General features: G+C 56.4%; 51 protein-coding genes and 2 tRNA genes (1 of these 53 running past the window's edge). 29 read left to right on the top strand and 24 right to left on the bottom strand.

All coding sequences use genetic code 11. The features are described 5' to 3' along the window. Both xylB and xylA read right to left on the bottom strand, forming a co-directional pair. On the bottom strand, window positions 1-860 hold the 5' portion of the coding sequence (xylB, locus tag KK102_RS21570) for a xylulokinase (protein ID WP_216358409.1). 595 nt of this gene lie to the left of the window's left edge; the window shows 860 of its 1,455 coding nt (coding positions 1-860); its start codon is at window positions 858-860; its stop codon lies off the left edge, out of view. 60 nt (window positions 861-920) lie between these two features. Continuing rightward, entirely contained in the window at window positions 921-2,243 is a 1,323-nt protein-coding gene (gene xylA / locus KK102_RS21565) for a xylose isomerase (protein ID WP_216358408.1), read from the bottom strand. 370 nt (window positions 2,244-2,613) lie between these two features. Here xylA and xylF point away from each other — a divergent pair, with 370 nt between their 5' ends. The 4 genes from xylF (at window position 2,614) to xylR (ending at window position 7,591) form a co-directional block, all read left to right on the top strand. Beyond that, window positions 2,614-3,606, top strand: coding sequence for a D-xylose ABC transporter substrate-binding protein (xylF, locus tag KK102_RS21560; RefSeq protein ID WP_126546191.1), 993 nt, complete (start codon window positions 2,614-2,616; stop codon window positions 3,604-3,606). A 71-nt stretch (window positions 3,607-3,677) separates the two neighbouring features. Beyond that, window positions 3,678-5,219 (top strand): xylose ABC transporter ATP-binding protein, encoded by a 1,542-nt coding sequence (locus KK102_RS21555; protein ID WP_216358407.1) that lies wholly within the window; start codon window positions 3,678-3,680, stop codon window positions 5,217-5,219. Further along, window positions 5,197-6,378, top strand: a complete 1,182-nt coding sequence (xylH, locus tag KK102_RS21550; RefSeq protein WP_216358406.1) for a xylose ABC transporter permease XylH — start codon at window positions 5,197-5,199, stop codon at window positions 6,376-6,378. The genes KK102_RS21555 and xylH overlap by 23 nt, the downstream gene beginning before the upstream one ends. Before the next feature lie 34 nt (window positions 6,379-6,412). Beyond that, window positions 6,413-7,591 carry a D-xylose utilization transcriptional activator XylR gene (gene xylR, locus KK102_RS21545; RefSeq protein WP_216358405.1) on the top strand — a complete coding sequence of 393 codons (1,179 nt, stop codon included), beginning with the start codon at window positions 6,413-6,415 and terminating at the stop codon, window positions 7,589-7,591. A 39-nt stretch (window positions 7,592-7,630) separates the two neighbouring features. Here the strand turns inward: xylR and KK102_RS21540 are convergent, their stop codons facing one another. Beyond that, window positions 7,631-8,455: a protein bax gene (locus KK102_RS21540; protein WP_126546188.1), complete on the bottom strand. Its 825-nt coding sequence runs from the start codon at window positions 8,453-8,455 to the stop codon at window positions 7,631-7,633. Between the two features lie 313 nt (window positions 8,456-8,768). Between KK102_RS21540 and KK102_RS21535 the strand changes: the two genes are divergently transcribed. Further along, entirely contained in the window at window positions 8,769-10,799 is a 2,031-nt protein-coding gene (locus KK102_RS21535; RefSeq protein WP_126546187.1) for an alpha-amylase, read from the top strand. A 196-nt stretch (window positions 10,800-10,995) separates the two neighbouring features. After that, window positions 10,996-12,252: a valine--pyruvate transaminase gene (avtA, locus tag KK102_RS21530; protein ID WP_216358404.1), complete on the top strand. Its 1,257-nt coding sequence runs from the start codon at window positions 10,996-10,998 to the stop codon at window positions 12,250-12,252. A 4-nt stretch (window positions 12,253-12,256) separates the two neighbouring features. On the opposite strand, the gene KK102_RS21525 is transcribed toward avtA, so the two are convergent. Beyond that, window positions 12,257-12,712, bottom strand: a complete 456-nt coding sequence (locus KK102_RS21525) for a 4Fe-4S dicluster domain-containing protein (protein WP_216358403.1) — start codon at window positions 12,710-12,712, stop codon at window positions 12,257-12,259. Between the two features lie 3 nt (window positions 12,713-12,715). Beyond that, on the bottom strand, window positions 12,716-13,534 hold the full coding sequence (gene yiaJ, locus KK102_RS21520) for an IclR family transcriptional regulator YiaJ (protein WP_216358402.1): 819 nt from the start codon (window positions 13,532-13,534) through the stop codon (window positions 12,716-12,718). Between the two features lie 225 nt (window positions 13,535-13,759). Between yiaJ and yiaK the strand changes: the two genes are divergently transcribed. The 8 genes from yiaK to araD all read left to right on the top strand — a co-directional run bounded on the left by yiaK (window position 13,760) and on the right by araD (window position 21,339). Continuing rightward, window positions 13,760-14,758: a 3-dehydro-L-gulonate 2-dehydrogenase gene (gene yiaK / locus KK102_RS21515; RefSeq protein ID WP_126546184.1), complete on the top strand. Its 999-nt coding sequence runs from the start codon at window positions 13,760-13,762 to the stop codon at window positions 14,756-14,758. A 10-nt stretch (window positions 14,759-14,768) separates the two neighbouring features. Then, window positions 14,769-15,236: a YhcH/YjgK/YiaL family protein gene (locus KK102_RS21510; RefSeq protein WP_216358401.1), complete on the top strand. Its 468-nt coding sequence runs from the start codon at window positions 14,769-14,771 to the stop codon at window positions 15,234-15,236. Between the two features lie 26 nt (window positions 15,237-15,262). Further along, on the top strand, window positions 15,263-16,189 hold the full coding sequence (locus KK102_RS21505; protein WP_216358400.1) for a DUF4862 family protein: 927 nt from the start codon (window positions 15,263-15,265) through the stop codon (window positions 16,187-16,189). Window positions 16,190-16,235: 46 nt separating this feature from the next. After that, window positions 16,236-17,555, top strand: coding sequence for an MFS transporter (locus tag KK102_RS21500; protein WP_126546181.1), 1,320 nt, complete (start codon window positions 16,236-16,238; stop codon window positions 17,553-17,555). Between the two features lie 76 nt (window positions 17,556-17,631). Further along, window positions 17,632-19,137 (top strand): FGGY-family carbohydrate kinase, encoded by a 1,506-nt coding sequence (locus KK102_RS21495; protein ID WP_216358399.1) that lies wholly within the window; start codon window positions 17,632-17,634, stop codon window positions 19,135-19,137. Continuing rightward, the gene (gene ulaD, locus KK102_RS21490; protein WP_126546179.1) at window positions 19,134-19,787 is read left to right on the top strand and encodes a 3-keto-L-gulonate-6-phosphate decarboxylase UlaD; all 654 of its coding nucleotides are present in this window, start codon (window positions 19,134-19,136) and stop codon (window positions 19,785-19,787) included. Before KK102_RS21495 ends, ulaD begins: the two co-directional genes overlap by 4 nt. 2 nt (window positions 19,788-19,789) lie before the next feature. Then, on the top strand, window positions 19,790-20,650 hold the full coding sequence (locus tag KK102_RS21485) for an L-ribulose-5-phosphate 3-epimerase (RefSeq protein WP_216358398.1): 861 nt from the start codon (window positions 19,790-19,792) through the stop codon (window positions 20,648-20,650). After that, complete coding sequence (araD, locus tag KK102_RS21480; RefSeq protein WP_216358397.1) at window positions 20,644-21,339, top strand: L-ribulose-5-phosphate 4-epimerase; 696 nt, start codon at window positions 20,644-20,646, stop codon at window positions 21,337-21,339. The genes KK102_RS21485 and araD overlap by 7 nt, the downstream gene beginning before the upstream one ends. Here the strand turns inward: araD and KK102_RS21475 are convergent, their stop codons facing one another. Beyond that, a complete protein-coding gene (locus tag KK102_RS21475; RefSeq protein ID WP_061716198.1) occupies window positions 21,340-22,149 on the bottom strand; it encodes an AraC family transcriptional regulator in 810 nt (269 codons plus the stop codon). It lies immediately after the preceding gene. 225 nt (window positions 22,150-22,374) lie between these two features. Between KK102_RS21475 and KK102_RS21470 the strand changes: the two genes are divergently transcribed. Continuing rightward, window positions 22,375-23,775 carry an MFS transporter gene (locus KK102_RS21470; protein WP_216358396.1) on the top strand — a complete coding sequence of 467 codons (1,401 nt, stop codon included), beginning with the start codon at window positions 22,375-22,377 and terminating at the stop codon, window positions 23,773-23,775. A gap of 10 nt (window positions 23,776-23,785) precedes the next feature. Continuing rightward, window positions 23,786-25,735, top strand: a complete 1,950-nt coding sequence (locus KK102_RS21465) for a glycoside hydrolase family 127 protein (RefSeq protein WP_216358395.1) — start codon at window positions 23,786-23,788, stop codon at window positions 25,733-25,735. A 107-nt stretch (window positions 25,736-25,842) separates the two neighbouring features. Here the strand turns inward: KK102_RS21465 and KK102_RS21460 are convergent, their stop codons facing one another. Beyond that, window positions 25,843-26,583 (bottom strand): MipA/OmpV family protein, encoded by a 741-nt coding sequence (locus KK102_RS21460; protein ID WP_216358394.1) that lies wholly within the window; start codon window positions 26,581-26,583, stop codon window positions 25,843-25,845. A gap of 117 nt (window positions 26,584-26,700) precedes the next feature. Between KK102_RS21460 and KK102_RS21455 the strand changes: the two genes are divergently transcribed. Continuing rightward, window positions 26,701-27,666, top strand: a complete 966-nt coding sequence (locus tag KK102_RS21455) for a LysR family transcriptional regulator (RefSeq protein ID WP_216358393.1) — start codon at window positions 26,701-26,703, stop codon at window positions 27,664-27,666. On the opposite strand, the gene exaC is transcribed toward KK102_RS21455, so the two are convergent. Further along, window positions 27,663-29,201 (bottom strand): acetaldehyde dehydrogenase ExaC, encoded by a 1,539-nt coding sequence (gene exaC, locus KK102_RS21450; protein WP_216358392.1) that lies wholly within the window; start codon window positions 29,199-29,201, stop codon window positions 27,663-27,665. The two genes, KK102_RS21455 and exaC, sit on opposite strands and share 4 nt — an antisense overlap. Window positions 29,202-29,366: 165 nt before the next feature. Here exaC and KK102_RS21445 point away from each other — a divergent pair, with 165 nt between their 5' ends. Then, a complete protein-coding gene (locus tag KK102_RS21445) occupies window positions 29,367-30,251 on the top strand; it encodes an ROK family protein (RefSeq protein WP_126546171.1) in 885 nt (294 codons plus the stop codon). A 3-nt stretch (window positions 30,252-30,254) separates the two neighbouring features. Here the strand turns inward: KK102_RS21445 and selB are convergent, their stop codons facing one another. The 5 genes from selB to KK102_RS21420 all read right to left on the bottom strand — a co-directional run bounded on the left by selB (window position 30,255) and on the right by KK102_RS21420 (window position 35,773). Next, window positions 30,255-32,093 carry a selenocysteine-specific translation elongation factor gene (selB, locus tag KK102_RS21440; RefSeq protein ID WP_216358391.1) on the bottom strand — a complete coding sequence of 613 codons (1,839 nt, stop codon included), beginning with the start codon at window positions 32,091-32,093 and terminating at the stop codon, window positions 30,255-30,257. Then, entirely contained in the window at window positions 32,090-33,475 is a 1,386-nt protein-coding gene (gene selA, locus KK102_RS21435) for an L-seryl-tRNA(Sec) selenium transferase (protein WP_216358390.1), read from the bottom strand. Before selA ends, selB begins: the two co-directional genes overlap by 4 nt. A gap of 102 nt (window positions 33,476-33,577) precedes the next feature. Continuing rightward, window positions 33,578-34,186: a glutathione S-transferase gene (locus KK102_RS21430; RefSeq protein ID WP_216358389.1), complete on the bottom strand. Its 609-nt coding sequence runs from the start codon at window positions 34,184-34,186 to the stop codon at window positions 33,578-33,580. Window positions 34,187-34,277: 91 nt separating this feature from the next. Next, window positions 34,278-35,414: an HlyD family secretion protein gene (locus KK102_RS21425; RefSeq protein WP_089599703.1), complete on the bottom strand. Its 1,137-nt coding sequence runs from the start codon at window positions 35,412-35,414 to the stop codon at window positions 34,278-34,280. Window positions 35,415-35,416: 2 nt separating this feature from the next. Further along, window positions 35,417-35,773 carry a DUF3302 domain-containing protein gene (locus KK102_RS21420; RefSeq protein ID WP_010436687.1) on the bottom strand — a complete coding sequence of 119 codons (357 nt, stop codon included), beginning with the start codon at window positions 35,771-35,773 and terminating at the stop codon, window positions 35,417-35,419. A 661-nt stretch (window positions 35,774-36,434) separates the two neighbouring features. Here KK102_RS21420 and KK102_RS21415 point away from each other — a divergent pair. From KK102_RS21415 to trmL, 8 genes are all read left to right on the top strand, one after another. Next, a complete protein-coding gene (locus KK102_RS21415) occupies window positions 36,435-38,342 on the top strand; it encodes a PTS mannitol transporter subunit IICBA (protein WP_126546166.1) in 1,908 nt (635 codons plus the stop codon). Between the two features lie 102 nt (window positions 38,343-38,444). Then, window positions 38,445-39,593 carry a mannitol-1-phosphate 5-dehydrogenase gene (gene mtlD, locus KK102_RS21410; RefSeq protein ID WP_216358388.1) on the top strand — a complete coding sequence of 383 codons (1,149 nt, stop codon included), beginning with the start codon at window positions 38,445-38,447 and terminating at the stop codon, window positions 39,591-39,593. Then, the gene (gene mtlR / locus KK102_RS21405) at window positions 39,590-40,180 is read left to right on the top strand and encodes a mannitol operon repressor MtlR (RefSeq protein WP_126546164.1); all 591 of its coding nucleotides are present in this window, start codon (window positions 39,590-39,592) and stop codon (window positions 40,178-40,180) included. The genes mtlD and mtlR overlap by 4 nt, the downstream gene beginning before the upstream one ends. Before the next feature lie 57 nt (window positions 40,181-40,237). Then, entirely contained in the window at window positions 40,238-40,600 is a 363-nt protein-coding gene (locus tag KK102_RS21400) for a YibL family ribosome-associated protein (protein ID WP_008502724.1), read from the top strand. A gap of 279 nt (window positions 40,601-40,879) precedes the next feature. Beyond that, window positions 40,880-42,535, top strand: a complete 1,656-nt coding sequence (gene lldP / locus KK102_RS21395) for an L-lactate permease (protein ID WP_126546163.1) — start codon at window positions 40,880-40,882, stop codon at window positions 42,533-42,535. Further along, entirely contained in the window at window positions 42,532-43,305 is a 774-nt protein-coding gene (gene lldR / locus KK102_RS21390; protein ID WP_010436677.1) for a transcriptional regulator LldR, read from the top strand. Before lldP ends, lldR begins: the two co-directional genes overlap by 4 nt. Beyond that, window positions 43,302-44,489, top strand: coding sequence for an FMN-dependent L-lactate dehydrogenase LldD (lldD, locus tag KK102_RS21385; protein WP_126546162.1), 1,188 nt, complete (start codon window positions 43,302-43,304; stop codon window positions 44,487-44,489). The genes lldR and lldD overlap by 4 nt, the downstream gene beginning before the upstream one ends. 87 nt (window positions 44,490-44,576) lie before the next feature. After that, window positions 44,577-45,050 (top strand): tRNA (uridine(34)/cytosine(34)/5-carboxymethylaminomethyluridine(34)-2'-O)-methyltransferase TrmL, encoded by a 474-nt coding sequence (gene trmL, locus KK102_RS21380; protein ID WP_010436675.1) that lies wholly within the window; start codon window positions 44,577-44,579, stop codon window positions 45,048-45,050. Window positions 45,051-45,088: 38 nt separating this feature from the next. Here trmL and ilvC read toward each other — a convergent pair whose 3' ends face one another. Further along, a complete protein-coding gene (ilvC, locus tag KK102_RS21375) occupies window positions 45,089-46,564 on the bottom strand; it encodes a ketol-acid reductoisomerase (RefSeq protein ID WP_216358387.1) in 1,476 nt (491 codons plus the stop codon). Between the two features lie 152 nt (window positions 46,565-46,716). Here ilvC and ilvY point away from each other — a divergent pair, with 152 nt between their 5' ends. Beyond that, complete coding sequence (gene ilvY / locus KK102_RS21370) at window positions 46,717-47,607, top strand: HTH-type transcriptional activator IlvY (RefSeq protein ID WP_126546160.1); 891 nt, start codon at window positions 46,717-46,719, stop codon at window positions 47,605-47,607. A gap of 30 nt (window positions 47,608-47,637) precedes the next feature. On the opposite strand, the gene ilvA is transcribed toward ilvY, so the two are convergent. From ilvA to ilvL, 7 genes are all read right to left on the bottom strand, one after another. Continuing rightward, window positions 47,638-49,182: a threonine ammonia-lyase, biosynthetic gene (gene ilvA / locus KK102_RS21365; protein WP_045909247.1), complete on the bottom strand. Its 1,545-nt coding sequence runs from the start codon at window positions 49,180-49,182 to the stop codon at window positions 47,638-47,640. A 2-nt stretch (window positions 49,183-49,184) separates the two neighbouring features. Further along, window positions 49,185-51,035, bottom strand: a complete 1,851-nt coding sequence (ilvD, locus tag KK102_RS21360; RefSeq protein ID WP_045909248.1) for a dihydroxy-acid dehydratase — start codon at window positions 51,033-51,035, stop codon at window positions 49,185-49,187. Between the two features lie 60 nt (window positions 51,036-51,095). Next, a complete protein-coding gene (gene ilvE / locus KK102_RS21355; RefSeq protein ID WP_023326297.1) occupies window positions 51,096-52,025 on the bottom strand; it encodes a branched-chain-amino-acid transaminase in 930 nt (309 codons plus the stop codon). 18 nt (window positions 52,026-52,043) lie between these two features. After that, window positions 52,044-52,307, bottom strand: coding sequence for an acetolactate synthase 2 small subunit (ilvM, locus tag KK102_RS21350; protein WP_126546159.1), 264 nt, complete (start codon window positions 52,305-52,307; stop codon window positions 52,044-52,046). Further along, a complete protein-coding gene (gene ilvG / locus KK102_RS21345; RefSeq protein WP_061716304.1) occupies window positions 52,304-53,950 on the bottom strand; it encodes an acetolactate synthase 2 catalytic subunit in 1,647 nt (548 codons plus the stop codon). Before ilvG ends, ilvM begins: the two co-directional genes overlap by 4 nt. A gap of 2 nt (window positions 53,951-53,952) precedes the next feature. Further along, window positions 53,953-54,000, bottom strand: coding sequence for a peptide IlvX (gene ilvX / locus KK102_RS22430; RefSeq protein ID WP_214609628.1), 48 nt, complete (start codon window positions 53,998-54,000; stop codon window positions 53,953-53,955). A gap of 89 nt (window positions 54,001-54,089) precedes the next feature. Next, the gene (ilvL, locus tag KK102_RS21335; RefSeq protein ID WP_001311244.1) at window positions 54,090-54,188 is read right to left on the bottom strand and encodes an ilv operon leader peptide; all 99 of its coding nucleotides are present in this window, start codon (window positions 54,186-54,188) and stop codon (window positions 54,090-54,092) included. Between the two features lie 341 nt (window positions 54,189-54,529). Here ilvL and KK102_RS21330 point away from each other — a divergent pair, with 341 nt between their 5' ends. Continuing rightward, window positions 54,530-56,050: a YifB family Mg chelatase-like AAA ATPase gene (locus KK102_RS21330; protein ID WP_216358386.1), complete on the top strand. Its 1,521-nt coding sequence runs from the start codon at window positions 54,530-54,532 to the stop codon at window positions 56,048-56,050. Between the two features lie 29 nt (window positions 56,051-56,079). Here KK102_RS21330 and KK102_RS21325 read toward each other — a convergent pair whose 3' ends face one another. After that, window positions 56,080-56,418: a MaoP family protein gene (locus tag KK102_RS21325; RefSeq protein WP_008501577.1), complete on the bottom strand. Its 339-nt coding sequence runs from the start codon at window positions 56,416-56,418 to the stop codon at window positions 56,080-56,082. A gap of 118 nt (window positions 56,419-56,536) precedes the next feature. Here KK102_RS21325 and hdfR point away from each other — a divergent pair, with 118 nt between their 5' ends. After that, the gene (hdfR, locus tag KK102_RS21320) at window positions 56,537-57,358 is read left to right on the top strand and encodes an HTH-type transcriptional regulator HdfR (protein WP_089599716.1); all 822 of its coding nucleotides are present in this window, start codon (window positions 56,537-56,539) and stop codon (window positions 57,356-57,358) included. A gap of 97 nt (window positions 57,359-57,455) precedes the next feature. Here hdfR and KK102_RS21315 read toward each other — a convergent pair. Together KK102_RS21315 and KK102_RS21310 are read right to left on the bottom strand one after the other, a co-directional pair. Further along, window positions 57,456-57,531, bottom strand: a tRNA-Trp gene (locus KK102_RS21315). A gap of 53 nt (window positions 57,532-57,584) precedes the next feature. Further along, window positions 57,585-57,661: transfer RNA gene (locus KK102_RS21310), tRNA-Asp, on the bottom strand. Window positions 57,662-57,671: the final 10 nt, after the last annotated feature.

Genomic DNA, 57,671 nt, shown 5'->3' with positions numbered 1-57,671 from the left:
AAATGCCATTTCCCCGGCAGGGCATGACAGAAACTGTGGACCGCGCTTTCAGGATTGCTGCGATAACCGTCGCTGACGGCAAAATAGACGCCGGAGGTTCCCAGCGAGAGCATCGCCTGCCCTGCCTCCACCATCCCGACACCGACAGCGCCCGCCGCGTTGTCGCCGCCGCCAGCCACCACAGGTACGGCAGGCATATTCCAGCGTTCAGCAATGGAGGACTGCAGTGTGCCGGTGACCTCGCTGCCTTCGAAGAGCGCAGGCATATGGTCACGAGTCAGATGGCAGGCATCCAGCATCGCCTCGCTCCAGTCGCGTTTCGCCACATCGAGCCACATCGTGCCCGCCGCGTCAGACATATCACTGGCGAAATCACCCGTCATGCGAAAACGCAGATAATCTTTCGGCAGCAGAACTTTCGCTACCTGACGGAAAATCTCAGGTTCATGGCGCTGTACCCACAAGAGTTTTGGTGCGGTGAAGCCCGGCATCATCAGGTTGCCGGTGATGGCACGAGAGGTCGGTACGCGTTCCTCAAGAAGCGCGCACTCTTCTGCACAGCGACCGTCGTTCCAGAGGATCGCTGGACGCAACACGCGGTGCTGGCTGTCCAGCAGCGTTGCGCCGTGCATTTGTCCGGCAATCCCCAGCGCTTTTACGTCACGGAGACTGTGCTGCGCGCCTAAGGTTGTGATTGCGCGATCCGTCGCCTGCCACCACTGCTCCGGGTCCTGTTCAGACCACAGCGGATGCGGACGTGAAACCTGCAGTTTTTCCGTCTGCGTGGCTAACACGTCGCCCTGTTCGCTTAACAGGATGGCTTTCACACCCGATGTGCCAAGATCGATCCCGATATACATTGTGGTGACTCCTTTGACAGAAATGCCCGGTGGCGCTGCGCTTACCGGGCCTGGATGCTGTTATTTATCGAACAGGTAGTGATTGACCAGGTTTTCCAGCAGTTCCTGGTGTCCGCTCTGATGCTGCGGTGCCAGCTGATGCTGTTCAGCGTACTTCGCGATCTCCGCAAGCGATAACTGGCCTTTCAAAATTTGCTGGCCCAGCTCACTGTTCCAGCCGCTATAACGCTTCGCCACGCGTTTATCCAGCTCACCGTCTTCAATCATTCGAGCGGCGATTTTCAGCGCCAGCGCCATGGTGTCCATCGCGCCAATATGACCGTAGAACAGATCGTACTTATCGGTGCTTTGGCGACGCACTTTAGCGTCAAAGTTCAGGCCGCCGGTGGTGAAGCCCCCCGCTTTGATGATTTCGTACATCACCAGCGCATTCTCTTCCACGCTGTTCGGGAACTGGTCGGTGTCCCAGCCGAGCTGCGCGTCGCCGCGGTTTGCATCCACAGAACCAAAGATGCCCAGCGCAATGGCGGACGCAATTTCGTGATGGAAAGAGTGACCCGCAAGCGTAGCGTGGTTAGCCTCAATGTTCACTTTGATCTCTTTTTCCAGACCAAACTGCTTCAGGAAGCCGTACACGGTTGCAACGTCATAATCGTACTGATGCTTGGTTGGCTCTTGCGGTTTAGGTTCAATCAGCAGCGTACCGCGGAAACCGATTTTATGTTTATGCTCGACGACCATCTGCATAAAGCGACCAATCTGCTCACGCTCCTGACGCAGATCGGTGTTAAGCAGGGTTTCGTAACCTTCACGGCCGCCCCACAGTACATAGTTCTCGCCGCCCAGCTGATGCGTGGCGTTCATCGCCGTCACCACCTGTGTGGCCGCCCAACTGAACACTTCGGGATCCGGATTCGTTGCCGCGCCCGCGCCATAGCGAGGGTTAGTGAAGCAGTTTGCCGTGCCCCACAGCAGCTTCACGCCGCTCTGCTGCTGTTTTGCCGCCAGCACGTCCACCATCTGCGCGAAGTTGTTCAGATACTCTTTCAGCGACGCGCCTTCCGGAGAAACATCCACATCGTGGAAGCAGTAGTACGGCACGTTCAGCTTGTTGAAGAACTCAAACGCGACATCCGCTTTACGCTTCGCCAGTTCGATGGCTTCGCCAGGCTGTTGCCATGGACGATCAAAAGAACCCACACCGAACATATCGGCACCATTCCAGCAGAAGGTATGCCAGTAACAGGCGGCAAAGCGCAGATGATCTTCCATGCGCTTACCCAGCACCAGCTCTTCCGGGTTGTAGTGACGAAATGCTAAAGGATTGGTCGTTTTCGTGCCTTCGTAACGAACGCGATCGAGTTGGTCGAAATAAGCTTGCATATTGAGCTCCATAATCAGGGTATGCGGCGTGTCGTAGATACAGGAGTAATAGTGAATACACATTCCGGCTTGCTCAATTACGTTATTTCACACTGCTATTGAGAGAATGCACAACTGTGCGCTGGCTCGCAAAATAATGCGCAGACAAACTATTTTTCGGTGCAGATTCCAGAATCAAATGTAATTAATAAGTTACGTATTTTAAAATCCGATCGCGGTCATAAATTCAGAAATAAACCAAATATCATAATGAGAAGATAAAAATCTGTAATTGCCAGCGGGCCTTTCCACGTTAAAAATTTGCTGCGTCTCAGCAGTGAATGTTTCTTTTATCTCAGCGACACATCCCCTACAAAAAGGCCTAATAATTATGAAGATAAAGAACCTGTCCCTTACACTCTGTACTACTCTCCTGCTTGCAAGCTTTGCCGGGCACGCCAAAGAGGTGAAAATCGGCATGGCCATTGACGACCTGCGCCTGGAGCGCTGGCAGAAAGATCGCGATATTTTTGTCAAAAAAGCGGAATCCCTCGGCGCAAGCGTGTTTGTTCAGTCGGCTAACGGCAACGAAGAAACGCAAATGTCGCAAATTGAGAATATGATCAACCGTGGCGTCGATGTGCTGGTCATTATCCCGTATAACGGCCAGGTATTAAGTAACGTGGTGAAAGAAGCCAAACAAGAAGGCATAAAAGTATTAGCCTATGACCGCATGATTAATAACGCGGACATTGATTATTATATTTCGTTCGACAACGAAAAAGTGGGCGAATTACAAGCCAAAAGCCTGGTCGATAAAGTGCCAGAAGGGAATTATTTCCTGATGGGTGGTTCGCCAGTAGATAACAACGCCAAACTGTTCCGCGAAGGACAAATGAAAGTCCTTAAACCGTACATCGACAACGGGAAAATTAAAGTGGTTGGCGATCAGTGGGCTGATGGTTGGCTCCCGGAAAACGCGCTAAAAATTATGGAAAACGCGCTGACGGCCAACAACAACAAAATTGATGCCGTCGTGGCCTCTAACGATGCCACCGCTGGCGGCGCGATTCAGGCCCTGAGCGCCCAAGGGCTGGCTGGCAAAGTCGCTATCTCCGGACAGGATGCCGATCTCGCCGGGGTAAAACGCATCATTGCAGGCACCCAAACCATGACGGTTTACAAGCCCATCACCGAACTTGCAAATACGGCGGCTGAAATTGCCGTTGAGCTGGGTCAGGGCCAACAGCCTAAATCTGACGCGACGCTGAACAACGGGCTCAAAGATGTTCCGGCCCGTCTGCTCACCCCGATTGAAGTCAATAAAGAGAATATTGACGCCACTGTCATTAAAGACGGTTTCCACAAGAAGAGTGAACTGTAATCCCGCGCAGCCCCTGCCCGGCAGGGGCGCACCGGTCTGTCCTGTTCTCCCTCAGGTCACGTGGAGCAGCTATGTCTTATTTACTGGAAATGAAGAGCATCACTAAAGCCTTTGGCGCGGTGAAAGCGGTCGATAACGTGAGCCTGCGGCTAAACCCTGGCGAAGTGGTCTCGCTGTGCGGTGAAAACGGTTCGGGCAAGTCGACGCTAATGAAAGTGCTGTGCGGGATCTATCCGCATGGCAGCTATGAGGGTGAAATCGTCTTTTCCGGTGAGGTCATTCAGGCCACACACATTCGCGATACTGAGCGTAAAGGTATCGCCATTATTCATCAGGAACTGGCGCTGGTGAAGCACCTCACCGTGCTGGAAAATATCTTCCTGGGTGCCGAAATCTCACGTCACGGCGTGCTGGATTACGACACCATGACGCTGCGCTGTGAAAAGCTGCTGGCGCAGGTAAGTCTCAGCATTTCACCGGATACCCGCGTGGGAGATCTTGGCCTGGGGCAGCAGCAGTTGGTCGAAATCGCCAAGGCCCTGAACAAGCAGGTAAGACTGCTGATCCTCGATGAGCCAACGGCCTCGCTTACTGAACAGGAAACCGCTGTTCTGCTCAATATCATCCGCGATCTGCAAAACCACGGTATCGCCTGCATCTATATTTCGCACAAGCTTAATGAGGTGAAAGCCATTTCGGACACCATCTGCGTGATCCGCGACGGGCAGCACATCGGCACCCGTGAAGCGGAGGGCATGAGTGAAGATGACATCATCACTATGATGGTGGGACGCGAACTCACTGCGCTCTATCCGAACGAACCCCACGCCGTGGGAGATGAAATCCTGCGCGTGGAAAATCTCACCGCGTGGCACCCCGTTAACCGCCACATTAAGCGCGTCAATAACGTCTCGTTTTCCCTTCACCGTGGCGAAATTCTTGGGATTGCGGGCCTCGTCGGTGCCGGGCGCACCGAAGCCGTACAGTGCCTGTTCGGCGTCTGGCCCGGACGCTGGGAAGGCAGCATTTACATTGATGGTCAGCCGGTGAAAATCGACAACTGCCAGCAGGCGATTGCCCATGGCATTGCCATGGTGCCAGAGGATCGCAAAAAGGACGGCATCGTGCCGGTAATGGCTGTCGGGAAAAACATCACGCTGGCGGCGCTAAACCAGTTCTCCGGTGCCCTGACGAGCCTGGACGACGCTGCCGAGCAGCAGTGCATTCTTCAGTCTCTCGCCAGGCTCAAGGTGAAAACCTCCTCACCAGAACTGGCCATTGGACGCCTCAGCGGGGGGAACCAGCAAAAGGCGATTCTGGCGCGCTGCCTGCTACTTAACCCGCGAATTTTAATTCTGGATGAACCGACGCGCGGGATTGATATCGGCGCGAAGTATGAAATTTACAAGCTGATTAATCAGCTTGTACAGCAAGGGATTGCCGTCATTGTCATTTCGTCTGAGTTACCCGAAGTGCTCGGCCTGAGCGACCGAGTGCTGGTTATGCACGAGGGGAAACTGAAAGCCAACCTGATTAACCAGAACCTGACGCAGGAGCAGGTGATGGAAGCCGCCCTAAGGAGCGAACGTCATGTCGAAAAGCAATCCGTCTGATATCAAAGTCGCCGTGCCGACGCCCGGTGCGTTCGCGGGGCTAAAAGCGCTAAACCTGCAGGTCTTCGTGATGATCGCGGCGATTATCGTCATCATGCTGTTCTTTACCTGGATGACCGATGGCTCATATTTGAGTGCTCGTAATATCTCTAACCTGCTGCGCCAGACTGCCATTACCGGCATTCTTGCCGTGGGGATGGTGTTTGTGATTATCTCAGCGGAGATTGACCTGTCGGTCGGGTCGATGATGGGCCTGCTCGGCGGCGTGGCGGCGATATTTGATGTCTGGCTCGGCTGGCCGCTGCCGCTCACCATTGTCGTGACGCTGGCGCTGGGTCTGGTACTGGGGGCGTGGAACGGGTGGTGGGTTGCCTACCGCAAGGTGCCGTCATTCATCGTCACCCTGGCCGGGATGCTGGCCTTCCGTGGGATTCTGATTGGCATCACCAACGGCACTACCGTCTCTCCCACCAGCGCGTCTATGTCGCAGATTGGGCAGAGCTACCTCTCTGATGGCATCGGCTTTACGATTGGCGTGGTGGGCATGATGGCCTTCATCGCATGGCAGTGGCGCGGCCGTATGCGCCGTCAGGCGCTGGGGCTGGCTTCTCCGGCATCGACCTCCGTGGTCGGTCGTCAGGCGCTCACCGCCGTGATTGTGCTGGGTGCCATCTGGCTGCTGAACGATTACCGCGGTGTCCCGACGCCCGTTCTGCTGCTGGCGTTCCTGCTGCTGGGCGGCATGTTTATGGCGACGCGCACCGCGTTTGGTCGTCGTATTTATGCCATTGGCGGTAATCTTGAGGCGGCACGTCTGTCAGGGATCAACGTCGAACGCACCAAACTCGCTGTCTTTGCCATCAACGGCCTGATGGTGGCGATTGCAGGGCTGATCCTCAGCTCACGTCTGGGGGCCGGTTCACCGTCGGCAGGAAACATTGCCGAGTTGGATGCCATCGCTGCGTGTGTCATCGGCGGGACCAGTCTCGCAGGCGGTGTCGGCAGCGTGGCAGGTGCGGTAATGGGCGCATTTATTATGGCTTCGCTGGATAACGGGATGAGCATGATGGACGTCCCAACGTTTTGGCAGTATATCGTGAAGGGAGCGATTCTTTTGCTGGCAGTCTGGATGGACTCTGCAACCAAGCGACGTGCCTGAGAACAGTATTGTTACTTATTTGGGAAAGTGAGCCATGTTTGAAAAGCGTCACCGCATTACGTTGTTATTCAATGCCAACAAAGCCTACGACCGTCAGGTGGTTGAAGGGGTTGGTGAATATTTGCAGGCGTCGCAATCCGAGTGGGATATTTTCATTGAAGAAGATTTTCGCACCCGTCTGGAGAACATCAAAGACTGGCTGGGCGATGGCGTTATCGCTGACTATGACGATCCCGTCATTGAGCAATTGCTAACAGACGTCGACGTTCCCATTGTGGGCGTCGGCGGCTCGTATCATTCGCCCGATCGCTATCCACCAGTCCACTACATCGCAACCGATAACCATGCGCTGGTCGAGGCCGCTTTTCTCCATTTAAAAGAGAAAGGCGTGCATCGCTTTGCGTTTTACGGGTTGCCCTCTTCAAGCGGCAAACGGTGGGCGGTAGAGCGCGAGCATGCGTTCTGCCAGCTGGTCGCAAAGGAGAAATATCGTGGTGTGGTGTATCAGGGGTTGGAAACCGCACCGGAAAACTGGCAGCACGCGCAAAACCGCCTGGCGGACTGGCTGCAAACTCTGCCGCCCCAGACAGGGATTATTGCGGTAACAGATGCTCGTGCGCGCCACGTGCTGCAGGTCTGCGAACATTTGCATATTCCGGTGCCTGAAAAGCTGTGCGTAATTGGTATCGATAACGAAGAGTTAACCCGCTATTTGTCTCGCGTGGCGCTCTCCTCTGTCGCGCAGGGAACCCGTCAAATGGGCTATCAGGCCGCGAAACTCCTGCACCGCCTGCTGGACAACGAAGCCTTGCCGCTTCAGCGCCTGCTGGTTCCGCCTGTGCGTGTCGTCGAACGCCGATCAACCGATTATCGTTCCTTAAGCGACCCGGCCGTCATTCAGGCCATGCACTACATTCGTAACCACGCCTGCAAAGGCATTAAGGTGGATCAGGTGCTGGATTCGGTCGGCATTTCTCGCTCAAACCTGGAAAAACGCTTTAAAGAAGAAGTGGGTGAAACCATTCACGCCGTTATTCATGCGGAAAAACTGGAGAAAGCACGCAGCCTGCTGATCTCCACGTCGCTTTCCATCAATGAAATTTCACAGATGTGCGGCTACCCGTCGCTGCAGTATTTCTACTCGGTGTTCAGAAAGGAGTATGAGACGACGCCGAAAGAGTACCGGGAACGGTATAGCGAAGTGATGATCTAAAAAGAAAAACGCCTTCCGATGGAAGGCGTTTTTTGGGGATTACATATGCGCGGCAATTAAGCGCTGGTTATCCTGGTACATCGCAAACAGATAGTTGTTATAGCGCTGCCCCTGGGTGGAATAACCTTTCAGCTTGTGGATCATCGTGCTTGCCGTCACTTCCTGATCCGCTTTACGCAGCTGGGCGCGAGACTTACGGAACGAAGAGTAGGCCGGATGCGTGTTCAGATTCACGACATAGGCATTCACGGAATCTTTGACCGATTCAAACTGCGAGTAGCCTTTCACTTTACCGGGTGCATTGTTACAACGCCCTTTCACGCATTTCATGCCAAAAAGATTGTTGTTATTGCGCGCCAGCTTCGAGGTACCCCAACCGCTTTCAGCGGCGGCCATCGTTGCCACCATGCTGCCCGGAATGATGTCTACACGCTCCAGAAGTGAATTCCACGGCACATGACGCGTGTTGCCATTCCATTTCACCTTGTAGCGTTTTGAAATCTCTTTCAGGCGCGTGCGCTCAGACGGCGACCAGCGGCTATCGTACTGTTTTGAGATCAGCCAGTTACGATCTGCAGTAATCGCAGCATTTTGACTCGTGATGTAAGGCATTACCGTCCGGAGAAACGCTTTTTTCCTTGGTGTTCCGGAAGGGTATTTTCGCAAATCAGGAAGTGAACTACTCTTTGCACTATTGCGAGAATACTCTTGTTTACTGCTAACCTTACTACTTGTCGTCTTTATTACGTGGGCTTTCTTACTCGTTGTATCCGTGTGCGTCTTTGCAAGCACCTCACCCGAAAATGCCGTGGTGAGTAACATGAGTATCGCGGCCCCATATCGTCGAATGGGAGTCGATATCATTAGGTCTCCTGGTCGGATGTAATCATCCCAACACCTTATTTTTTTCACAAATTTGAGAGGGAATCTCAAATCATATCAAAAATAGTCTTCCAGAGCACGTATAGAAATAGTCCAAATCCGAAACTATGTCACCTGAAACATGCTCACTAAACCATCAATTCTGAAAAAATGTGTGCGATATCGCAGATAACTGCCTAATTTTGCGCGGGATCACTCATCCCTTCGCGTCCTCCTGGCAGAAACCATCGGAGGAGGAGTTTTTCCTCAGTACCCAGTGGCACACTGGTTAAAAAATCCGCGACAGGAAAATGAAATGAAACGCACCGCAGTGGCTCTCCTGATGTTTCCCGCGCTGGCACATGCAGACTGGTCATCGCCGGGATTTAGCGCATTTCGCGCGGAAGGTACCGGGGTCTTCACCAGTCAGGCAAAGCTCGCGAAGGGTACCCGTCCTTTAACAGTGAGTTTTGACAACACGTGCTGGCAGCCAACGGACGCCATAAAACTCAATGAGATGCTGTCGCTCAAGCGCTGCGAGGGCGCACCGCCACAGTGGCGGCTATTCCGTGACGGTGATTATCAGATGCGTGTCGATACCCGCTCCGGGACGCCGACCCTGATGCTGACCATTCAGAGCACAGCGGAGCAACCTGTCGCGAACGTCGCCCGTCAGTGTCCAACGTGGGATGGCAAACCTTTGACGCTGGAGGTAAGCGGTACCTTCCCGGAAGGCACGGTGGTGCGTGATTTCTACAGCAAACAGACGGCAACGGTGCAGAACGGCAAAATCACCCTACAGCCTGCCGCCAACAGCAACGGCCTGCTGCTGCTTGAGCGTGCCGAAACCGACCAGCCTGCCCCCTTCAGCTGGCAAAATGCCACCGTCTATTTCGTGCTGACCGACCGCTTTGTGAATGGCGACCCGAGCAACGACAACAGCTATGGCCGTCATAAAGACGGCATGCAGGAGATCGGCACCTTCCACGGCGGCGATCTCAAGGGGCTTACCGGCAAGCTCGACTACCTGCAGCAGCTGGGCGTCAACGCGCTGTGGATAAGCTCCCCGCTGGAGCAAATCCACGGCTGGGTGGGCGGCGGAACCAAAGGGGATTTCCCTCACTACGCCTATCACGGCTACTACACGCAGGACTGGACGAAACTCGATGCCAACATGGGCACCGAAGATGACCTGCGCCAGCTTGTCGACGAAGCGCACAAGCGCGGCATCCGCGTTCTTTTTGATATCGTCATGAACCACGTTGGTTATGCCACGCTGGCAGACATGCAGGAATATCAGTTTGGTGCCCTGTACCTGCAGGGCGATGAGCTGAAAAAAACGCTGGGCGATCGCTGGACGGACTGGAAGCCCGGCGCAGGCCAAAGCTGGCACAGCTTTAACGACTACATCAACTTTAGCGACAAAGCCGCATGGGAAAAATGGTGGGGCAAGAAATGGATCCGCACCGACATTGGTAATTACGACAACCCCGGCTTCGATGATTTGACCATGTCGCTGGCCTTCCTGCCGGATCTGAAAACGGAATCGACGACCCCGTCAGGTTTGCCGAACTTTTATCAACACAAGCCCGACACCGGCGCGAAAGCGATGACGAATTTCACGCCCCGGGATTACCTGACCCACTGGCTCAGCCAGTGGGTTCGTGACTACGGTATCGACGGCTTCCGGGTGGATACTGCAAAGCACGTTGAACTCGACGCATGGCAACAGCTGAAAGATCAGGCAGGCCAGGCACTGGCGGCGTGGAAAGCGGCTAACCCGGACAAAAAACTCGACAACGCACCGTTCTGGATGACCGGGGAATCCTGGGGCCACGGCGTGATGCAGAGCGATTATTACCGCCACGGCTTCGACGCGATGATCAATTTTGACTATCAGGAGCAGGCGGCGAAAGCGGTGGAGTGTCTGGCCGATATGGATCTCACCTGGCAGCAGATGGCGGAGAAGCTGCAAAGCTTCAACGTGCTGAGCTACCTCTCGTCACACGATACGCGCCTGTTCCGCGAAGGGGGCCAGCGCGCGGCGGAGCTGCTCCTGCTGGCACCGGGCAGCGTGCAGATTTACTACGGTGATGAATCAGAACGTCCGTTCGGCCCGACAGGCTCCGACCCGCTTCAGGGCACACGTTCGGACATGAACTGGCAGGATGTCACGGGCAAGCAGGCCCTAACCGTCGCCCACTGGCAAACTCTGGGTCAGTTCCGCGCCCGTCACCCGGCGATTGGTGAAGGCAAGCAAACCACGCTGTCAATGAAGGAAGGTTACGGCTTCGTGCGCGAGCACAAGGGCGATAAGGTGATGGTGGTATGGGCGGGTAATCAATAAACGGCCCCTCACCCTAACCCTCTCCCCACAGGGGAGAGGGCCGGGGTGAGGGGAGAAGCAAACCAGAACGATTCACTACACAAATCCAAACCTACCCTATAAAACAACAAATCCGACCACACCACCCGATTTGCACCAGCACGGTGCTAGCGTTATGGTTACCCACTTTCAAAATAAGCCCGACAGATCACCTGCTATGACGTTTTCACTTTTCGGCGACAAATTTACCCGCCATTCAGGCATTACCCGCCTGATGGAGGACCTCAACGACGGGCTGCGCACACCGGGCGCAATCATGCTCGGCGGCGGAAACCCGGCTCAAATTCCGGAGATGAATACCTATTTCCAGACGCTGCTCGCTCAGATGCTGGAAAGCGGCAAAGCAACCGATGCGCTTTGCAATTACGACGGCCCGCAGGGTAAAACCGAGCTGCTGAAACTCCTCGCCGAAATGCTGCGTGACGAGCTGGGCTGGGATATCGAACCACAGAATATTGCACTGACAAACGGCAGCCAGAGCGCGTTTTTCTACTTGTTTAACCTGTTCGCAGGACGTCGCGCCGACGGCACGACCAAAAAAGTGCTGTTCCCGCTGGCACCGGAGTATATCGGCTATGCCGATTCCGGCCTCGAAGAAGACCTGTTTGTCTCCGCGCGCCCGAACATCGAACTGCTGCCAGAAGGCCAGTTCAAATATCACGTCGATTTTGAACACCTGCATATTGGTGAAGAGACGGGCATGATCTGCGTATCACGTCCTACCAACCCAACGGGCAACGTGATTACCGATGACGAGCTGATGAAACTGGACGCGCTGGCCAATCAGCACGGCATCCCTTTGGTGATCGATAACGCCTACGGCGTGCCGTTCCCGGGGATAATCTTCAGCGAAGCCCGCCCGCTGTGGAACCCAAACATCGTTCTGTGCATGAGCCTGTCTAAACTGGGCCTGCCGGGCAGCCGCTGCGGCATCATCATTGCCAATGAAAAAATCATCACCGCCATTACCAACATGAACGGCATTATCAGTCTTTCACCCGGCGGCATTGGCCCGGCGATGATGTGCGAAATGATTAAGCGCAACGACCTGCTGCGCCTGTCGAATGACGTGATTAAGCCATTCTATTACCAGCGCGTTCAGGATACGATCGCGATACTTCGCCGCTATTTGCCGGAAGAACGCTGCCTGATCCACAAACCAGAAGGGGCGATTTTCCTCTGGCTGTGGTTCAAGGATCTGCCGATTACGACGGAACTTCTCTACCAGCGACTGAAAAAGCGTGGTGTGCTGATGGTGCCGGGCGATTACTTCTTCCCGGGGCTGGATAAACCGTGGCCGCACACGCACCAGTGCATGCGCATGAACTATGTGCCTGATCCAGAAAAAATCGAAGCGGGTGTGAAAATTCTCGCGGAAGAGATTGAGAACGCCTGGCGCGAAAACGGTCAGTAAGTTCTTACGCCAGATGATGCAGCCGTTCGGTGCGTAATCTGGCGGGATCGACACAGCTTAACGCGTGGGTCGGGCAAGCCTCAACGCAGGCAGGTCCGCCCTCGCGATGCGCGCATAAATCACATTTCAGCGCCTGCGCATGATCCCCCACCCTCTGTACCTGCATCGCCCCAAACGGGCACGCCACCATGCAGCTTTTGCACCCGATGCAGCGCGCCTGCTCAACGAGCCAGGCTCCGGCTGAGCGTCGGATTGCCCCGGTTGGGCACACATTTGCACAGGGCGCATCCTCGCACTGATGACACCCGACCGCGGTGGTATAAGAATCCCCTTTCACCACCCGAATGCGGGGCATGAAATTACTCGCGATGACGAATTCCTGATGCGAAACCGCACAGGCCACTTCGCAAGTGCGGCACCCAATGCATTTTTCCGAATCCGCCATGATAAATCGGTTCATCTGTTACGCCTCGCGCACGTTAAAACCCAGCTCTTTTGAGATAGCCTCTGCCGTTTCACGCAGCGGCTTGAGCAGGTTCTTCTCACCCACCTGCTTCATGCGCGACGTCGACAGCGAAATGGAGATCGCATACGGCACGCGCCCGTGGATATCAAAGACCGGCACGGCAATGCAGGAAACCCCCAGCTCGTTCTCTTCTTTATCCATCGCCATGCTGCGATCGCGAATTTCCGCCAGCTCATCATACATCGCACTCAGCTCGGTAATGGTGTTGCGGGTCAAGGGTTGGATCTGTTCCTGATGGCTTTCCCAGTAGCTCGCCACGTAATCCTGATGACCAAACGCCATGTAGATTTTGCCCATTGCAGAGCAGTAGAGCGGCATATGCTGGCCAATATAGGCACGCGTGCGCAGCATACCGGTTGTCGGTTCGAGCTTATAAATCAGGATCGCGTGGTCGTCCTCACGGCTGGAGAAGTTCACCGTTTCGCCGGTGGCAATGTTCAGCGCCTCAAGGTGCGGAGCGGCCACGTGAATGATATTCAGCGACGACAGGGCCTTTTGCCCGACGGCGATAAATTTGGTGGTCAGGCGATAGCTGCCCGCCGCGGGTGCCGGGGTCACGTACCCGCACGACTGTAGCCCCTGCAGTAAGCGGTGCACGGTGCTCTTATTCAGCCCCGCCAGTTCAGATAAGTGCGCAAGCGGACACCCGTTCGGATAGTTGCTGAGGATCTCAATCAGCATCAGGCCGCGAAACAAGCTCTGGCTACCTGCTGGCCTCTCTTTTTCTTGCATCATTTCGCTCTCTTTCGTGCTCATCAAATGGCTCCTTTTTGTCGCGCCCTGATGGTAGCGCAAAGTGTGGTTCAGTTCACGATCTCAACAGAAAAAACACAACCAATTGATTTTAATCGATTTTGAAAAACATGAATGTCGTTGATCTGGCAAAATTTGATCGCTATATTTGAAATCAGATTTCGCATAGTGAAATTTAGCGATAAAAAAGCACTCGCACTTGCCCCGAAAAAGAACAGGAGAACAGGGATGAAAGTGACCTTTGAAGAGTTAAAAGCGGCGTTCAATCGGGTTCTGCTCGATCGCGGCGTGAAGGCGGAAACCGCAGACGCCTGCGCCGAGATGTTTGCCCGCACCACGGAATCCGGCGTTTATTCGCACGGCGTTAACCGTTTTCCGCGTTTCATTCAGCAGCTTGATGCAGGCGATATCGTTCCCGACGCTCAGCCAAAACGGGTGACAACGCTGGGTGCCATCGAACAGTGGGATGCCCAGCGCTCCATCGGCAACCTGACGGCGAAAAAGATGATGGATCGCGCCACCGAGCTGGCGTCCGACCACGGCATTGGTCTGGTGGCACTGCGTAACGCGAACCACTGGATGCGCGGCGGCAGCTACGGCTGGCAGGCGGCGGAGAAGGGCTACATCGGCATTTGCTGGACCAACTCGATTGCCGTGATGCCCGCGTGGGGATCAAAAGAGTGCTGCATCGGCACCAACCCGCTGATCGTGGCTATTCCCTCTAACCCGATCACCATGGTCGACATGTCGATGTCAATGTTCTCCTACGGCATGCTGGAGGTGAACCGCCTTGCCGGGCGCGAGCTGCCGGTCGATGGCGGCTTTGACGACGAGGGCAATCTCACCCGGGAGCCAGGCGTGATCGAGAAAAACCGCCGTATTCTGCCGATGGGCTACTGGAAAGGGTCCGGCTTATCCATCGTGCTCGACATGATCGCCACCCTGCTCTCCAACGGATCCTCCGTCGCGGAAGTGACCCAGGACAACAGCGACGAGTATGGCGTGTCGCAGATCTTTATCGCCATCGAGGTCGATCGCCTGATCGACGGCCCAACCCGCGATGCCAAGCTGCAGCGCATTATGGACTTCATCACCACCGCACAGCGGTCTGATGAAAACGTTGCCGTCCGCCTTCCGGGGCATGAATTCACGCGCCTTCTGGAAGAGAACCGCCGCGACGGCATCACCATCGACGACAGCGTGTGGATGAAAATCCAGTCTCTGTAAGGAGTGGGCCATGATATTCGGACATATTTCCCAGCCCAATCCGTGCCGCCTGCCGCGGGCGATTGAAAAAGCTCTTAATTTTCTGCGCACGACGGATTTCACCACCCTGGCGCAAGGCGTAGTAGAAATTGAAGGTCGCAACATTTTTGCTCAGGTTCTCGACCTGACGACAAAGGAACCGCACGAGAACCGCCCGGAAGTGCACCGCCGCTATCTGGATATTCAGTTTTTGGCATGGGGTGAAGAGAAAATCGGTATCGCTATTGATACCGGCAATAATGAAATAAGCGAATCATCCCTGGAACAGCGCGATATTATTTTTTATCACGACTGTGAAAATGAATCCTTTATCGAAATGATACCCGGCAGCTATGCCCTATTTTTCCCGCAGGATGTACACCGTCCTGCCTGTATTAAAAACAAGGAAGCCGCAATTCGTAAAATTGTGGTGAAAGTGGCCGTCAGCGAATTAGATTAATTTACTGATAAATACAGGAACGCGAAATGTCCAACACCAGTTTTATTATTGGTGCGTACCCCTGCGCACCCTCGTTTCACCAGAAAGGGGAACAAGAAGAACAAACCTTCTGGCGGGAACTTTCCGACACGCCCAACATTCGCGGGCTGGAACAACCCTGCCTTGAACATCTCCATCCTTATGGGGATGAATGGCTGTTCTGCCATACGCCGGGTGAATGGCAAATCGTGGTGACCGCCGTGATGGAAACCATGCGCCGCCGCGGTATCAACAGCGCATTTGGCCTGGCGTCAGCCGACGAAACGCAGCGTAAAGCATGTGTAGACTTTTACCGGCATCTGCACCAGAAAGTTAACGCCGTGAACGCCCGTTATCCGGGCAAAGTGATAGCCCTGGAGATGCAGGCAGCCCCGCAGGCGGGCAATGCTTCCATCGAGCAGGCAACCGAGGCGTTTTCACGTTCGATCCGGGAAATCGCGAGCTGGGACTGGGACTGCGATCTGGTGCTGGAACACTGCGATGCCATGACCGGCCCCGCACCACGTAAAGGCTTCCTGCCCTTAGCGCAGGTGCTGGAGGTGGTGAAGGAGACGGATATCAGCGTCTGCATCAACTGGGCGCGTTCGGCCATCGAAGGCCGTAACACTACCCTTCCGCTTGACCATGTTCAGGCCGCGCTCAGTGCCGGAAAGCTGGGTGCACTGATTTTTTCGGGCACGACCACCCGCGGGGAGTACGGAGAATGGCAGGATCTGCACGCGCCGTTTTCCTCATTCTGCACCGACAGTTTGATGACAACTGAACACGCGAAATCACTCTTTACTGCGGCGAGCGCCGCAACGTTGAAATTCTCCGGTATTAAATTACTGGAAATAAATGCTAATGCTGACGTCAGCCATCGCATCGCTATTTTGCGCGACGGCATTAGCGAAATGAATAAAGCAACGCAATAACAATAAAAATATCCCTATTCCGGTTACATTGACTGAGACAGTAAATATGAACACTTACTCGAATACTCTACAAGCGGACATTCCGCGCCAGCGCTGGCTAAGAATCATTCCTCCTATTCTTATCGCCTGCATCATTTCGTATATGGATCGCGTAAATATCGCCTTTGCCATGCCCGGCGGGATGGATGAAGAGCTGGGTATTACCGCCACTATGGCGGGCCTGGCAGGTGGGATCTTCTTTATCGGCTATCTGTTCCTGCAGGTTCCCGGCGGCAAGATTGCCGTCCACGGCAGCGGCAAGAAGTTTATCGGCTGGTCGCTGGTTGCCTGGGCGGTGATCTCTGTGCTCACGGGCCTGGTGACGAATCAGTATCAGCTGCTGGTGCTGCGCTTCTTACTCGGCGTGGCGGAGGGCGGGATGCTGCCCGTTGTGCTCACCATGATCAGCAACTGGTTCCCGGACGCCGAGCGCGGTCGCGCCAACGCAATTGTGATCATGTTCGTGCCCATCGCCGGGATCGTCACCGCCCCGCTGTCAGGCTGGATCATCACCGCGCTCGACTGGCGCTGGCTGTTCATCATTGAAGGTTTAATGTCCGTCGTTGTGCTGGTGCTGTGGGCGTTCACCGTGTACGACCGGCCGCAGGAAGCGCGCTGGATTTCAGAGGCGGAGAAAAACTATCTGGTGCAAACGCTGGCGGCTGAACAGCAGGCCATCGCTGGCAAAGAGGTGAAAAACGCGTCACTCGGCGCAGTGCTTTCCGACAAAACCATGTGGCAGCTGATCGCGCTGAACTTCTTTTACCAGACCGGGATTTACGGCTACACGCTCTGGCTGCCGACCATCCTGAAAGAGCTGACGCACACCAGCATCGGTCAGGTGGGTATGCTCGCCATCCTGCCTTACATCGGGGCCATTGCGGGGATGTTCCTGTTCTCCACGCTCTCTGACCGCACCGGCAAGCGCAAGCTGTTTGTCTCCCTGCCGCTGATTGGCTTTGCGCTCTGCATGTTCCTCTCCGTGGCGCTGAAAGAGAGTACCTGGCTGGCCTATGCCGCACTGGTGGGCTGCGGTTTCTTCCTGCAATCCGCCGCGGGCGTGTTCTGGACGATCCCAGCAAGACTGTTTAGCGCAGAGATGGCGGGCGGCGCGCGCGGCGTGATCAACGCCCTGGGCAACCTCGGTGGCTTCTGCGGCCCTTATGCGGTTGGGGTGCTGATCACCCTGTACAGCAAAGATGCGGGCGTCTACTGCCTGGCCGTTTCACTCGCGCTGGCGTCGCTGCTGGCCCTGCTGTTACCGGCGAAATGCGATGCCGGCGCAGAGCCTAATCCCACGGTGAATCCGCACAAGCGTGCGGCCTGATGCCCTCACCTAACCCACTAAAACAAACCGTAGGCCGGGTAAGCGAAGCGCCACCCGGCAATTAAGTGAGAAGAAGATGAGTGAAAAAGAGCCCTTCTGGCTGGGTATCGATTGTGGCGGTACTTATCTGAAAGCCGGTTTATACAACAGCCAGGGCAAAGAAGTCAGTATCGAACGCCGCTCCGTTGCCACGCTCAGCCCGCGAGCGGGCTACGCCGAGCGGGATATGCATGAGTTGTGGCAGCACTGCCACGCCACCGTCGCCACGCTGCTCAAGAATGCAGGCGTAAACGGCAACCAGATCAAAGGTGTCGGCATTTCCGCCCAGGGTAAGGGGCTGTTTCTGCTCGATAAACAGGACCAACCGCTGGGTAACGCCATACTCTCCTCCGATCGCCGTGCGCTGGAGATTGTGCAGCGCTGGCAGCAGGATGGCATTCCCGAAAAACTCTACCCGCATACGCGCCAGACGCTGTGGACCGGGCACCCGGCCTCGCTTCTGCGCTGGGTCAAAGAGAATGAGCCGCAGCGCTATCAGCAGATTGGTAGCGTAATGATGGCGCACGACTATCTGCGCTGGTGCCTGACCGGCGTGAAGGGCTGCGAAGAGAGCAACATCTCCGAGTCCAATCTCTACAACATGAATACCGGGAAATACGACCCACAGCTTACGCGCTGGCTCGGTATCAGCGAGATTGACGGCGCCCTGCCGCCGATTGTCGGTTCAGCAGAAATCTGCGGGGAAATCACCGCTCAGGCAGCCGCCCTTACCGGTCTCGCGGCGGGCACGCCCGTCGTGGGTGGACTGTTTGATGTGGTTTCCACCGCGCTCTGCGCCGGACTGCAGGACGAGCACACGCTGAACGCCGTGATGGGCACCTGGGCCGTCACCAGCGGTATCGCCAGTACGCTTCGCGACAGCGAACCCTTCCCGTACGTCTATGGCCGCTACGTCCACCCGCAGCAGTATATCGTTCACGAAGCCAGCCCCACCTCGTCCGGCAACCTTGAGTGGCTCACCGCACAGTGGGGCGACATGTCGTTTAGCGAGATCAACCACGCCGTCGCCAGCCTGCCGAAAGCCGAAAGCGATGTGTACTTCCTGCCGTTCCTCTACGGCAGCAACGCCGGGCTGGAGATGACCAGCGGCTTCTACGGGATGCAGGCGCTACACACCCGCGCGCACCTGCTACAGGCGGTTTATGAGGGCGTGGTGTTCTGCCACATGACCCACCTCAACCGCATGCTTGAGCGCTTTACTCAGGTGCAGGCGCTGCGCGTGACGGGTGGCCCGACCCATTCGGACGTGTGGATGCAAATGCTCGCGGACGTCAGCGGGCTGGCGATTGAGCTGCCGCAGGTGGAAGAGACAGGCTGCTCCGGCGCGGCGCTGGCGGCGATGGTGGGTACCGGTGTGTTCACCGACTTCCACTCAGCGCAGCGTGCACTCAAACATGACATCCGGGTCATCGAGCCCGACATGCGCGCCCATGCGGCCTATCAGCGCAAGTATCACCGCTATCAGCTACTGATTTCAGCACTACAGGGCTATCACGCCCGAGTTAAGGAGAACAACCTATGAGCCGACCATTACTGCAGCTGGCGCTCGACCATACCTCTCTTCAGGCCGCGCAGCGTGACGTCGCGACGCTTGCCGATCACGTTGATATCGTCGAAGCGGGCACCATTTTGTGCCTGACCGAAGGGCTAAACGCCGTGCGCGCCCTGCGCGAGCAGTGCCCGGATAAAATCATCGTTGCGGACTGGAAAGTGGCCGACGCCGGAGAAACGCTGGCAGAACAGGCGTTTGGCGCGGGCGCGAACTGGATGACCATCATCTGCGCCGCCCCGCTGGCCACCGTTGAGCGAGGCCACGAGGTGGCCCTGCGCCGCGGGGGAGAAATCCAGATGGAGCTCTTTGGCAACTGGACGCTGGACGACGCGCGCGCGTGGCATCGCGTCGGCGTGAAGCAGGCAATCTACCACCGCGGGCGCGACGCGCAGGCGAGCGGTCAGCAGTGGGGCGAAGCGGATCTCGCGAAAATGAAAGCGCTCTCCGACATCGGTTTACAGCTTTCGATTACCGGCGGCATCACCCCGGCCGATCTGCCGCTGTTTAAGCAGATCAACGTTAAAGCCTTTATTGCCGGGCGCGCGCTGGCAGGCGCGGCTAATCCGCCGCAGGTGGCACAGGCATTCCATTCGCACATTCGCGACATCTGGGGAGCGTAACCATGCGTCAGCATCCGTTAGGGATTTACGAAAAAGCGCTGCCAAAAGATCTCTCCTGGCCCGAGCGGCTGGTACTGGCGAAAAGCTGCGGGTTCGATTTTGTCGAGATGTCTGTCGATGAAACCGACGAGCGATTATCGCGCCTCGACTGGCGCACCGCGCAGCGTGCCTCTCTGGTTGAAGCGATGCTGGAAACCGGGGTGTCTATCCCGTCCATGTGCCTGTCTGCCCACCGTCGCTTCCCGTTTGGCAGCCGCGATGAAACCGTGCGCGAACGCGCCCGCGAGATCATGACCAAAGCCATCAGGCTGGCGCGTGACTTAGGCATTCGCACCATCCAGCTTGCGGGTTATGACGTGTACTACGAAGAGCACGACGAAGGCACGCAGCAGCGCTTTGCCGAAGGGCTGGCGTGGGCGGTAGAGCAGGCCGCCGCCGCGCAGGTGATGCTGGCGGTAGAGATCATGGATACCGCGTTTATGAACTCCATCAGCAAATGGAAAAAGTGGGATGACATGCTCGCCTCGCCGTGGTTCAGCGTTTATCCGGACGTTGGCAACCTGAGCGCGTGGGGCAACGACGTCACCGCCGAGCTGACGCTGGGCATTGACCGCATTGCGGCTATTCACCTGAAAGACACCCAGCCCGTCACCGCGCAAAGCCCCGGACAGTTCCGCGACGTGCCGTTTGGCGAAGGCTGCGTCGATTTTGTCGGCGTGTTTAACACGCTGAATCAGCTGAACTATCGCGGCGCGTTTCTGATTGAGATGTGGACTGAAAAAGCAAAAGAGCCGGTGCTGGAGATTATCCAGGCGCGCCGCTGGATTGAAGCCCGTATGCAGGAAGGAGGCATGACATGCTAGACGAACTTAAAGCCGAGGTACTGGCGGCTAACCTGGCGCTGCCCGCCCACCAGCTGGTGACGTTCACATGGGGCAACGTCAGCGCGGTGGATCGCGAAAGCGGCCTGATGGTGATCAAGCCGTCCGGCGTGGAGTACGACGTGATGACGGCGGAGGATATGGTGGTGGTGAATATCGCTACCGGCGAAGTGGTCGAGGGAAATAAAAAACCCTCTTCAGACACGCCCACCCATCTTGCGCTGTACCGTCGTTATCCGGAGATTGGCGGCATCGTGCATACCCACTCCCGCCACGCTACCATCTGGTCGCAGGCGGGCCAGGATTTACCGGCGTGGGGCACAACGCACGCAGACTATTTCTACGGGGCGATCCCCTGCACGCGACGGATGACCACGGCTGAAATCGCGGGCGAGTACGAATACCAGACGGGTGAAGTGATCATCAAAACCTTCGAGGAGCGCGATCTCAGCCCGATGCAGATCCCGGCGGTGCTGGTCCACTCCCACGGCCCGTTCGCCTGGGGTAAAGACGCGGCCGATGCGGTCCACAATGCCGTCGTGCTGGAAGAGTGCGCGTACATGGGCCTGTTCTCACGCCAGCTTGCGCCGCAGCTTCCGGTTATGCAGCAGGAGCTGCTCGACAAGCATTATCTGCGCAAGCACGGGGCAAATGCCTATTACGGCCAGTGATCAGCCGGAATTGATATGCTCTTTACAGTACCGCCGTTTCCAGACGGCGGGTGTTAGTCCGGTATGCTTCGAAAAGATTTGCCGGAAATAGCCCACGTCATTAAAGCCGCAGCGGGTTGCCACTTCGGTAAGCGAGGCAGAACCATCCAGCAACAGCTTTTCCGCCGCCCTGACGCGCTGGCGATGTATCGCCTCCGTCAGGGTTAAATGGAACGTCCGGCGAAACACACGTCCGAGATAATCGGCATTGCAGTGCAACGCTTTTGCCAGCTGCGAGGTAGAAAGCGGTAAATGAAACTGCGTGCGAATAAGCTGTTTCGCCTTCCACGCCATTGCCGCACCGGCTTCATCAGCATTATCTTCATATCCTGATGAAATGGAAATTTGCTGCAAAATCAGTAATAAAATGATTTCCAGCGCCACGCTTCGCCGTAATTTCTCCTGCTCGCTCAGGAACTGGCGAAAAAGAGAAATCACATACTGTGCATCCCTCACGCGGCAGTGTTGTTCTATTGCCAGATTGGGCAACCGGGGCGGGTGATGCTCAACCTCAAAATGCAGCCAGTAAAATTTAAGATCGGCCGGAAAGTCGCCCACGCCCACATGGCGTCGGTCTGGCCAAAGCAGCAAACTCTCTCCTGCTTTTACCTCAAATAACGTGCTTTCTTCCTGGATCGTTAATGTCCCTTTTTCGACAAAAATAATCTCCCACGACGTTAATTTTCGCGCAGGGTGACGGCCCACGCCCCGGGAGATAAATAACCCGCCATTTTGGACCTTAATCGGAAGCGCTATGGATAATTCAAGCATGGATATTCACCATTCCGCTTTTATTGCCGTTGATATTCAACTTACGCTTTGATTATTAATCAATATTCGAATAACTGTCCGATCGGAATCACATTTTTATCATCAGGTCGGAATCGTCATCTTTTTATACTTTTCCCTTCCCTTGTTGGCCTTTCCGTTCGGTGCAGAATAAATGTGTACCTTGCACAAATACGATAATAAATTCGATTACCGAGGAGTTACTTCATGACTTCCACACCGATTACAGAATCAGACGTGACACCAGGGGCAACAGATAGCCACTTGTCCGTCCGCGAAAAAATTGGCTACGGCCTGGGCGATGCGGGCGGTACGGTGATTACCTGCCTGATCATGAATTTTCTGACCTTTTTCTATACTGATGTCTTTGGCCTGACCCCTGCGCTCGTGGGCACGCTGTTTATTGCCTTACGCGTATTTGACGCCATTTCCGATCCGGTAATGGGCATTATTGCCGACCGCACGCAAAGCCGCTGGGGGCGCTTTCGTCCGTGGCAGCTGTGGGTCGCCTTCCCGATCGGCATTATCGGCGTGCTGACCTTCACCGTTCCGGAAGCCAGCATGGGCGTGAAAATCGCCTGGGCATTTGGGACCTATCTGCTGTTGTCCGTCGGCTATACCGCCATCAACGTTCCCTACTGTGCGCTGATTAACACCATGACCACCCGCCACAACGAGGTGATCTCCTGCCAGTCCTGGCGCTTCGTGCTGTGCGGCGTGGCGGGCTTTTTGGTCTCCGTGGGCCTGCCATGGCTGGTCGCTGAATTAGGCCAGGGAGATGCCGCGAAAGGTTATCAGCTAGGCGTCGGCGTCCTGTGTGCCATCGCCGTGGTAATGTTCCTGTGCTGCTTCTTCTGGGTACGCGAGCGTGTTCCGCTGGCGCTGATGGGGAAATTTACCCTGCGCGAGCATCTGGCCGGTCTGCGTAAAAACGATCAGCTGCTGCTGATGCTGGTGATGTCATTTCTGCTGATCAACGTCTTCAACATTCGCGGCGGCGGGTATATGTACTTCATCACATACGTGCTGCAGGGCAGTACCGCCTATACCTCGCTGTTTTTCACCATGGTGACTTTTGCCGCCATTCTGGGGGCGGTCATCGTCAGCCCGCTGTCGCGCCGTATTGATACCGTCAAACTCTACTACTACACCAACCTGGTGCTTGCCGCGCTCGCGGTGGGAATGTGGTTCCTGCCTGGCGGCCCGGCGCACCAGACGTTGTGGCTAATCGTCATTTTGAGCAACGGCGTCATTCTCGGGTTTACCCTGCCGCTGCACTTCTCGCTGATGGCGTTTGCCGACGACTATGGCGAGTGGAAAACCGGCGTGCGCTCTTCAGGGATGAACTTCGCCTTCAACCTGTTTTTCATCAAGCTCGCGTGGGCGTCCAGCGCCGGGATCATCAGCCTGGTGTTTATCGCCGTGGCCTACCAGCCCGGTGCGGGCAACCAGACGCCTGCTTCGCTGCAGGGCATCACCGCCATGGAGACGCTGCTCCCCGCCCTTTTCCATCTGCTGCTGGCCGTCTCTATCCGCTGGTGCAGACTCAACAACCCTATGATGTCGCGCATTGCTACCGACCTGCGCCAGCGTCACGTACCCTCCTGAGGAGAACACGATGTCCATAATGGAAGCCAATCTGCATAAACTGAAAATTAACGACCCGTTTCTCGGGCAGTATCAACGGCTGGTGCGTGAGGTGGTGATCCCCTACCAGTGGGATGCGCTAAACGACCGCGTGACGGAAGCCGAAGCCAGCCACGCCATCACCAACTTCCGCATTGCGGCCGGTCTGGAGCAGGGTGAATTCTACGGCATGGTATTTCAGGACAGCGACGTGGCGAAATGGCTCGAAGCCGTGGCGTGGTCGCTGTGTCAGAAGCCGGATGCTGAACTGGAGAAAACCGCCGACGAGGTGATTGAGCTGGTCGCGGCGGCGCAGTGTGACGATGGCTATCTCAACACCTACTTTACGGTAAAAGCACCCAACGAGCGCTGGACCAATCTGGCCGAGTGTCACGAGCTGTACTGTGCCGGACATATGATAGAAGCGGGCGTGGCGTTTTTTCAGGGAACAGGGAAACGCCGCCTGCTGGATGTGGTCTGCAGGCTGGCGGACCATATCGACAGCGTGTTTGGCCCCGGTGAAAACCAGCTGCACGGTTATCCCGGGCATCCGGAAATCGAGCTGGCGCTGATGCGGCTTTACGACGTCACGCAGGAACCACGTTACCTCAATCTGGTGAAATATTTTATTGAGGAGCGCGGCGCGCAGCCTCACTTCTACGATATCGAATACGAGAAGCGCGGCAGAACGTCCTACTGGAACACCTATGGCCCAGCCTGGATGGTCAAGGACAAAGCCTACAGCCAGGCGCATCAGCCGCTTGCTGAACAACAAACGGCTATCGGCCACGCGGTGCGTTTTGTCTACCTGATGGCGGGCATGGCGCATCTGGCGCGCCTGAGTCATGACGAGAGCAAACGCCAGGACTGCCTGCGGCTGTGGAAAAATATGGCGCAGCGCCAGCTGTACATTACCGGTGGAATCGGCTCGCAAAGCAGCGGCGAGGCGTTCAGCAGCGATTACGATCTGCCCAACGATACGGTCTATGCCGAAAGCTGCGCCTCTATCGGTCTGATGATGTTTGCCCGCAGGATGCTGGAGATGGAGGCCGACGGCCACTACGCCGACGTGATGGAGCGCGCGCTATACAACACGGTGCTGGGCGGCATGGCGTTGGACGGAAAACATTTCTTCTATGTGAACCCGCTGGAAGTGCACCCGAAAACGCTGGCGTTCAACCATATCTACGATCACGTGAAACCCGTCCGCCAGCGCTGGTTTGGCTGCGCCTGCTGCCCGCCGAATATCGCCCGCGTGCTGACGTCACTGGGGCACTACATTTATACCGTCCGCCAGGATGCACTTTTTATTAACCTCTACGTGGGCAACGATGTCGCCATACCGGTTGGCGACGAAACCCTGGCGCTGCGAATCAGCGGTAACTATCCGTGGCATGAACAGGTCAAAATCGACATTACCTCGCCTGTTCCCGTCACGCATACGCTCGCCCTGCGGCTGCCGGACTGGTGTACCGCGCCTGACGTTTCATTAAATGGAGAAGCGGTAACGGGCGAGATCTCCCGTGGATACCTTTATCTCACCCGCAGCTGGCAGGAGGGTGACGTCATTACGCTAAGGTTACCTATGCCGGTTCGCCGGGTGTATGGCAACCCACAGGTCCGCCAGCAGGCGGGAAAAGTCGCCCTGCAGCGCGGCCCGCTGGTCTACTGCCTGGAAGAGGCCGATAACGGTGCCAATCTTCATCACCTTTCTCTGCCTGAAAACAGCGAGTTCAGAGTCTTCGAAGGGAAAGGAATTTTCGCGCACAAGATGCTGATACAGGCAGAGGGTATTGGGTGTCAGGTGAAGGACACGGATGCGCTGTGGCAGTACGATCGCTCGCCGGTACAACGTCAGCCCCGCACGCTGACCTTTATTCCCTGGTTTAGCTGGGCGAACCGGGGAGAAGGGGAAATGAGGATCTGGGTGGATGAGGCATAATTAACTGCGGTTAGCTGCCCGGTGGCGCTGCGCTTACCGGGCCTACGATGTGCCCCCATGCCCTATGTAGGCCGGGTAAGGCGGAGCCGCCACCCGGCTTTACCGCATCAGAAACGCCAGGTCAGGCCGGTCATCAGCGCGAAGCTGTCGTCGCGGTCAATCATCGGACTGTTCTTCACGTCGTCAGGCAGCACGGTATAGACCGCGCTGGCATTCAGGTAGAGGTTCTGGGTTAACTGATATTTTGCCGCCAGGCCAACGTATGGCGTCCAGCTGTCGCCCGCGGTGTATTCATCCAGACCTGAGCGGCGAGACTCGCTGCCGGACACGCCGTAGTAGTAGTCGTTATAGCTTTCATCGCTGTAGAAAATGCCCACAGAAGGCGTCAGCGTCAGGCGTTCCATGCGGATGGGGCGGAAGTAAGAAATTTCACCCACCACGCCGCCGCTTTCATCCATCGCGTCACCGGAAACGGCAAATTTCAGGGAGCCCCATTTTTCATGGCGGTAGTACGCGCCGCCGAGGAATGCCGAAGCTTTACGCTCGTCGAGGTGCTTCATCTGATGATCGTCATTGTCATCCGGGTCGAAATGCAGCGGCATCCAGGATGCGGTCAGACTGAATTCATTCTTACCGTCTTTCCACAGGATCCATCCTCCCGTGGTCTGACGCACATAGAAGTTATCGCCTTCGTAGCTAATTAACGGTACAGCGGTGGTATTTTCGTTATACCCTTTGTAAGGCGACTCGTTAAATACCGCCCCCGCCCCTAGTGAAAATTCGCCAGCCATTGCCGATGATGCTGAAAATAATGCGGCAGCGATGAGTAAATTATATTTAACAGTCATTCTATGCAATCCATTTAAACGCCGAACAAGCGAGGCGCATAATAATGGTTACAAATTTGCCAAAGCAACGCTGCCGTTTATATAATACTATATATAAAATCATATAGATGGGCGTGCATGATGAATAGCTTGCAGTTGAAACCACGTGAATTAAAAATTATTTCCGTCGTCGCCGCCACCCACAGTATTGGCGATGCCGCTGCCCTGCTGGGGATGGCGCAGGCCAATGTCAGTAAATATTTGTCCGATTTTGAAACCCGCGTTGGGCTCAAGGTGTTTGAACGTACCACTCGCCAGCTGGCGCTGACGCAATTTGGTGAGGCGCTGCTGCCTTATGTGAATGCCACACTGGATAAAAATAGCCAACTCATTAATTTTATTGCCGACTATAAACATGAAAAACGCGGCAAAGTGACGATTTACGCCCCGACAGGTATCGTGACCTATCTGGCGCGTCATGTGATCCATAAGATAGAAGAGATTGGTGATATTCGCCTGTCGTTAAAAACCTATAACCTCGACCGGAACGAGTTTTCCGACGGTGTGACGTTTCCAGACGATTGCGACATTCTCATTACCTACGCCCAGCCAAAAGATGAAAACCTGGTCGCCAGCGTGCTGACAAAATATTCCGTCACCGCATTTGCCAGCAAAGAGTATTTAACTAAACACCCCATTAAAGGGCCGGAAGATTTAATAAATCATTCGTGTATATTAATAGACTCGATGTTAGTTGATGATGCCAACATCTGGCGCTTCCGCGTACACGGCAGTGAGGAGGCTCAGGATTATAAAGTGACCGGAAATTATATTTGCGATAATACGCAGACGGCGCTTGAACTGGCTCGAAATAATCTTGGTATTGTCTTCGCGCCAAAAGAAAGTCTAAAAAAAGAACTGACTCATGGCATGCTGGTCCCCTGCTTCCCACATCAGGAAGAGTGGTGGCTGGATCTGACAGCAATATTCCGCAAGCGCGAATATCAACCCTGGCGCGTGCAATATGTTCTGGACGGCGTACTGAACTGCCTGCGTCAGCAAATCAATCAGGCCGTCCAGGGACGGCCTGAGTTAGGCACCTAAAACAGGCCCAGCGGTTTATCGGAATAGCTGACCAGCAGACATTTTGTCTGCTGGTAATGTTCCAGCATCATTTTGTGGGTTTCTCGCCCAATACCCGACTGCTTGTAACCGCCAAATGCCGCATGCGCCGGATAGGCGTGATAGCAGTTGGTCCAAACGCGTCCGGCCTGAATACCGCGCCCCATTTTGTAAGCCAGATTTCCGTTGCGGCTCCAGACGCCCGCCCCCAGGCCATACGGCGTATCATTAGCAATCCCCAGCGCCTCCTCCATGGTTTTGAAGGTTGTTACGGCCAGCACAGGTCCGAAAATTTCCTCCTGGAAGACGCGCATGTTGTTTTGACCGGACAGGATTGTCGGTTCAAGGTAGTAACCCTCCTGCAGATCCCCCCCCAGCACCTTGCGGCGGCCACCGGTCAGGATCTCTGCGCCCTCTTTCTTACCTATATCTATGTAATTAAGAATGGTTTCCAGCTGCCCGTGCGACACCTGCGCGCCCATCTGCGTGACGTTATCGAGCGGGTTACCGCTACGAATTGATTCCACGCGACGGATTGCCCGCTCCATAAAGCGCTCATAAATGGACTCCTGCACCAGCGCGCGGCTTGGGCAGGTGCACACTTCCCCCTGGTTGAAGGCAAACAGCGCAAACCCTTCCAGCGCTTTATCAAAGAACGCATCCTCTTCATCCATAACATCAGCGAAGAAGATGTTCGGTGATTTTCCGCCCAGCTCCAGCGTCACCGGGATGATGTTCTGGGTCGCGTACTGCATGATTTGCTGGCCCACTTCCGTCGACCCGGTAAACGCCACCTTAGCGATGCGTTTCGAGGTGGCGAGGTATTCCCCAATCTCACCCCCGGCGCCGTTGACGACGTTAATGACGCCCGGCGGCAGCAGGTCTCCAATCACCTCCATCAACAGCAGCACCGACAGCGGGGTTAAACGCGCCGGTTTGAGCACGATACAGTTCCCGGCCGCCAGCGCGGGTGCCATTTTCCAGCTCGCCATCAGCAGCGGGAAGTTCCACGGGATGATTTGCCCCACCACACCCAGCGGCTCGTGGAAATGGTACGCCACGGTGTCTTTATCAACTTCACTTATTCCCCCCTCCTGAGCACGAATACAGGAGGCAAAATAACGGAAATGGTCAATCGCCAGCGGCACATCTGCCGCCATGGTTTCACGGATCGGTTTGCCGTTGTCCCAGGTTTCAGCCGTGGCTAACAGCTCCAGATTCTGCTCCATCCGGTCGGCGATTTTGAACAACATCGCGGCTCTGTCCTGAACGGAAGTCTGCCCCCATTTATCTTTAGCTCTGTGCGCTGCATCCAGCGCCAGGTCGATATCGCGCTTGCCGGAGCTGGCTATCTCGCACAGCGGCTGGCCAGTGACGGGCGTGAGGTTGGAATAGTATTCACCGTCGACGGGCGCCACCCAGTCGCCGCCAATGAAGTTGTCATAACGGGGCTTCAGCTTGAGGGGAAAACCATACTCGCCAGGCTGGATACGTGATGAGGGAGGATTGTTTGTCATGACCGTCTCCTTGCTGTTGGTGTACAACAAGGGTAGCTCCCGCTGGCGATTTTCTCGCCAACCGGTGACGGGTTTACGAGGCGTATCACGGATTACCGTACTTTACGTTTCGTTTCTGCCGCTGAGCCATACTTAACAGCTCAAGGGCTCATGAGGAACGATGCGATGCAGCTATTTATCGGCTTTGACGTGGGCGGAACCCACATCAAACACGGCGTGATTGATGAAAACGGCAAGGAACTGACGTCCGATGAGTACGATACCCCTGAGGATGCAAACACGTTCAAAGAGAAATGGAAAAACGTTGTAGAGGCGTACCGGAAAGAAAATGACATTGTCGGCATCGGCGTCAGCTTTCCCGGCCATATTAACCACCATACCGGCGAAGCGGCAAAAGCGGGGGCGCTTGAGTATCTTGATGGTGAAAACCTGTGCGAGCTGTTTGCCGGGCTGACCGATCTTCCCGTTACCGTGGAAAATGACGCCAACTGTGCGGCGCTGGGCGAACGCTGGCAGGGCGCAGGTAAGGACTACGAACATTTCGTCTGCATCACCATCGGCACGGGCATTGGCGGCGGGATTGTGATGGAAGGCGATCTCTATCGCGGGTCGCATTACCGTGCGGGTGAATTTGGCGTACTGCCCGTAGGGGACAAGGGCGAACCGATGCATGAGGTGGCCTCTGCCAGCGGCCTGATGAAAGCCTGCAGCCGCGCGCTGGCGCTGTCGGAAGACGAAATGCCCCACGGGGAAGAGCTGTTTAAACGTATGGAAAGTGATGTGCATCTGCGCGAAGCCATTGAAGCCTGGGCGCATTTTCTGTCGCGCGGCGTTTACAGCGTGATCTCGATGTTCGATCCTCAGGCAGTGCTGATTGGCGGCGGGATAAGCGAGCAGGAGAAAATTTATCTCCTGCTCGATAAGTACCTACAGCGATTCGAGGAGTGGGAGGCCCTCAAGGTGCCCATTCTGCCCTGTGAACTGGGTAACCAGGCAGGACGATTGGGCGCGGTTTGGCTGGCCAAGCAGAAGCGTGCTCGTCATGCGTAACGCTTAAGGGAACAGCTGCGCGTCGCGAAGCAGATGGTCATTACCCCGGCGGCGCGTAAACCCAATACGGTTGAAATATTCCAGGATCTGAATCGCCAGCTTGCGGCCGACGTTCAGCTGGTCACGGAAATCTGCCGCACAGGTTGATCCACGGGCCCGATCCAACTCGCGGATCAGATTCGCGAACGCCACGATCCGATCGTTACGGTAATAGCGATCTTTGACGATCGCCACAATCAGCCCCTGCTGTGCGGCATGACGCAATACCTGCCGCATCACCTGCTCGTCGGTATGGGTTTCACGCGCGAGATCGCGAACCCACCAGGGTTCATCGCCAAACAGCGGTGCCGTTTTTTGCCAGACGGCCTCTTGCTCGGCGGTAAAACCAGCCTTGTGATCCGGCAAATGCAGCCAGCCGTGATGGCTTTTAATCACCCCGCTTTCCCGCATGTTTTCAATCAGCAGCAGCACCAGCGCATCGTCTTCCATCGGCAATGCCATGCGTCGCAGACGTTCACGCCCCGGACCGGGTTCATCCTGATGCTGTTCATGGTAGATAGCGAGCGTACTCAGTATCTTGCGCTGCCAGTGCGCGGCAACCGGCGCGTTCAGCATGTTGTTACCGGCCTGAATAAAGCCAGGCTCCTGGGTTAACTGGCGCAACCCTTCAGCGCTCAGCTGGCGCGCCCAGGCAAAATCAGCAAGATTCACCGCACCACGCTCCAGATGGACCCGCAGTGCGGCCTTATCATCGCTGGCCTGCGCCAGTGCCGCCAGCCACTGCAGGTACTCTGGCTTACGCTTGCCACGACGCGGTGGATTGAGCGTCACCACGCGCGCCCCGGCCAACGTCTCCCGCGCCGAAATATCGCGCAGCACCAGGCGGTCGTTATCCGCAAGCCAGAGCGGCGCATCGAATACCAGCTCGGCGAGATCGCTTTCCAGCAATGATACGCGCCCGGTGATATGGCTGGCCGCATGGTGCATATGCAGCGGCTGCCATTGGGTCAGCGGCGCATGGGTCTGGAGAGAAACAATGACCCGTGCGGAAGGCTCCGGCGGGGCGTCAGCCAGCAGCCAGTCACCACGGCTGATGGCATCTTTTTCAGCATCCCCGGCGATGTTCAGCGCGATACGCTGCCCGGCATGGGCATGCTCAGTGGGTTGATTTTGCGCATGTAACCCACGCACGCGCATCGGTTTATTCACTCCCGTCAGCCAGAGCGTATCACCTACCTTCACTTCACCGCTCAGCGCGGTGCCGGTCACCACCAGCCCCGCCCCTTTTACGGTAAAGGCCCGGTCAATGGCCAGACGAAAGCGGTGATAGCTGGCATGTTCGCGTGACGTAAGCCGCTGCAAACGATCGCGAAGTTCGTCAATACCGCGCCCTTCTGTCGCCACGGTGACAAACAGCGGCGCATCAGCAAAACCGTATTCACGCAGGGTCGCCTGTACTTCATCGCGCACCTCATTCAGGCGCGCCTCATCCACGCGATCGGCTTTCGTGAGTGCGACGGTTAACTGCGGGTTGCCCGTCAGCTGCAGGATCGCAAGATGTTCACGCGTTTGCGCCATCACGCCGTCATCGCAGGCGACCACCAGCAGGGCATGGTCAATCCCCCCCACCCCTGCGAGCATGTTGGAAAGAAATTTTTCATGTCCCGGTACATCAATGAAGCCCAGCACGCGGCCATCGGGCTGCGGCCAGTAGGCATACCCCAGATCGATGGTCATGCCGCGCTTTTTCTCTTCCGGCAGGCGATCGGCGTTAATGCCGGTAATGGCCTGCAGCAGCGTGGTTTTTCCGTGGTCGACGTGACCGGCGGTGGCAATAATCATTTCAACAGCATCTCCAGAAATCGCGCTTCATCTTCAAGACAGCGTAAATCCAGCCACATTCGGCCATCGTAAATACGGCCAATCACGGGCGTCGGCAGCGCACGCCAGCGCGACGACAGCGCCTCAAGTTGGCTACCGCGTCCATCACGCGGCGTGAAGGTCAGCGCTTCGCTCGGCAGCCTGTCTACCGGCAGCGATCCGCTGCCAATCTGCGACTGACAGGGCTCAATGCGCACGGCAAAATCAGGGTAATGCGGCGCAACCTGCGGCAACAGTAATTCAGCCTGCGCGCGAATCGAGGCGGCGTCACGGCCCAGTAGGCGCAGCGTAGGCAGGCGTTCGGCCAGCCTCTCCGGGTGCAGGTAGAGCCGCAGGGTCGCTTCCAGCGCGGCGAGCGTCATTTTATCGGCGCGTAAGGCGCGCTTCAGCGGATGCTGCTGCAGCTGTGCGATAAGCTCGCGCTTGCCGACGATAATCCCCGCCTGCGGCCCGCCCAGCAGTTTGTCGCCGGAGAAGCTCACCAGGCTCACGCCAGCGGCAATCATCTGCTGCGGCATGGGCTCTTTTGGCAGACCGTACTGGCTTAAATCCACCAGCGAACCGCTGCCGAGATCGGCAATCACCGGAACATTCAGCTCGCGACCCATCGACGCCAGTTCCGCTTCATCAACGGCTTTGGTAAAGCCTTCTATATGGTAATTGCTGGTGTGGACCTTCATCAGCAGCGCGGTATTTTCATTCACTGCCGCGCGGTAGTCTTTCGCATGCGTGCGGTTGGTCGTGCCGACTTCATGCAGCGTACAGCCCGCCTGGCGCATCACGTCCGGAATGCGAAACGCTCCGCCAATCTCGACCAGCTCGCCGCGGGAAACCACCACCTCTTTGCCGCTGGCGGTCGCCGCCAGCATCAGCAGTACCGCTGCCGCGTTGTTATTTACAATGCAGGCATCTTCCGCCCCGGTCAGCTGGCATAGCAGCTCCGCCAGCGCCCGGTCGCGGTGACCGCGCCCAGCGCCGTCCAGATCGTACTCCAGCGTCACCGGCGAGCGCATAGCCTGCACCACCGCCGCGACCGCCTCTTCAGCCTGCTGCGCGCGCCCCAGGTTGGTATGCAGCACGGTCCCCGTCAGGTTGATGACCGGCCGTAACGCGCTTTGCGTGTTCTCTGCCAGCCTTCTCTGCGCTTCCTCTCCCCACTGCTCACACCAGGCGGGCAGCGCATTTTCAGCCTGAATATGGCGTCGGGCTTCGTCCTGAAGCTGGCGCAGCATGTCGACCGTTGCGGTATGACCGAACTGTTCCAGAGCGGTTTGAATGCACGATTCGCGAAGCAGACGATCGGTGGCAGGAATTTGGCTGTAGAGGGAATGATGAGTAGTCATAATGCGCCCGGCGAGTAAATATCTTCCCCCCTCCCGACGGGAGAGGGAGTTAACATGTTGCGGGATTGTACCGCCTCCTGGCGGGAAGTGTTATATCCCGCGTCAAGCCTTTGGCGGTTCGGTACGGGCAAAGCTCTCGCGCTGACAAAGCGTTTCCGTGAGCTTAACCAGCAACGGACGGTTGACGCACCATCCCGGGGAAACGTGGCGGAAGTTGAGATAACCAATGGCACAAACGATGGCAATGGTCGCCAGATCCAAACTATCGGTTTGAATTTTTCCTTCCCGGATGAGCTGCTCGCACATGTCCAGGCTGCGGTTGATTTTTTCACGCTGGCGCAGCAGCTCCGTTTCCGACTGCTGGGCGGCTGGCCGAGCCTGCTCGCGCACGGAGGTTAACGCCGCATCCATGATGCCATCCGCCAGCGCTTCGATTTGCTTCATGGCCAGTGCCGATTTTGGATCGGCCGGCAGCATGGCTGGCGCAACGCCGAGTTGTTCGACGTATTCCGCAATTATCGGCGAATCAAACCAGCATTCCCCCTCATCGGTCACCAGCGCAGGGACTTTGCCCAACGGGTTGTACTGCGCAACGCCAGTGTCGGCGCTGTAGGGCTGCTCATTGACGAATTCAAATTCAATCCCTTTCTCCAGCAGGAGAATCGAGATTTTACGCACGAAGGGACTGGTATAGCTGCCGATGAGTTTCATTGCCTGCTCCTGAATGCTCACAAAGAGGTCAGTATGGATCAAGCAGCGAAAAAAGGCAGGTATGCATATCGCATTCCTGCCTTGGGGGAGATTAGTGATCGAGGTAGAGGTAGTGCATCCAGCTGGTCATACGTAATAAAACCTTACGCATCACCGAGACGTGGGCGAAGTGGTCGGAATAGACCGCCACCTGGGCATAGATACCGTCAGGCAGCGCATCGACGTCGGCGTTTGGCTCCAGTTCAATAAGCGCCTGCACGCCATCGGTACCCGGCACGACCGTCAGCGCCTGCAGCGCACCCTGCGCCTGATACGTCCCTCCCGGCACCACGGGCAGGACGCTGGTGAGTTTACCGGTGAACACCTGGCCCGGCAGTGCGTTAAACACCACTTCCGCTTCGTCGCCCGGTTTCAAACGCAGTAACGAGTTCTGGCGGAACTGCGCCACGATTTGGCGTTTCTGTTCAGGAATGAAGACCATTACCGGACGCAGCGGCAGCGCGGCGGCATAGGTACCCGGACGGATCAGCACCTGGGTGATATACCCATTGCTTGGTGCGCGTACCACGGTCTGATCGAGGTTATAGGTGGCTTCAGCCAGCTGCGCGCGCAGGGAAGCAATCTGCGACTGTTCGCCATTCACCATGCTGTCCAACTGGCTTTGAATCTGCGTTTGTTCGGCAACGGAGCCTTTCACCATCGCATCCTGGGCCAGGTAGTTCTGACGCGCGTTGTCGATATCGCTTTCAGAGAACGGATTCACCTTCGCCTGGCTGCCTTTCAGGTAGCGCTGATAATCTTTAAACAGACGATCGCGTTCGGCGGACACGCGTGTCGTATTCGCCACGGCCTCCGACAGCTGCGCCTTCAGATTGTCGATATTGTGCGTGGCGGTCACCAGGTCTGCCTTCAGCCTGTCGACACGCGCCTGATAGCGGCCCGGATCCAGTTTAAATAACACTTCGCCTTTTTTAATAAGCTGGTTATTTTTATCGGTCACTTCCGTGACTATTCCCGTCACCTGCGGCGTGATCGGAATGGAAATAACCGCCTTTTGCGCCGTAAAGGTATACGGGTGGTTATAGTTCATTAATAAGATAAGGCCCGCGACAATAAATACCCCACCCAGGGTTGCGGTGGCGAGCGTCCACTGGTTGACCGGAATACGAAATATTTTAAAGATGGCCCATGCAAAGGCCACATAGGTCAGAATAATCAACAAATCCATGATCAGCGCTCCAGCGTATTTTTATCGGCAGCGGGCTGCACTGCGGCCAGTTTTTGCTCGAGTTCGGCTACGCGTTGGGTCAGAGCATCCATACCCGGCACCTCATCCGGTTTTGAGATATGGTTCTGCATACCCCAGCCACGATCTTCCCGATACAACGTGGCCCATATCCATAAAAACGGCCAGATGGCATGGAGCGTAAACAGGCTTATCCACCCCGCCGTATGGATAGCATCGGCATGGGGATGGTTACGTTTTTTCGCCATATTATAAGGGATGTCATGAATAGCGATGATTCCGTAAAACAGAACCAGGAACACAAAAATCAATACACCCAGCGCAAAATAGTTGAGAAACATATTCTCCTCACTTAAACAACGTCAACTCATTAAATTAATAAAACAGTGCGCGACCTAATTAGTTTATTTTTAAACAAAAGAGCAAAGCTTGTTATTTCAAAGGCGGGGAGTATCGGTTTTTATAATATCTCCATGCAAGTTTATAAGCGTGTCAAAATATATCCTGAATAATAATATACTTAACCTTACATTATGAGCGTAATCTACCTTTTCCTTTTTCGCCATACCACATCTTAAAAGTGGTTTTTTAGCTTTCCGTGTTGCTTGCTTTCATCCTGGCGTCGAATGGCAAAGCAAAGTTTGCCAGAGATCACACGCAGACAAATCTGCATAAAAATATTTTGTGAATCCAGTCACATCTCAGAAACAAACCCGCGGCGGTCAAATGTGATACCAATCACAAAACAGGGGTGGTTTTGCTTCTTTTCTGCGCGTTGTATTTATTTTACACACTGATTTTGTGATGGAGATCACTTCATTATTCGCCCCACCCCCTACATTTACGTGACTGAGATCACACAAAATTTCGCTGTCTGGACAGTTGAACGATTCAGTGCCAGATTTCACAGCATCAGAACAGGGCCCGGCTACCTCTGCCGCCGCACATTAACGATAAACCTCGGGCCGCAAGCCTAAGCGTAAACATAAGAAGGGGTGTTTTATGTCATCCGATTTCAAGATCAAAGTTCAAAGCTTTGGTCGTTTCCTCAGCAACATGGTGATGCCAAACATCGGCGCGTTTATCGCGTGGGGTATCATCACTGCATTGTTCATTCCGACAGGGTGGTTGCCTAACGAAACGCTGGCGAAGCTTGTTGGTCCAATGATTACTTATCTGCTGCCGCTGCTCATCGGTTTCACCGGTGGTCGTCTGGTCGGCGGTGACCGTGGTGGTGTCGTGGGTGCCATCACAACCATGGGTGTTATCGTCGGTGCGGATATGCCGATGTTCCTCGGCGCCATGATTGCAGGCCCTCTTGGCGGCTGGGCAATTAAGAAATTCGACGTCTGGGTTGATGGCAAGATCAAGTCCGGCTTCGAAATGCTGGTGAACAACTTCTCTGCGGGCATCATCGGGATGATCCTCGCGATTCTGGCGTTCCTCGGCATTGGCCCTGCGGTTGAAGTGCTGTCCAAAATTCTGGCAGCAGGCGTTAACTTCATGGTTGCGCACGACATGCTGCCGCTGGCGTCTATCTTTGTTGAACCGGCGAAAATCCTGTTCCTCAACAACGCAATCAACCACGGTATCTTCTCACCGCTGGGTATTCAGCAGTCCCATGACCTCGGCAAGTCCATCTTCTTCCTGATTGAAGCCAACCCGGGTCCGGGTATGGGCGTTCTGCTGGCGTACATGTTCTTTGGTCGCGGCAGCGCTAAGCAGTCTGCGGGCGGTGCGGCTATCATTCACTTCCTGGGCGGTATCCACGAAATTTACTTCCCGTACGTGCTGATGAACCCGCGTCTGATCCTGGCCGTTATCCTCGGCGGTATGACTGGGGTGTTCACCCTGAGCGTGCTGGGCGGTGGTCTGGTTTCTCCAGCGTCTCCGGGCTCTATCCTGGCGGTACTGGCGATGACGCCAAAAGGGGCTTACTTCGCTAACATCGCGGCGATCTGTGCGGCGATGGCGGTCTCCTTCGTGGTGGCGTCTATCCTGCTGAAAACCAGCAAAGTGAAAGAAGACGACGATATCGAAGCGGCAACCCGTCGTATGCACGACATGAAAGCTGAGTCTAAAGGCGCTACCCCACTGTCAGCTGGCGATGTCTCTAACGACCTGAGCCACGTGCGTAAAATCATCGTTGCCTGTGACGCCGGTATGGGCTCCAGCGCAATGGGTGCAGGCGTGCTGCGTAAGAAAGTACAGGATGCGGGTCTGACCAATATCTCTGTCACTAACAGTGCGATTAACAGCCTGCCGCCGGACGTTGACCTGGTGATCACGCACCGCGATCTGACCGAACGCGCCATGCGCCAGGTGCCTCAGGCGCAGCACATTTCGCTGACTAACTTCCTCGACAGCGGCCTGTATACCAGCCTGACAGAGCGTCTGGTTGCGGCCCAGCGTCACGAAGACAATGAAGTCAAAGTGCGTAGCAGCCTGCAGGACAGCTTCGACGAGAGCAACGCCCACCTGTTTAAACTGGGCGCGGAAAACATCTTCCTCGGTCGTACCGCGGCCACCAAAGAAGACGCGATTCGTTTTGCCGGTGAGCAGCTGGTGAAAGGCGGCTACGTTCAGCCAGAATACGTTGACGCAATGCTGGAACGTGAAAAACTGACCCCAACCTACCTGGGTGAATCCATCGCGGTTCCGCACGGTACAGTTGAAGCAAAAGACCGCGTGCTGAAAACGGGCGTGGTGTTCTGTCAGTATCCTGACGGCGTGCGCTTCGGTGAAGAAGAGGACGACATCGCCCGTCTGGTGATTGGTATTGCCGCACGCAATAACGAGCACATTCAGGTGATTACCAGCCTGACCAACGCGCTGGACGACGAAACCGTCATCGAACGTCTGGCCAACACTACCAGCGTGGAAGAAGTTCTGGCACTGCTGAACAAATAGTAGCGCCTCTTCCCTCTCCCCTCAGGGGAGAGGGCTAGGGTGAGGGGAAAACGTTTCTCACCCCAGCCCTCTCGGGTAAAAACATTAATGAAGGTTAATACTATGAAAGCATTACATTTTGGCGCAGGTAACATTGGCCGCGGTTTTATCGGCAAACTGCTGGCAGACGCGGGCATTACGCTGACGTTTGCCGATGTGAATCAGGTGGTCCTGGATGCCCTGAATGCCCGTCATAGCTATCAGGTCCACGTAGTGGGTGAAAACGAGCAGGTTGAAACCGTGTCGGGCGTGAATGCGGTAAGCAGCATTGGCGACGACGTTATCGACCTGATTGCCAGCGTTGATCTGGTCACCACGGCGGTAGGTCCGGTGGTGCTTGAGCGCATCGCGCCTGCAGTGGCAAAAGGTCTGGCGAAGCGTAAAGCGCAGGGCAACGACGCTCCGCTGAACATCATCGCCTGCGAAAACATGGTGCGCGGCACCACCCAGCTGAAAGGCCACGTTCTGGCGGCTGTCGCTGACGAAGATAAAGCCTGGGTTGAAGCGCACGTTGGCTTTGTCGACTCTGCCGTTGACCGTATCGTACCGCCATCAGAATCTGCAACCAACGACCCGCTGGAAGTGACCGTGGAAACCTTCAGCGAGTGGATCGTCGATAAAACCCAGTTTAAAGGCGCACTGCCCACCATCCCGGGGATGGAATTAACTGATAACCTGATGGCATTTGTCGAACGTAAACTCTTCACGCTGAACACGGGTCATGCTATAACCGCGTACCTCGGAAAATTGGCCGGTCATCAGACCATTCGTGACGCGATCCTCGATGAGAAGATCCGCGCGGTGGTGAAAGGGGCAATGGAAGAGAGCGGCGCGGTGCTGATCAAACGCTACGGTTTTGATGCTGACAAACACGCAGCATACATCCAGAAAATCCTCGGTCGTTTTGAAAACCCGTATCTGAAAGATGACGTTGAGCGTGTGGGCCGTCAGCCGCTGCGTAAACTGAGCGCGGGCGACCGTCTGATTAAACCGCTGCTGGGCACGCTGGAATACGGCCTGCCGCACGCCAACCTGGTGAAAGGGATCGCGGCCGCAATGCACTACCGCAGCGAGCAGGATCCGCAGGCGATTGAGCTGGCGCAGCTGATTGATAACAACGGCGCGCAGGCTGCGCTGGCGCAGATTTCCGGTCTGGACGCCAGCAGCGACGTGGTGGCGGAGGCGGTAAGCGCATATAACGCAACCAAATGATGCAGAATGTGGCGCAGGCAAGCCTGCGCCCCACTAACAGATTGTCAGATATGCAGGCAACAATGGAACAAACCCAGGCCTTTGAAAATCGTGTGCTTGAGCGTCTGAATGCTGGCAAAACCGTACGAAGTTTCCTGATTGCTGCCGTCGAGCTGTTAACTGAGGCGGTCAATATCCTGGTGCTTCAGGTGTTTCGCAAAGACGACTACGCGGTAAAATATGCTGTAGAACCGTTACTCGACGGAGACGGACCGCTGGGCGATCTTTCAGTGCGTCTGAAGCTGATTTACGGTCTCGGCGTACTGAGCAGGCCAGAGTATGAAGACGCTGAACTGCTGATGGCGCTGCGCGAAGAGCTGAATCATGACGGCAATGAGTACAGTTTTACCGACGACGAGATTCTGGGTCCTTTCGGCGAGCTGCACTGCGTGACAGCCCTGCCCCCGGCACCCCATTTTGACAACAGCGACCCTGAGCTGTACGCAATGCAAAAGCTGCGTTATCAACAGGTTGTTCGCTCCACCATGGTTCTTTCCCTGACTGAGCTGATTTCCCGAATCAGCTTAAAAAAAGCGTTTCAGAAGTAAGCCTGCGCACATTGGTGTATCCTTCCTGTAAATTCCCCCGATTTAGAGTCATTTGTCATGAAAGAAGTCGAAAAGAACGAAATTAAACGCCTGAGCGACCGTCTGGATCTGATCCGTCACCAGATGGCTGGCCTTTCCCTGGTTGATTCCGCTGAGAAGTACGCCGAGCTTGAAAAAGAGACCGCAAAGCTGGAAGCAGAGATCGAGCGCCTGCGCGAAGTCAAAGGCCAGAAGCTGAGCAAAGAGGCGCAGAAGCTGATGAACATGCCGCACCGCCGCGCGATCACCAAAAAAGAGCAGGCCGACATGGGCAAGCTCAAGAAAAGCGTCCGTGGCCTGGTGGTGGTTCACCCGATGACCGAGCTTGGCCGCGAAATGGGCCTGAAAGAGATGACGGGCTTTTGTAAGACCGCGTTCTGATCATTCCCCCTCTCCCCGTGGGAGAGGGTCGGGGTGAGGGCATCAGGCACCACCCCGCCTCAAATTGGCCCAACCAATTCCCCTTTTCTTCCTTCCCTGGTTCACAATTCCATTATTTCCGCTCACAAAATCATTGCCACCTCATAACATCTAGTTAACCATTCATTGTCATTAACCCTACAACACGATATTGGCAGGACCACTTTTACACAGACTGTGATGCAGAGATGAGCGGAGACTCACCCGCAGCGCAGGCTGTCTGGTCCCCAGGAGACCTGCATGAGCCTCTGGCAACAAAACTACGACCCGGCCGGCAATATCTGGCTGTCGAGCCTGATCGCATCGCTTCCGATCCTGTTCTTCTTCTTTGCGCTGATTAAGCTCAAGCTGAAGGGCTACCTTGCCGCGACCTATACCGTTGCCATCGCTCTGATGGTGGCGCTGTTCTTCTACAAAATGCCGGTCGATCGCGCGCTGGCCTCCGTCGTCTATGGCTTCTTCTACGGCCTGTGGCCGATTGCGTGGATCATCATCGCCGCGGTCTTTGTTTATAAAATCTCGGTGAAAACCGGGCAGTTCGACATTATCCGCTCGTCAATTCTCTCCATCACGCCGGACCAGCGCCTGCAGATGCTGATCGTCGGCTTCTCCTTCGGGGCGTTTCTGGAAGGGGCGGCAGGCTTTGGCGCACCGGTGGCGATCACCGCCGCGCTGCTGGTGGGTCTGGGCTTCAACCCGCTTTATGCTGCGGGCCTGTGCCTGATTGTGAACACCGCGCCGGTGGCGTTTGGTGCGATGGGTATTCCGATTCTGGTTGCGGGCCAGGTCACCGGGCTGGACAGCTTTGAGATTGGTCAGATGGTGGGGCGCCAGCTGCCGTTCCTGACCATCATCGTACTGTTCTGGATCATGGCGATTATGGACGGCTGGCGCGGCGTGAAGGAGACCTGGCCCGCGGTGATGGTGGCGGGCGGTTCGTTCGCCATTGCCCAGTACCTCAGTTCGAACTTCCTCGGCCCGGAGCTGCCGGACATCATCTCTTCGCTGGTGTCGCTGGTCTGTCTGACGCTGTTCCTGAAACGCTGGCAGCCGGTGCGCATCTTCCGCTTTGCCGATATGGGTGCCTCACATGTGGATCAGACCCTCGCCCGCACGGGCTATACGTCCGGGCAGATCGTCCGCGCCTGGTCACCTTTCCTGTTCCTGACCGCCACCGTGACGCTGTGGAGCATTCCGCCGTTTAAAGCGCTGTTCGCGCCTGGCGGCGCGCTGTACGACATGGTGATTAACATCTCCGTGCCGTTCCTCGACAAGATGGTCGCGCGTATGCCGCCGGTGGTGCACGACGCCACGCCGTACGCGGCGGTGTTTAAGTTTGACTGGTTCTCTGCCACCGGCACGGCCATTCTGTTTGCCGCTATCCTTTCCGTGGTGTGGCTGCGCATGAAGCCTGCCGCCGCGGTGCAGACCTTTGCGGCTACGATTAAAGAGCTGATGCTGCCGATCTACTCCATCGGCATGGTGCTGGCGTTCGCGTTTATCTCGAACTATTCCGGCCTGTCGTCGACGCTGGCGTTAGCGCTGGCGCATACCGGCCACGCGTTTACCTTCTTCTCGCCGTTCCTCGGCTGGCTGGGGGTATTCCTGACCGGTTCCGATACCTCATCAAACGCCCTGTTTGCCGCCCTGCAGGCGACGGCAGCGCAGCAGATTGGCGTGTCGGACGTGCTGCTTGTCGCGGCGAACACCACCGGCGGCGTGACCGGGAAAATGATCTCCCCGCAGTCCATCGCCATTGCCTGTGCCGCGGTGGGACTGGTGGGTAAAGAGTCGGATCTGTTCCGCTTTACCGTGAAACACAGCCTGATATTTACCTGCATGGTGGGCGTTATTACCACGCTGCAGGCCTATGTCTTAACCTGGATGATTCCATGATAGTGATGCCCAGGCGCCTCTCCGACGAGATTGCCACTCGCGTGCGGGCGCTGATTGAAGAACAACATCTGGAAGCGGGCATGAAATTGCCCGCCGAACGCCAGCTTGCCGCCCAGCTTGGCGTGTCGCGCAATTCACTGCGCGAGGCGCTGGCGACGCTGGTTAACGAAGGGGTGCTGCTGAGCCGTCGCGGCGGCGGCACTTTCGTGCGCTGGCAGCATGATGACTGGTCCGAGCAAAACATCGTCCAGCCGCTGAAAACGCTGATGGAAAACGATCCGGACTACAGCTTTGACATCCTTGAAGCGCGTCACGCCATCGAAACCAGTACCGCGTGGCACGCGGCAATGCGGGCAACCGAGGCCGACAAAGAGAAGCTCAAAGCCTGTTTCGAAGCCACGCAAAGCAGCGACCCGGACATCGCCTCGCAGGCTGACGTGCGGTTTCACCTGGCGATTGCCGAGGCGTCGCACAACGTCGTTCTGCTGCAGACCATGCGCGGGTTCTTCGACCTGCTGCAATCCTCCGTAAAGCAGAGCCGCCAGCGCATGTATCTGGTCCCGCCGGTTTTTGCTCAGCTAACCGAACAGCACGAAGCGGTGCTCAACGCCATTCTGGCGGGCGATGCCGAGGCCGCGCGCAAGGCGATGATGGCGCATCTCGGCTTCGTGCACACCACCATTAAACGATTCGATGAAGATCAGGCCCGACAGGCGCGCATTACCCGTCTGCCTGGCGACAACGATATTTCCAGGGAGAACAAAGCATGATTATTTCAGCAGCCAGTGACTATCGCGCCGCGGCGCAGCGCATTTTGCCGCCGTTCCTGTTCCACTACATCGACGGCGGTGCGTATGCCGAATACACCCTGCGCCGCAACGTGGAGGATCTGTCTGAAGTGGCCCTGCGCCAGCGCGTGCTGAAAAATATGTCTGACCTGAGCCTTGAGACAAAACTGTTCAACGAAACGCTCTCCATGCCGGTGGCGCTCGCGCCCGTTGGCCTGTGCGGTATGTACGCCCGACGCGGCGAAGTGCAGGCCGCCGCCGCGGCGGATGCTAAAGGCATTCCGTTTACCCTTTCCACCGTGTCCGTCTGCCCGATTGAAGAGGTCGCCCCGACCATCAAGCGACCAATGTGGTTCCAGCTGTACGTCCTGCGCGATCGCGGCTTTATGCGTAACGCCCTTGAGCGCGCCAAAGCGGCGGGCTGCTCTACGCTGGTCTTTACCGTCGATATGCCGACGCCCGGCGCGCGCTATCGTGATGCCCACTCCGGCATGAGCGGCCCAAACGCCGCCCTGCGCCGCTACTGGCAGGCGGTTACGCACCCGCAGTGGGCGTGGGATGTCGGGCTAAACGGACGTCCACACGATCTGGGGAATATTTCGACCTATCTTGGCAAACCAACCGGACTGGAAGATTACATCGGCTGGCTGGCGAATAACTTCGATCCGTCCATCTCGTGGAAAGACCTGGAGTGGATCCGCGAATTCTGGGACGGCCCGATGGTGATCAAAGGGATCCTCGACCCGGAGGATGCCCGCGACGCGGTGCGCTTCGGCGCGGACGGGATCGTGGTCTCGAACCACGGCGGACGCCAGCTCGACGGCGTGCTCTCTTCTGCCCGCGCGCTGCCTGCTATCGCAGATGCAGTGAAAGGGGACATCGCGATTTTGGCCGACAGCGGCATTCGTAACGGGCTGGACGTGGTGCGCATGATTGCCCTGGGCGCGGACAGCGTGCTGCTGGGTCGTGCGTACCTGTACGCGCTGGCCACCAGCGGTCAGGCGGGCGTGGCGAACCTGCTGAACCTGATCGAGAAAGAGATGAAGGTGGCGATGACGCTGACCGGTGCGAAGACGATTAGCGAAATTAGCCGGGATTCGCTGGTGCAGGAGTTGAGTAAACTGCCTGCGGCGCTGGCACCGCTGTCGCATGGCGACGCGGCGTAAGGCGTTGTGCGGTCCGATCCCCTCCCCTGGCCCTCTCCCCAAAGGGGAGAGGGGATGCTATTCTGCCCCCGCAATTAAGGGGGCAGCATGCTTAACATCGTTTTATTCGAACCAGAAATTCCACCCAATACCGGCAACATCATCCGACTGTGCGCCAACACCGGTTTTCGCCTGCATATCATTGAGCCGATGGGCTTCACGTGGGACGACAAGCGCCTGCGTCGCGCTGGGCTGGATTACCATGAATTTACTGCCGTGGTTCGCCATCACGATTACGCCACGTTTCTGGAAGCCGAAAAACCGCAGCGCATGTTCGCCCTGACCACCAAAGGTACCCCAGCGCACAGCGCCGTGAGCTATCAGGACGGGGATTATCTAATGTTTGGCCCGGAAACGCGTGGCCTGCCAGCCACCATTCTTGATGCCTTGCCAGCCGAGCAAAAAATTCGTATTCCGATGATGCCGGACAGCCGCAGCATGAATCTGTCGAATGCGGTGTCGGTAGTGGTGTATGAGGCGTGGCGCCAGCTGGGGTATCCCGGCGCAGTACTGCGTAGCTGAAACATGTCGGGTGGCTTTCGCCACCCGATTGATTACGCTTAACCTGCTACCGCGATACGTTTCATATCGGTCATGTAGCCGCGCAGTTTCTGGCCCACTTTCTCGATTTCGTGGCTGCGGATCGCGTCGTTCACGTCACGCAGCTGCGCGTTGTCAACCGCACCTTCCGCAATCGCTTTGCCCAGATCGCCTGCCTGCAGAGTAGTCATAAACTCTTTCAGCAGCGGTACACAGGCGTAAGAGAACAGGTAGTTACCGTATTCTGCGGTATCAGAGATCACCACGTTCATTTCGTACAGGCGCTTACGGGCGATGGTGTTCGCGATCAGCGGCAGCTCGTGCAGTGATTCATAGTATGCAGACTCTTCGATGATGCCGGAATCCACCATGGTTTCGAACGCCAGCTCAACGCCTGCTTTCACCATCGCGATCATCAGGACGCCTTTATCGAAGTACTCCTGCTCGCTGATTTTACCTTCAAACTGCGGCGCGGTTTCGAACGCGGTTTTACCGGTCTCTTCACGCCAGGTCAGCAGGTTTTTATCGTCATTCGCCCAGTCCGCCATCATGCCGGAAGAAAATTCGCCGGAGATGATGTCGTCCATGTGTTTCTGGAACAGCGGTGCCATGATGGTTTTCAGCTGCTCAGACAGCGCGTAAGCACGCAGTTTTGCCGGGTTGGACAGACGGTCCATCATCAGCGTAATGCCGCCCTGCTTCAGCGCTTCGGTGATGGTTTCCCAGCCGAACTGAATCAGTTTTTCCGCATATGCCGGGTCAGTACCCTCTTCCACCAGCTTGTCGAAGCACAGCAGAGAACCGGCCTGCAGCATGCCGCACAGAATGGTCTGCTCGCCCATCAGGTCAGATTTCACTTCGGCAACGAAGGACGATTCCAGAACGCCCGCACGGTGGCCGCCGGTCGCCGCTGCCCACGCTTTGGCAATCGCCATGCCTTCGCCTTTCGGATCGTTTTCCGGGTGAACGGCGATAAGCGTCGGTACGCCGAAGCCACGCTTGTACTCTTCGCGTACTTCGGTACCCGGGCACTTCGGTGCCACCATCACTACGGTGATGTCTTTACGGATCTGCTCGCCCACTTCAACGATGTTGAAGCCGTGGGAGTAGCCCAGTGCCGCGCCGTCTTTCATCAGCGGCTGTACGGAACGCACCACGTCTGAGTGCTGCTTGTCTGGCGTCAGGTTAACCACCAGATCCGCCTGCGGGATCAGCTCTTCGTAGGTGCCCACTTTAAAGCCGTTTTCGGTCGCTTTGCGCCAGGAAGCACGCTTCTCGGCAATCGCTTCTTTACGCAGGGCGTAGGAGATATCCAGCCCGGAGTCACGCATGTTCAGACCCTGGTTCAGACCCTGCGCGCCACAGCCGACGATGACCACTTTTTTACCCTGAAGGTAGCTCGCGCCATCGGCAAATTCATCGCGCGCCATGAAGCGGCATTTGCCCAGCTGCGCCAGCTGCTGGCGCAAGTTCAGTGTATTAAAGTAGTTAGCCATGGGTGATACCTCGTGATGTTGTGTGTCTTATTGTTCGGTTCGCGTTTCAGCGAGAATGTACCCACATTACAACAGGAAATTTATTGCGGAAATTGATATATTCACAACGTCACGTTGCAATTTTTGCAATGTAAAAAGAGGGAGTGGAATCGGTGGATTTACGCGATCTGAAAATGTTCCTGCATCTGGCGGAAAGCCGTCACTTTGGCCGCAGCGCCCGGGCGATGCACGTCAGCCCCTCCACGCTTTCGCGCCAGATCCAGCGCCTTGAGGAAGACCTCGGCCAGCCGCTGTTCGTGCGCGATAACCGCACCGTCACGCTGACGGAAGCCGGTGAAGAGCTGCGCGTGTTTGCCCAGCAGACCTTGTTGCAGTATCAGCAGCTGCGGCACAGCATCGATCAGCAGGGGCCGTCGCTTTCCGGCGAGCTGCATATTTTCTGCTCCGTGACCGCCGCCTATAGCCATCTGCCGCCCATCCTTGACCGCTTCCGCGCGGCGCATCCGTCGGTCGAAATTAAGCTCACCACCGGTGATGCCGCCGACGCAATGGAAAAAGTGGTGACGGGCGAAGCGGATCTCGCCATTGCCGGGAAGCCCGAAACCCTGCCGGGCGCGGTGGCGTTCTCCATGCTGGAAAATCTGGCGGTGGTGTTGATTGCACCGGCGCTGCCCTGCCCGGTGCGTAATCAGGTGTCGGTGGAAAAACCGGACTGGTCGACGGTGCCGTTTATCATGGCCGATCAGGGGCCGGTGCGTCGTCGTATTGAGCTGTGGTTCCGCCGCCAGAAAATCAGCAACCCGTCGATTTACGCCACCGTCAGCGGCCATGAGGCGATGGTGTCGATGGTGGCGCTGGGCTGCGGCGTGGCGCTGCTGCCGGAAGTGGTGCTGGACAACAGCCCGGAACCGGTGCGAAATCGCGTGATGATTCTGGAGCGCAGCGACGAGAAAACGCCGTTCGAGCTTGGCGTGTGCGCACAAAAAAAGCGGCTGCATGAGCCGCTTATTGATGCGTTCTGGAAGATTCTGCCGAACCACTAAAGCCGGGTGGCGCTGCGCTTACCCGACCTACTATCCAGCCAGGAAGAAGCGGAACGCCGGGTTGTGGGTTTCGTCGTGGCACTCATAGCCCAGCTCGTTCAGCCGCGTTTCGAAATCCGGCTCGTGCTCGCCCAACTCGAACGCCGCCAGCACGCGACCATAATCGGTGCCGTGGCTGCGGTAGTGGAACAGAGAGATGTTCCAGTGCGTGCCCAGCGTGTGCAGGAACTTGAGCAGCGCGCCCGGCGACTCCGGGAATTCAAAGCTGAACAGGCGTTCTTTGAGCGGCTTCGAAGGACGGCCACCGACCATGTAACGCACGTGCAGCTTCGCCATCTCATCGTCAGAGAGATCGACCACGCTATAGCCGCCCTCATGCAGCAGATTGAGGATCTCTTTGCGCTCCTCCACGCCACGGCTCAGACGCACGCCGACAAAAATGCAGGCATCTTTGGCATCGGCAAAACGGTAGTTAAATTCCGTCACCGAACGGCCGCCCAGCAGCTGACAGAACTTCAGGAAGCTGCCCTTCTCTTCCGGAATGGTCACCGCCAGCAGCGCTTCACGCTGTTCGCCCAGCTCACAGCGCTCGGACACGTAGCGAAGACCGTGGAAGTTCACGTTGGCACCGGAAAGCACGTGCGCCAGACGCTCGCCGCGAATATTGTGCTGTGCGATATATTTTTTCATGCCCGCCAGCGCCAGCGCGCCGGACGGTTCCGCCACCGCACGCACGTCTTCGAACAGATCTTTCATCGCCGCGCAGATGGCGTCGCTATCCACCGTGACGATATCGTCGAGATATTCCCGGCACAGGCGGAACGTTTCATCGCCAATACGCTTCACCGCCACGCCCTCGGCAAACAGCCCGACGCGCGGCAGGTCAACCGGATGCCCGGCCTCCAGCGCCGCTTTCAGGCAGGCGGAGTCTTCCGCTTCCACGGCAATGACTTTGATCTGCGGCATCAGCTGTTTGATCAGCACCGCCACGCCTGCGGCTAAACCGCCGCCGCCCACCGGGACAAAAACGCGGTCGAGATGGGCATCCTGCTGCAGCAGTTCAAGCGCCAGCGTCCCCTGTCCGGCAATCACCATCGGATGGTCGAACGGCGGCACCCAGGTGAACCCCTGCTGCTGCGCCAGCTCGATCGCTTTGGCTTTCGCTTCGTCAAAGTTGGCGCCGTGGAGCAGCACTTCGCCGCCGAAACCGCGTACCGCATCGACTTTGATGTCCGCGGTTGCGACCGGCATCACGATCAGCGCTTTCAGACCTAAACGGGCCGAAGAGAAAGCGACACCCTGCGCGTGGTTGCCCGCCGAGGCGGTAATCACGCCGCGCGCTTTCTGCTCGTCGGTCAGCCCGGCCATCATCGCGTAGGCGCCGCGCAGCTTGAAGCTGTGCACCGGCTGACGGTCTTCGCGCTTGACCAGGATAACGTTGTCGAGGCGCGAAGAGAGTTTTTCCATTTTCTGTAGGGGCGTAACCTGCACGGCTTCATAGACCGGCGCGCGCAGCACCGCTCTCAGGTATTCCGCCCCCTCGGGGGCGGCGGATAAGGGTTGCGACTCGGCCATCATTAGCCCCCAAGTTTCGATTTATCGCGCACCGCGCCTTTATCTGCACTGGTGGCAAGGCTCGCGTAGGCGCGCAGGGCGAAGGAGACCTCGCGCTGGCGATCTTTCGGCGTCCAGGCTTTGTCGCCGCGGGCTTCCTGCGCTTCACGACGGGCCGCGATCTCCTGGTCACTCAGCTTGAGCTGAATGCCGCGATTCGGAATGTCGATTTCAATCAGGTCGCCATCTTCGATAATGGCGATGTTGCCGCCGCTTGCCGCTTCCGGCGAGACGTGACCGATGGAGAGGCCGGAGGTCCCGCCGGAGAAACGTCCGTCGGTGATCAGCGCGCAGGCTTTACCGAGGCCCATCGATTTCAGGAAGGTGGTTGGATAGAGCATCTCCTGCATACCCGGGCCGCCTTTCGGCCCTTCGTAGCGGATCACCACCACGTCGCCTTCCACCACTTTACCGCCGAGGATGGCGTCTACCGCTTCATCCTGGCTTTCGTACACTTTTGCCGGACCGGTGAATTTCAGGATGCTGTCGTCCACGCCTGCGGTTTTCACGATGCAGCCGTTTTCCGCAAAGTTACCGTACAGCACGGCCAGGCCGCCGTCCTTGCTGTAGGCATGTTCCAGCGAGCGGATACAGCCTTCGGCGCGGTCGTCATCCAGGGTATCCCAGCGACAGTCCTGCGAGAACGCCTGGGTGGTGCGAATACCGGCAGGACCCGCGCGGAACATTTTTTTCACCGCGTCGTCTTTGGTCAGCATCACGTCGTATTGGTCCAGCGACTCAGGCAACGTCAGGCCAAGGACGTTTTTCACGTCACGGTTCAGCAGCCCGGCGCGATCCAGCTCGCCGAGGATACCGATGACGCCACCGGCACGGTGCACGTCTTCCATGTGGTACTTCTGTGTACTTGGCGCGACCTTACACAGCTGCGGCACTTTACGGGACAGCTTGTCGATATCGCTCATGGTGAAGTCGATTTCAGCTTCCTGCGCGGCGGCCAGCAGGTGCAGAACGGTGTTGGTGGAGCCGCCCATGGCGATATCCAGGGTCATGGCGTTCTCGAACGCCGCTTTGCTGGCGATGCTGCGCGGCAGCGCGCTGGCGTCGTCCTGCTCGTAGTAGCGCTTAGTCAGCTCAACGATACGTTTACCGGCGTTGAGGAACAGCTGCTTGCGGTCGGCGTGGGTCGCCAGCAGCGAGCCGTTGCCCGGCTGAGACAGACCCAGCGCTTCGGTCAGGCAGTTCATGGAGTTAGCCGTGAACATACCGGAACAGGAACCGCAGGTCGGGCACGCGGAGCGTTCCACCTGATCGCTCTGCTCGTCAGAAACCTTCGGATCCGCACCCTGAATCATCGCATCAACCAGGTCGAGCTTGATGATTTTGTCGGAGAGCTTGGTTTTCCCCGCTTCCATCGGGCCACCGGAGACGAAGATCACCGGAATATTCAGGCGCAGGGAGGCCATCAGCATCCCCGGAGTGATTTTGTCGCAGTTGGAGATACATACCATTGCATCGGCGCAGTGGGCGTTAACCATGTACTCCACCGAGTCGGCGATCAGCTCGCGCGACGGCAGTGAATAGAGCATGCCCCCGTGGCCCATCGCGATACCGTCATCCACCGCAATGGTGTTGAACTCTTTCGCCACGCCGCCGGAGGCTTCGATTTGCTCGGCAACCAGCTTGCCGAGATCGCGCAGGTGCACGTGGCCCGGTACGAACTGGGTGAAGGAGTTCACCACGGCGATAATCGGCTTGCCGAAATCGGCGTCGGTCATTCCGGTGGCGCGCCACAGTGCGCGGGCACCCGCCATATTACGGCCGTGGGTGGTGGTGGCTGAACGATACTTAGGCATGCTTTATTTACTCCCGTCTGACTATTTAATGGGACGGTGCGTGCCGTCCCAAATTTATACTTAGTGATTAACCTGATCCAACCAGCCGTATTTATCTTCTGTTTCGCCGGTGAAGAGGCCAAAGAACGCTTGCTGAATGCGTTTGGTGACCGGACCGCAGCGGCCTTCGCCCACCTGGATACCGTCTACGCTGCGCACCGGCGTGATTTCAGCCGCGGTACCGGACATAAAGACTTCATCCGCCAGGTACAGGGATTCGCGAGACAGCACCTGCTCGCGCACTTCGATACCCAGATCTTTCGCCAGCTTGATGATGGCATCACGGGTGATGCCCGGCAGCGCGGACGAGGTGAACGGCGGCGTGAAGAGGATGCCGTCTTTTACTTCAAACAGATTTTCACCCGCGCCTTCGGAGATGTAGCCGTTCACGTCCAGGGCGATACCTTCCTGGTAGCCGTGACGGCGCGCTTCGCTGCCGACCAGCAGGGAAGAGAGGTAGTTACCGCCCGCTTTCGCGGCGGTCGGGATGGTGTTTGGCGCCACGCGGTTCCAGGAAGAGACCATTGCGTCGATCCCCTGCTCCAGGGCTTCAGCACCCAGGTAGGCACCCCATGGGAACGCGGCAATGATCACATCAGTGTTGTAACCGGCGGGCGGGTTCACGCCCATACCGACGTCGCCCACAAACACCAGCGGGCGAATATAGGCGCTGGTCAGGTTATTTTTACGGATCACGTCGCGGCAGGCTTCCATCAGCTCATCGACGCTCTGGGAAACCGGGAAACGATAAATTTTGGCTGAGTCATGCAGGCGCTGCATGTGTTCGCGATGGCGGAACACCACTGGCCCTTTGTGAGAATCGTAGCAGCGGATACCTTCAAATACGGAGGTACCGTAGTGCAGCGCGTGGGACATCACGTGGACCTTCGCGTCCTCCCAGCGAACCATCTCACCGTTGAACCAAATGTAATCAGCTTTTTTTGTCGTCATTTTTTCGTCCTGTCACGCTTAAGCGCGGATTTGTTGTGATGTGGTTGTGCTCTGGCAGATGGCAACATGGGCAACGTCTACCAGTTTTGATAATTGGCTAAACAGTAAGTCGACCGACCGCGGGCTGGCAACGGTTAATTCGATACTGATGTTCTTGGCGTCTGTGGCCGTCTCCATATTCATAGAGCAAATCTGAAAACCACGATGACGCACCACGCGCAAAACGCGCTCTAAGGTTTCCGGGTTAAAGCGAGCCTGTACGGCGACCTGATGCTGCATCATGATAATTTCTCCATCATTTGTGAGTTACTGGCACCAGGCGGCACCAGCGGCCAGACGTTCTCGAGTTCGTCGATTGAGACATGAAGCAGGTAAGGCCCATCGCTGTTCAGCATGGTGTCGAGCGCCGCTTCAACCTGATCTTTACGGGTGATGTGCTGACCAGGGATGCCAAAGGCGCTGGCCAGGGTGAGGAAATCGGGGTTATCGGTAAGCGTCGTTTCGCTGTAACGCTCCTGGAAGAACAGCTGTTGCCACTGGCGAACCATTCCTAAACGCTGGTTGTCGAGCAAGACGATTTTCAGCGGCAATTGCTTACGCTTAACGGTGCCGAGCTCCTGAACGTTCATCATGAAGGAGCCGTCACCGGAGATACAGATTACGGTATCGTTCGGGCGGGCAACCTGTGCGCCAACGGCGGCTGGCAGGCCGAAGCCCATCGTCCCTAACCCGCTGGACGTGATGAAGTTTTCCGGGCGGGTGTAGGTCATGTGCTGCGCGGACCACATCTGGTGCTGGCCTACGTCGGTGGTGACGACGCTGTCAGCCGGTTTACGATCGGACAGCTGCTTCAACAGCAGCGGCGCGTAGATGGCCTCGCCGGGATGGTCGTAACGCCAGGCGTGCTCGGCGCGCATGTCTGCGGTGTGCTGACGCCATGCGTTGATATCCAGCGGCTGCTGCAGTGCCGGTAACAGCGCGTTGAGATCGCCCTGCAGGGCGACGTGCGCCTGACGCAGCTTGTTCATCTCCGCCGGGTCGATATCCATATGGATCACTTTGGCATTCGGCGCAAAGGTATTCAGCTTGCCGGTGACGCGGTCATCAAAACGGGCTCCTACGGCGATGAGCAGGTCGCACGCCTGCACCGCCAGGTTTGCCGCTTTGGTGCCGTGCATCCCCAGCATGCCCAGATAGTATGGGTAATCCGCGTCGACGGCACCGAGACCTTTCAGCGTGCAGGTCGCTGGCATCTGCGTTGTTGCGATAAATTCGCGCAGGGCGGGAACGGCCTGCGCCATGCCGACGCCACCGCCGACATACAGCATCGGCTGTTTCGCCTGCGCCAGCATCTGACGGGCCTCTTCAACTTCCGCATCCGGAAACGCATTGTCGCTTTCAACGGTTGAGAAGTGCGGCTCCAGATCGCCGAATGCCACCTGGATATCTTTCGGGATATCGACCAGAACCGGACCTGGACGACCGGAGTTTGCCACTTCGAACGCTTCTGCCATTACGCGCGGCAGCTCTTCCAGAGACTGAACGAGGAAGCTGTGTTTGGTACAGGCCAGCGATAAGCCGAGAACGTCGACTTCCTGGAAAGCATCGGTGCCGATGAACGGAGACGCCACCTGCCCGGTGATGGCGACAACGGGAACGGAATCCAACAGCGCGTCAGCCAGGCCGGTGATGAGGTTAGTTGCGCCCGGGCCTGAAGTCGCCATACATACGCCCGTTTTACCTGTCGCGCGGGCATAGCCGATGGCCGCCATCGCTGCGCCCTGCTCGTGTCGGCACAACAGGTGTTCCACGCCGCCGTCATACAGTGCATCGTAAATCGGCATAATTGCGCCACCCGGATAACCGAATACGGTTTCCACTCCCTGCGCGCGCAACGCATGTACAACCCATTGTGCCCCATTCATAGTTAGTTCCCCGTCATAAATCTTGAGAAACAGAATTTTGTGCTAGTCATGATTCTCTGCTCCTCGTTTACGTTTTTTAGTCATAAAAAAACCCCCGGACCTTTCGGTGCGGGGGTCTTAGTTCGTTAAGGCTTGATTTCTAAGCCTTTCCTCGTCCAAGTGCAGCCCCGCACGGTGGGATAATAATCACCACCACGCTAATCACGACCAGGCTAATCACTCGTAGAAGGGCTGTCATTTTCAGTTCTTTCTGCATCTTGTTCGAAGGAATACCTAAAGAGTTATCACAGAATTCAAAACAAACACAAGATTTATTTATGGCTCATTTGATTAGCGAGCAAATCATTTTTCTTAAAATCGTTGTTTTATATGAGGAAAATAGAAAATGAATATTTTTCATTTTTTCACTGCGGGCCGCAGCGCCAAAACGCGTTTTTATACGTTCTGCGAGGCGGCTTCCACGGTTATGCAATGGTATGAATGCAGCATGAAAATACCTGAACAGGTGCCGTAAATTCACAAAATGACGCTAAAAAGAGCACATGGGCGCTGGCATAGTCACGCCAGGAGGTAGTGTGAATGTCACTGTCAGTTGTTTATACGCGAGCGGCTCTAGGGGTGAAGGCACCGCTGATTTCCGTAGAGGTTCATTTGAGTAATGGACTGCCCGGACTCACGCTTGTCGGGCTGCCTGAAACGACGGTTAAAGAGGCAAGGGATCGCGTTCGCAGCGCGATAATAAATAGCGGTTATACCTTCCCCGCAAAGAAGATCACCATCAACCTTGCCCCCGCCGATCTACCCAAAGAGGGGGGACGATACGATTTACCTATCGCAATTGCGCTTCTCGCGGCTTCTGAGCAGCTTAATACAACCAGGCTAGGCTCGTATGAGTTCGTCGGTGAACTCGCGCTCACAGGCGCGTTAAGAGGCGTTCCCGGTGCGATATCGGGAGCGCTGGAAGCCATACGTGCAGGACGGCAAATCATTGTCGCCAATGAAAACGCATCAGAAGTGAGTCTTATCGCCGAGAAGGGGTGTCTCATTGCGGGGCACCTTCAGGAAGTGTGCGCCTGGCTGGAAGGGCGACATGAGCTGTCCGAACCGGAGGAGTGTGACGATGTGGTAACGGACGTACCAGAGGATCTCAGCGAGATTATGGGACAGCAGCAAGGGAAACGGGCGCTGGAAATTACGGCAGCGGGTGGACACAATCTTCTGCTGATTGGCCCACCGGGTACGGGTAAAACCATGCTGGCGAGCAGGTTGAGTGGGCTGCTCCCACCGCTTAATAATCATGAAGCGCTGGAAAGCGCCGCCATATATAGCCTGATCGGTTCTACGTCGCTGCAAAAACAGTGGCGTCGACGTCCTTTTCGTTCCCCGCACCATAGCGCTTCACTGACGGCAATGGTCGGCGGTGGGTCTATTCCGGGGCCAGGAGAGATCTCACTGGCGCACAATGGCATTCTGTTTCTCGATGAGCTGCCTGAATTTGAGCGCCGCGTGCTGGATGCACTGAGGGAACCTATTGAATCCGGCGAGATACATATCTCTCGCACGCGTGCCAAAATAAGCTATCCCGCCCGGTTTCAGCTCGTCGCGGCGATGAACCCCAGCCCCACGGGGCACTATCAGGGGAATCATAACCGCTGTACGCCAGAGCAGACGCTGCGCTATCTGGGCAAGTTATCCGGCCCGTTCCTCGATCGCTTCGATTTATCACTGGAAATCCCGCTTCCACCGCCGGGCCTGCTCAGGCAGACCAGTATACAGACGGAAAGCTCCGCTAAAGTTCGCGAGCGGGTTATCGCGGCGCAGGCACGACAGTATGCACGTCAGAACAGACTGAATGCGCGGCTGGATAATGCCGGGATCCGACAGTTTTGCTCACTTAACGGTGAGGATGCAGGGTGGCTGGAAGAGACGTTGACGCGGTTTGGACTATCCATACGTGCGTGGCAGCGTCTGTTGAAAGTGGCCAGAACAATTGCTGACGTGGAGGGCTGTACTGACATCGAAAGAAAGCATTTGCAGGAAGCGCTGAGCTATCGCGCTATCGACCGTTTGCTGCTGCATCTGCAGAAGTTGCTGGCATAAAAAAGGGGCCGTAGCCCCTTCTCTTCATCTTAGTCGTCAGACTCGGTGTAGTCTTCTGCACCTTCCATCTGCGGCTTACCGCCAGACAGCGTATGGAAGCGCTTTGGACGCTTAATGCGTGCCATATACTTGATCCATACACGTTCTGCTTCAGACTGCGGCTCACGCTCACCACGGCACACAGAAACAAACTGTTTTTCGTCTTCGGTAGCAGGTTCACGCTTACCCAGATCCAGCTCGTTAAAGGCATAACCATGGCGCTCAAGCAGCTGAGCTTCTTTGATGGTGAAATCTCCGTGACGAGAGAACCCGCGCGGATAATGTTTATTGTCGAAAAAACGATTAGTCGTCGTAAAGCTTTCCGCCATCCTACACGCTCCTAATTCTTTGGCCGAGCTATTTATGGCGCGGAGTATTAGTTACGCTTGACAGAGTGTAAAACAAAACATTTAAATCATAACGACAAATAATTTTGTGGAGAAAGATGTGGATACGGAATTGCTAAAAACTTTCCTTGAAGTGAGCAGAACGCGCCACTTCGGGCGAGCCGCTGAAGCCCTTTACCTGACGCAGTCAGCAGTCAGTTTTCGTATTCGACAGCTGGAAAATCAACTGGGTGTGAATCTGTTTACCCGCCATCGCAACAATATCCGCCTCACGCCTGCCGGTGAAAAACTGCTTCCGTATGCGGAGACATTGATGAACACCTGGCAAGCGGCGCGTAAAGAGGTTGCGCATACATCAAGACACAATGAGTTCTCGATCGGGGCCAGCGCATCCCTGTGGGAATGCATGCTCAGTCAGTGGTTGAGCCGGTTGTATCATTCACACGGGCATCTGCAATTTGAGGCCAGAATTGCGCAACGTCAGTCGCTGGTTAAGCAACTCCATGAGCGCCAACTGGATCTTCTGATCACGACCGAAGCCCCCAAGATGGACGAATTTAGCAGCCAGATCGTAGGGCAGTTTGGTCTTGCGCTTTATGCGTCAGAGCCGTCAATGATGAAAGCCGATCTGAGTTATCTGCGCCTGGAATGGGGCCCGGATTTTCAGCAACATGAGTCAGGGTTGATTGCCAGCGATGATGTCCCGCAGTTAACAACAAGCTCTGCGGAGATTGCCTGCCAGCAGCTACCTTTACTGAAGGGTTGCACCTGGCTACCTACTCGCTGGGCAGACAGCAGACCGGGTCTGCATACCGTCGCAGATTCCACGACGCTTTCCAGACCGTTATATGCGATTTGGCTGCAGAACAGCGATAAGCAGTCGCAGATTAAAGATCTTCTAAAAATCAATATTATGGACTAACGCAAAAAGCCTGCAGAGATGCAGGCTTCTTTATTAGCTGAAGTGTTTGTCGTTTTACAGGCAAAAAAAATCCTTTGCCGAAGCAAAGGATTATATATGGCAGGGGCGGAGAGACTCGAACTCGCGACACCCGGTTTTGGAGACCGGTGCTCTACCAACTGAGCTACGCCCCTAAAGTTTTTTGCCATTAAGCCTGCCGATAAGGCAGGCTTAATGTCTTAATAAGTGGCGGAACGGACGGGACTCGAACCCGCGACCCCCTGCGTGACAGGCAGGTATTCTAACCGACTGAACTACCGCTCCACCGAAGACT

This window comes from Enterobacter quasimori, from assembly GCF_018597345.1.
Lineage (GTDB): Bacteria > Pseudomonadota > Gammaproteobacteria > Enterobacterales > Enterobacteriaceae > Enterobacter > Enterobacter mori.
Note: the sequence above shows the minus strand (reverse complement) of the source record. Positions and strands in the feature narration are given on the sequence as shown.

What these genes read in the sequence shown, in the direction of transcription:
- xylA (WP_216358408.1), bottom strand. Translation starts at nt 2,243, where the DNA reads ATGCAAGCTTATTTCGACCAACTCGATCGCGTTCGTTACGAAGGCACG.
- xylF (WP_126546191.1), top strand. Translation starts at nt 2,614, where the DNA reads ATGAAGATAAAGAACCTGTCCCTTACACTCTGTACTACTCTCCTGCTT.
- KK102_RS21555 (WP_216358407.1), top strand. Translation starts at nt 3,678, where the DNA reads ATGTCTTATTTACTGGAAATGAAGAGCATCACTAAAGCCTTTGGCGCG.
- xylH (WP_216358406.1), top strand. Translation starts at nt 5,197, where the DNA reads ATGTCGAAAAGCAATCCGTCTGATATCAAAGTCGCCGTGCCGACGCCC.
- xylR (WP_216358405.1), top strand. Translation starts at nt 6,413, where the DNA reads ATGTTTGAAAAGCGTCACCGCATTACGTTGTTATTCAATGCCAACAAA.
- KK102_RS21540 (WP_126546188.1), bottom strand. Translation starts at nt 8,455, where the DNA reads ATGATATCGACTCCCATTCGACGATATGGGGCCGCGATACTCATGTTA.
- KK102_RS21535 (WP_126546187.1), top strand. Translation starts at nt 8,769, where the DNA reads ATGAAACGCACCGCAGTGGCTCTCCTGATGTTTCCCGCGCTGGCACAT.
- avtA (WP_216358404.1), top strand. Translation starts at nt 10,996, where the DNA reads ATGACGTTTTCACTTTTCGGCGACAAATTTACCCGCCATTCAGGCATT.
- KK102_RS21525 (WP_216358403.1), bottom strand. Translation starts at nt 12,712, where the DNA reads ATGAACCGATTTATCATGGCGGATTCGGAAAAATGCATTGGGTGCCGC.
- yiaJ (WP_216358402.1), bottom strand. Translation starts at nt 13,534, where the DNA reads ATGAGCACGAAAGAGAGCGAAATGATGCAAGAAAAAGAGAGGCCAGCA.
- yiaK (WP_126546184.1), top strand. Translation starts at nt 13,760, where the DNA reads ATGAAAGTGACCTTTGAAGAGTTAAAAGCGGCGTTCAATCGGGTTCTG.
- KK102_RS21510 (WP_216358401.1), top strand. Translation starts at nt 14,769, where the DNA reads ATGATATTCGGACATATTTCCCAGCCCAATCCGTGCCGCCTGCCGCGG.
- KK102_RS21505 (WP_216358400.1), top strand. Translation starts at nt 15,263, where the DNA reads ATGTCCAACACCAGTTTTATTATTGGTGCGTACCCCTGCGCACCCTCG.
- KK102_RS21500 (WP_126546181.1), top strand. Translation starts at nt 16,236, where the DNA reads ATGAACACTTACTCGAATACTCTACAAGCGGACATTCCGCGCCAGCGC.
- KK102_RS21495 (WP_216358399.1), top strand. Translation starts at nt 17,632, where the DNA reads ATGAGTGAAAAAGAGCCCTTCTGGCTGGGTATCGATTGTGGCGGTACT.
- ulaD (WP_126546179.1), top strand. Translation starts at nt 19,134, where the DNA reads ATGAGCCGACCATTACTGCAGCTGGCGCTCGACCATACCTCTCTTCAG.
- KK102_RS21485 (WP_216358398.1), top strand. Translation starts at nt 19,790, where the DNA reads ATGCGTCAGCATCCGTTAGGGATTTACGAAAAAGCGCTGCCAAAAGAT.
- araD (WP_216358397.1), top strand. Translation starts at nt 20,644, where the DNA reads ATGCTAGACGAACTTAAAGCCGAGGTACTGGCGGCTAACCTGGCGCTG.
- KK102_RS21475 (WP_061716198.1), bottom strand. Translation starts at nt 22,149, where the DNA reads ATGCTTGAATTATCCATAGCGCTTCCGATTAAGGTCCAAAATGGCGGG.
- KK102_RS21470 (WP_216358396.1), top strand. Translation starts at nt 22,375, where the DNA reads ATGACTTCCACACCGATTACAGAATCAGACGTGACACCAGGGGCAACA.
- KK102_RS21465 (WP_216358395.1), top strand. Translation starts at nt 23,786, where the DNA reads ATGTCCATAATGGAAGCCAATCTGCATAAACTGAAAATTAACGACCCG.
- KK102_RS21460 (WP_216358394.1), bottom strand. Translation starts at nt 26,583, where the DNA reads ATGACTGTTAAATATAATTTACTCATCGCTGCCGCATTATTTTCAGCA.
- KK102_RS21455 (WP_216358393.1), top strand. Translation starts at nt 26,701, where the DNA reads ATGATGAATAGCTTGCAGTTGAAACCACGTGAATTAAAAATTATTTCC.
- exaC (WP_216358392.1), bottom strand. Translation starts at nt 29,201, where the DNA reads ATGACAAACAATCCTCCCTCATCACGTATCCAGCCTGGCGAGTATGGT.
- KK102_RS21445 (WP_126546171.1), top strand. Translation starts at nt 29,367, where the DNA reads ATGCAGCTATTTATCGGCTTTGACGTGGGCGGAACCCACATCAAACAC.
- selB (WP_216358391.1), bottom strand. Translation starts at nt 32,093, where the DNA reads ATGATTATTGCCACCGCCGGTCACGTCGACCACGGAAAAACCACGCTG.
- selA (WP_216358390.1), bottom strand. Translation starts at nt 33,475, where the DNA reads ATGACTACTCATCATTCCCTCTACAGCCAAATTCCTGCCACCGATCGT.
- KK102_RS21430 (WP_216358389.1), bottom strand. Translation starts at nt 34,186, where the DNA reads ATGAAACTCATCGGCAGCTATACCAGTCCCTTCGTGCGTAAAATCTCG.
- KK102_RS21425 (WP_089599703.1), bottom strand. Translation starts at nt 35,414, where the DNA reads ATGGATTTGTTGATTATTCTGACCTATGTGGCCTTTGCATGGGCCATC.
- KK102_RS21420 (WP_010436687.1), bottom strand. Translation starts at nt 35,773, where the DNA reads ATGTTTCTCAACTATTTTGCGCTGGGTGTATTGATTTTTGTGTTCCTG.
- KK102_RS21415 (WP_126546166.1), top strand. Translation starts at nt 36,435, where the DNA reads ATGTCATCCGATTTCAAGATCAAAGTTCAAAGCTTTGGTCGTTTCCTC.
- mtlD (WP_216358388.1), top strand. Translation starts at nt 38,445, where the DNA reads ATGAAAGCATTACATTTTGGCGCAGGTAACATTGGCCGCGGTTTTATC.
- mtlR (WP_126546164.1), top strand. Translation starts at nt 39,590, where the DNA reads ATGATGCAGAATGTGGCGCAGGCAAGCCTGCGCCCCACTAACAGATTG.
- KK102_RS21400 (WP_008502724.1), top strand. Translation starts at nt 40,238, where the DNA reads ATGAAAGAAGTCGAAAAGAACGAAATTAAACGCCTGAGCGACCGTCTG.
- lldP (WP_126546163.1), top strand. Translation starts at nt 40,880, where the DNA reads ATGAGCCTCTGGCAACAAAACTACGACCCGGCCGGCAATATCTGGCTG.
- lldR (WP_010436677.1), top strand. Translation starts at nt 42,532, where the DNA reads ATGATAGTGATGCCCAGGCGCCTCTCCGACGAGATTGCCACTCGCGTG.
- lldD (WP_126546162.1), top strand. Translation starts at nt 43,302, where the DNA reads ATGATTATTTCAGCAGCCAGTGACTATCGCGCCGCGGCGCAGCGCATT.
- trmL (WP_010436675.1), top strand. Translation starts at nt 44,577, where the DNA reads ATGCTTAACATCGTTTTATTCGAACCAGAAATTCCACCCAATACCGGC.
- ilvC (WP_216358387.1), bottom strand. Translation starts at nt 46,564, where the DNA reads ATGGCTAACTACTTTAATACACTGAACTTGCGCCAGCAGCTGGCGCAG.
- ilvA (WP_045909247.1), bottom strand. Translation starts at nt 49,182, where the DNA reads ATGGCCGAGTCGCAACCCTTATCCGCCGCCCCCGAGGGGGCGGAATAC.
- ilvD (WP_045909248.1), bottom strand. Translation starts at nt 51,035, where the DNA reads ATGCCTAAGTATCGTTCAGCCACCACCACCCACGGCCGTAATATGGCG.
- ilvE (WP_023326297.1), bottom strand. Translation starts at nt 52,025, where the DNA reads ATGACGACAAAAAAAGCTGATTACATTTGGTTCAACGGTGAGATGGTT.
- ilvM (WP_126546159.1), bottom strand. Translation starts at nt 52,307, where the DNA reads ATGATGCAGCATCAGGTCGCCGTACAGGCTCGCTTTAACCCGGAAACC.
- ilvG (WP_061716304.1), bottom strand. Translation starts at nt 53,950, where the DNA reads ATGAATGGGGCACAATGGGTTGTACATGCGTTGCGCGCGCAGGGAGTG.
- ilvL (WP_001311244.1), bottom strand. Translation starts at nt 54,188, where the DNA reads ATGACAGCCCTTCTACGAGTGATTAGCCTGGTCGTGATTAGCGTGGTG.
- KK102_RS21330 (WP_216358386.1), top strand. Translation starts at nt 54,530, where the DNA reads ATGTCACTGTCAGTTGTTTATACGCGAGCGGCTCTAGGGGTGAAGGCA.
- KK102_RS21325 (WP_008501577.1), bottom strand. Translation starts at nt 56,418, where the DNA reads ATGGCGGAAAGCTTTACGACGACTAATCGTTTTTTCGACAATAAACAT.